This is a genomic window from Gemmobacter caeni (assembly GCF_003054195.1).
GTDB classification, from domain to species: domain Bacteria; phylum Pseudomonadota; class Alphaproteobacteria; order Rhodobacterales; family Rhodobacteraceae; genus Gemmobacter; species Gemmobacter caeni.
Window position 1 is genome coordinate 1 of the sequence record NZ_QBKP01000008.1, and the last position, 55,124, is coordinate 55,124.

Consider the following 55,124-nt stretch of genomic DNA (forward strand, 5'->3'; position numbering starts at 1 on the left):
ACCGCGATGTGATCCGGCCGTGGATCCAGCTCGAGTTCGGGCCGCAGAAGCGCTATCCGCGCATCCGGATCGGCCGCCCGAAGACCGAGGATCTGTGCGCGCTGGCCACGGCCGTCGACAAGATGGTCCGTCTGGGGATGGAGATCGAGGAGGGCGAGATCCGCGCCCGCTTCGGCTTCTCCGAACCCAAGCCCGGCGCCCGGCTTCTGACGGTGGCAGCGCCCGTTTCCACCGCTGATCTGGCCGGATCGGCACCCTTGAACGCTTCCAGGCCACCGGATTGTCCAATGCCCTACATCGGTTCGTCGACGGCTTCGATATCGAGAATGCCGAAGGTCAGCGAGGGCTTGCGAGACTGATCAAAGGTCTGGATTGCATTCTGGGTCGCGCGCCTAACCTCGAAGGCGGCCATGAACGGATATCCCGGAACCAGAGCTGGCTTCTCAGCACCGCAGCACACGCTGTCGAGCGGCTCGTAGGCGTGCGGTCAATGCATGCTCTCGAGGACGATTCTGTCGCCATCCTGCACAAGGTCTCCGCTGTTCGCTTTTGGCACGATGTCGATCTCAGCAAGCACGCGAAGATGCTTGAGACGGCGGTGCCAGATTGGCCTGAATTGAACGATTCTATCTTCTGGTCAGCGATCGCTGCAGAGCGCGCGCTCCGGGAAGCGACCGGAGGCGGTCGTGTCACTGATCCGTTCAGCGCACTCTTTGGTAGTTGCTGCCGCTACGAAGGCGGTGATTTCGAAAGCGTATTTTCGTCCAGGTGCTGGAGGGCGTAGAGGGACAGGCCGATAGTGTTGGCAGTTTCAAACAGGTTCGCCGGGCCGCCACAGGTGGTGAAGGTGTCCAGCGCGCCCAAAGGGAAGGCGATGCCCTCGTTCGCCGGGACCATCCAGGACCTCCTCCCACGGCCCGGCGAGCGTCCAGCGCCGCAACGGCCGGCAGACAGATGACCACTTGCCAAACTCCTCTGGCAGGTCCCGACACGGCGCACTGGTCCGCGCGTTCCAGAAAATGCCATCCAGAACAAGCCGATGGCCCGCAGGCTTGCGCCCGTTCGGATGCCGGACTGCCCGGATGACGCCCTCAAAGAATGCCCATTCGTCGACAGACATCAGGTTGCGTGCCATGGTCACCCTCACGCAGAGATGATCTTGAAGCACAGACGACCGCGAAGGGGAATCCGTTTTGGCAACGGGCCTTAGCGCCGCCGCTGCCCGTTTGCCTCCAGCAGATCAATCTGGATCTTCTGCAATTCAGCCAGCTTTTCCCATTGGCGGGAAAGCTGGTGGTCGATCTTTTCGTGCAACTGCCGGATTTCGAGTTCTGCCTTGAGATTGACGCGATAGTCATTCTCGGCGCGCAGGCGGTCCTTTTCCTCCTGGCGGCGCTGGCTCATCATGATGATCGGGGCCTGAAAGGCCGCCAGCGTCGACAAAACGAGGTTCAGGAGGATGAAGGGGTAGGGATCAAAGGGCTGCCGGAACAGATGCACCACGTTCACCGTCATCCAGAGAACCAGCACCAGCAGGAAGCCAAGGATAAAGGTCCAGCTTCCGCCGAAGGAAGCGACCCTGTCCGCCACCCGGTCCCCGAACCCCAGATTTTCCCGGTATGCCTGTGACACCGGCTGGGAAATGGTTTCATGGCTTGCCATGGCGTCGATGACCTGCCGCTCGATGGCGCCAAGCTCGCCACGTTCCTCTTCAAGTAATGCCTCGACATAAGCGCGGCGTGCATGCGCCAGATCAGGCTCGCAGATGAATTTGCCATCCTGCCAGCCGGGGTGGCCCGCCTCGATGATCTTGCCCACCCCCGGGCGCACCGCAACCCATGGCCGAAGCGCGTGGACCGGAAAGGGCTTGCCGCACACATGGCACAGTTCAGTATGTTGTTTCGACCCGCTCATTCGCACATCTTCCAGGGATGACGCCGGGCAAGCAAGCTGTTTGATATCAGCCTTTTGCCGACGCGGTGCCTGATGGTCTCCGGCGTCGCCCGCCGGATCAGGACAGACTGCTGCTGACGATATGCCCGTCCCGCAGCGCCAGAGCGCTGGCTTCTGGCAGTGGTTTCCAGCCATGAAGACTGAGCGGAACACTCGCCAGAAGGACAATGCGCGCAGGCAGATCGTCGATGCGTAACCCATGGCCACGCCATGGTCCTTCTTCGCTGCCTTGTGCGAAATCGCGGATGCAAAGCCCCGGCGGCATCGGATGGGAAACGCCGGTTTCTGTTTCAAAGATACGCTTGTGCGCATGGGCGAACAGGGTTTCGCCATCAAAGAACAGGAAGTTCGCATCGCCGAGTACGGCCATCTGCGCGGCGAAACGGCGAAAGATATCAAACCGCAGGGTTGTCTCCTCTGCCCCATGCGGCACATCCTGCAAGGCGCGCAGCAACAGCAGGAAGGCCAGTTCGGAATCGGTGTCCCCCACACACTCAGCGCGCAATCCGGGCGCCAGATCATCTATGCCATGCAGCGTGCCGTTATGGGCGAAATGATGCATCCGCCCGGCATGGACCCGCGTGAACGGGTGGGTGTTCGCCAGATGCGGCTCACCTTTCGAGGCACGCCGGACATGCGCGATCAGATGACGGCAGGGGATCTCGCGTTCAACAACCATCCGGGCAAGTGCGCTGTCGGCAGCTGGTGTAGCCTCGCGGAAGATGTGGGCATCGCGATCCTCGGCGAAAACGATGCCCCAGCCATCGCGGTTGCGGTGCCGCTCTCCGCCCTCACGGGCAAAGCGGTCCAGCGTGTATTCCACGATGGTTGGGCGCGACGCGCTCATGGCGAACAACTCGCACATCACATCATCCTTTGCGACAGGTTGGCGAGAACCCGGATCGGGCCAGCGGCCATGATGCCAGCCCCCCGGAAACATGACAGAGAAAATGCCGCTGAATTGCAGAACTCAGCCGCCACGTCTTGATCGTGTCCATCACCCCCCGGCGCCAGATCCGTGCCAGCATAGCCCCGCAATCCAGATCAGCCCCACCGGCACGCAGTTCAGCAAACGAACCAGAAGAGGTGCGGTCTGCATACCGATGCCGGTGAGGTTGAAACAGCCCGCGCATCATGCCGGTGGACATATGCCACTGGCCGCAGAGATCGAAAAAAGGCGGTCAGGGATGATCAGGTCCACGCGTCTCACCGCAGGAAATTGTCACGCAACAGCGCGACAACTTCCTTCGTCCGGCCATCAAGCATCGCCCGGATGCCAAACATGGCCGTCGATGCAACCTGCGAAGGTTTCACATGCGGCGGCATGACCAGCTCCATGCGGTTGACCTTTACATCCAGCAGCGCGGGGCCTTCAGCGGCCAGCCAGGCAGTCATCGCGCTTTCCAGATCATCCGCATTCTCTGCCCGCCATCCGCTGAGGCCACAGGTGCGGGCCAGCGCAGCGAAATCAGGGTTCTGCAATTCGGTATAACTGTCCAGAAGCCCCTCGACCCGTTGTTCCATCTCGACGAAGCCAAGACTGCCGTTGTTGAAGATCAGAAGCTTCACTGGCAGCTTTTCCTGCACCAGCGTCAGCAGATCGCCCATCAGCATGCTCATTCCGCCATCGCCGCACATGGCGATGACCTGCCGGCCCGGATAGGCCGCCGCCGCCCCCATGGCCTGCGGATAGGCATTGGCCATGGTGCCGTGCAGAAGACTGATCAGGAACCTGCGCTGGCCGCGTGCCGCGACATGACGCAGCAGCCAGACCTGCGGAGAGCCGCCATCCGCTGTCAGAATCGCGTCTTCCGCTGCCAGACTGTCGAGCATCCGGGCAACGGCCTGCGGATGGATCAACGCCGGGTCGGGCTCATTCGCTTCCCGCTCATACCCCTCCCGATCCTCCTCCCATTGCTTCAGCGCCTGTTGCAGATGGGTCGGGTCGCGATCCCCGGACAGGCTGGGCAGAAGCGCCTCAAGGGTTGGGCCGATATCGCCAACCAGCCCCAGACGGATCGGCGCGCGGCGGCCCAGATGGGTGGCCTCGCGGTCGATCTGGATGACGTGCTTTCCATCGGGGTAGAACTGCGTCCAGGCGAAATCGGTGCCGAGGCACAGCATGATGTCGGCGCGGTCGATGGCATCTACCCCTGCCTTGTTCCCCAGAATGCCGGTCATGCCGACATTGAACGGGTTGTCCGGTTCGATGAACTCCTTGGCCCGGCTGGTATGGACGACCGGCGCGGCCAGCACCTTCGCCAGCGCGATCACCGGATCATGCGCCTCCCTTGCGCCGATCCCGGCGTAGATCGTGACCTTGTCGGCTTCGTTGAGCGCGCTTGCCAGCACCTCCAGCTCGCGATCCGAAGGGCGCAGCACCGGCGCCGGGCGATGCACCGCCCAATCCAGCGCGTCCTCCGTCCTTTCGGTGAACATGTCGCCATTGACGATCACGACTGCCACGCCGCCCTTGTTCAGTGCCGCCTGCGCGGCCAGTGCAACGATGCGCCGGGCCTGATCGGGGTGGCTGACATATTCGCAAAAGACGCTGCATTGTTCGTAGATCTTGCGCTGGTCGACGGCCTGGGGAAAGCTCAGCCCAGCCTCTGTCCGCGCCACGTCAGAGGCGATCAGCACCACCGGCGCGCCGTTGCGGTGGGATTCGAAAATACCGTTGACGAAATGCAGGCTGCCCGGTCCGCAGGTTCCGGCGCAGACCGCCAGTTCGCCGGTCATATAGGCCTCGGCCCCTGCCGCCAGACCACCCGCCTCTTCGTGCCGTACATGGACCCACCGCATTTCAGAGCGCCGGATCGCATCGGTGAAATGGTTGATCGTGTCGCCGACGATGCCCCAGCATCGCTTCGCCCCGGCGGTGATCAGGGTCTCCACCATGACTTCGGCAACGGAGCGGGACATGGTTCACCTCACATTTCGGCAGGGATATTCTTGGCAGCGGCCCGCGCAGGAACCAGATCGATGCCGGGGCGGAAACTGTCGGCCCGGGCGGCCGCCCACCAGTCGGCGTAGATTGTATCGTCGGGCGCATCGCGCAGGATGCCTTCGGGCAGGAAGGTGTGTATGCGATCCATCGGCATGGCCTTTTCCGGGCCGGTGCGGTGCATCAGATGATGGGGTTGCAGATCCTGCGGGTGCCTGAAGCCCGCCGCTGCGACGATGTCAGCCATCGCTTCCAGCGTCTTGGCATGGAACCGTGCGGCGCGTTCACCCTGCACTTCGGGGATGAGGCCGCGCTGACGGCCCGGGTCCTGGCTGGTCACGCCTGTCGGGCAGGTGCCGAGATGGCAGCGCTGCGCCTGGATACAACCAACCGACAGCATGAAGGCCCGTGCGGCATTGCACCAGTCCGCGCCCAGCGCGATGTTTTCCGCCAGCCCCATGCCGGAATAGACCTTGCCGCTCGCCGCCAGCCGAACCTTGTCCTTGATGCCCGCCCCGACCAGCGCGTTGCGCATCAGGACCAGCCCCTCTGTCAGCGGCATACCGACCCAGTCGGACAGTTCCAGCGGCGCGGCGCCGGTGCCACCCTCTCCACCGTCGACAACGATGAAATCGGGATAGATGCCGGTCTCCAGCATGGCCTTGATCATGGCGAAAGGCTCGTGCGGCTGACCAATGCACAGTTTCAGCCCCACCGGCTTGCCGTCAGACAGATCACGCATCCGGGCCGCGAATTCCATCATCTGTATCGGAGTCGAAAAGGCCGAATGGCCGCGCGGCGACAGGCAATCCTGATGCGCGGGCACCTGCCGGATGCGGGCGATCTCCTCTGTGACCTTGGCGGCGGGCAACAGCCCGCCATGGCCGGGCTTGGCCCCCTGCGACAGCTTGATCTCGGTCATCCGCACGGCGTCATGGGCCGCGTTGTCACGGAATTTCCCGGCGTCGAAACGCCCGTCCTTATCCCGCGCCCCGAAATAGCCTGACCCCAGTTCCCAGACCAGATCGCCGCCATGTTCCAGATGATAGGGAGAAAGGCCACCCTCGCCCGTGTCGTGATAGAAGTTGCCCTTCTTCGCTCCCAGATTCAGCGCCCGCACCGCATTGGCCGAAAGCGCCCCGAAACTCATTGCGCTGATATTCAGCACCGAGGCCGAATAGGGCCGCGCGCACTGATCATTGCCGACAATGACACGCGGGCTGATATCGGGGTCAGGCTCTGGCGCGATAGAATGGCCGATCCAGTGATACTCTTCGGCATCGACATCGCGTTCGGTGCCGAAAGGATGGGTGTCCGTCTCGCCCCGTGCACGGGCATGGACCAGATTGCGTGCCTCGAAGGAATAAGGCGTGCCATGCAGATCGTCCTCGACGATATAGGCGCGCAGATAAGGGCGCAGGCGGTAGAACAGCCAGCGAATGCGCCCCGCAACCGGAAAGTTTCGGGTAATCGTCCAGTCACGCTGGAGGAAATCGTAGATGCCAAGCGCAACGACCGCCAGAAGCAGCAAAGCCACCCAGACCCATCCGGCCAGAAGGGCGGCAAGTGCAAGAACCGCCGCAACTATCGGAATTATGGCCCGCTGGATCAGATCGAACATGGCAGCTCCCCGATGCCTGCATCATGGCCTCTCGCGCCTGACAGATACGCGGCCCGGCGATGCAGATGGTGGAGTGCCACCTTCCTCAGGAATGAAGACAGGGTCAAGCAGTGCAGCCCCGTGCGAACGTCATCCTCCCCGTAATTTGACCCCAATCACAGATGACCCCTTGAATGCGACCGTCCCCTGCCTCCTGCGCTGGCGTCGGGGCGCGCAAAGCAGCGTGGCAGATCACGAATCTGCGCCGCCCTTTCCTGTCTTGGTCACACGGCTTGACGTCGGATTCAGTGCCCTATGACCAGAACGGTGATATCAGCAGCCATCGACGCCGGGCCGGAACTGCCTTCGAGCGGTAAGGAAATCCTGCCCCGCGCGGTCGCGCCTTGCCCGATCAAAGCCTGTACGAGGCTGTCATTCAAACCCTGATCGGCGGAAATTTCCTGGTCCGGCGCGCGGTCTGCATCGTCATCAAGCCCCACTGCGCCGACCCAGGCGCGGAACCCGTCAGGGGTTACATATTCGGTGCGCCAGAAGCGGGCATGAGGGTGGCGCACCGACAGTGTCGCTGTGCCGCCCGAAGGGGCCGAAAATGTCAGATCGCCCGGCATCCCACGCCAGAAATGCGTCACCATCTGAACAGTCGGGTCTTCATTCCCGATGATCGCGGCCGAAATCGCATCAAGGATGCGTCCCGGCGAGGGCGGCGGCGCCGGGGTCCAGCCGGAGGCCTCCATGTCGTTCGACAGGGTCCGCTCATCCCGCGTAAACACAACCAGAGAGATTGCATCGACCGGCGTGCCGATCAGCGACTCGGTCATCACGGGCAGATCCGGGCCGGAAAGGGCCAGCGGGCCGGAAACCGTCACATCCGCGATGTGTGCAGGTGCATTGCGGGCGGGCTCGTGACGCCAGAGTCCAACCGTCGCAAACCCGGCAATGGCAATCATCGCCATCTGGCCCGCAATCCTTGTCCTGCCCCGAACCGGGCGGTACGCAAAGCTGCGCGATGAAAGCCATTCGGCCACCGCAATTCCGATTGTCAGCCACAGCGCCCCCACGAGCCAGCCGTTCAGCACATCGCTGAGGTAATGCTCGATCAGGTAGATCCGGCTGACGCCAATGGCGAAGGCGACAAGACCCGCCAGCAGCAGCGCCGACTCTGCCCGCAAGACCCTTGTCCGCCACAGTACATAGGTCAGCATCCCATAGGCCGCGACCGAAACTGCGGCATGGCCGGAGGGAAAGCTGCCAGAGGTTTCCACAAAATACCCCAGCGGTGAACGTGACCTGCCGAAAGCGTGCTTGAGCAATGAGACCGTCAGCGTATTGCCCATAACCGATACAGTCAGGCCTGTGGCCAGCGGCCTCTGCCCCGCCAGCACAAGCCAGATCAAGGTTGCGGCGACCAGCGGCGCCACCACCCGCACGCCCCCCGGTATGGTGATCCACGAGGCGATGCGGATGGGCGCAGGCGACCAGAATTGATGGATCAGTTCGGCAAGCCGCATGTCCAGCGCAGCCATCGACGCATCCAGAGCGAAATCCATGGCCGTGTCGATCCAGACCACGCCGATATAGATGATCAGAAGCGACAGAAATGTCAGCGGCAGCCCGGTGAAGGTGCTGCGGTCAAACCGTGCCACGACCCGGTGAACCGTTTCTGGATGGCGCTTCAGTGCCTTCGCCATCAGGGGAATTTCGGCAATCCCGCGCAGCGCCGCCGCCAGGACCATGCCCGCAAGCGGCAGAAGCCGCAGCAGACTGTAGAGCAGCCCCCAAAGCACGGCCAGCAGCAGAAGGATCGCCCCGATCAGAACCGCCACACGGGTCACCGACCCGCCGATCTGCCCAAGCGCACCGCCAAGCGCATAACCGATTGCGACATGCACAAATGCGTAGGGCACGCTGCCGATGATGTTCCAGATCAGAAACCGCCGACGCTCCATACCAGCCAGCGCCGCGGCAAGCGGCACCAGGCCTGCAACCGGCCCCAGAAAGCGCCCGATCACCAACGCCACTCCTCCGTGTCTGGCAAAAAGCCGGGTCGCCCGCGCGAAGGCGGCAGAGTTCTCGATGCGCCTGCGGCCGGGCAGACGATCTTTCGCCAGACGGCCGGTCCAGTAACTCATCTCCGAGCCGAGGATGGACCCGACAGCCACGAACCAGACCAGATCGAGGAAATCCAGAAGGCCACGCTGTACAAGAATGCCGCCTGCATCGACAATCAATGTGCCCGGAATGACGATGCCGGTAAGAAAGTAGGCCTCCAGCATCGAGGCTCCGCCGACCAGCCAGTACCCGAGGATACCGAGTGACTGGAGCGAGGGGAGAATCTGGTCAAGTGTCGGGAACATCAGGCTGCTTCATGATAGGGCCGTGCGGAGCCAACCCGACAGGGCCGTGCCGCGCATCGCCCCCATGGACAGGACATCGGGCGGTGCAGTCAAGTCACGCAGCCGCCCCACCGGCCGGAACTTCTGCGTGAGGCTGCACTCTGGACCTGCACCGGTTCCGTTCCGGTCTTCCGAGAGCGATGCCCTCACCAAAGGAGACAGGATATGGCGAGGACACACAGCGACGATTTCAAACAGGATGCCGGGATGCGGTTCGCATCGCGCTCACCAGCGGTCTGACACGGCGGCAGGTTGCGTCTGATCTTGGGATTGGGCTTTCCACGCTCGGCAAATGGATAGGGTCGATTTCCGATGCGGCGAAGGCACCGGAACATGGTGCTGATCTTCTTCGCGAGAATGAGCGCTTGCGCAAAGAGAACCGCATTCTCAGGGAGGAGAGGGCGGTGCTAAAAACGGCTCAGTTCTTTGTGGCTCAAAAGCCGTGAAGTTTCAGTTCATTGCCAGCTATCGGGGCAGCCTTTCGCGCAGCGAGCCCCGCGTGGTTCAAGCCATCCAGAAGGTCCTCCCACAGCCCGGCGAGCGTCCAGCGCCGCAACTGCCGGCAGACAGATGACCACTTGCCAAACTCCTCTGGCACGTCCCGCCACGGCGCACTGGTCCGCGCGATCCAGAAAATGCCATCCAGAACAAGCCGATGGCCGCCGGCTTGCGCCCGTTCGGATGCCGGACTGCCCGGATGAAGCCCTCGAAGAATGCCCATTCGTCGACGGACATCAGGTTGCGTGCCAAGCTCACCTCCCACGCAGAGATGATCTTGAAGCACAGACGACCGCGGAGGGGAATCCGTTTTGGCAACACGACCCAGGGCCTGTTGCCAAGGCCGTTCTGGCTGCGCGGTCATTGGCCGGAAAGGGCTGCCCGCGCTCACGCTCTGCCGTTCAGGCCTTGAAACCGGAGGCCGCACAGCCGCATCATTCCGCCAGGCAGACCCGCCCCGCAAGCCTGAGGGCGCGGCAGGTCGTCAGCCGTTTCGTCCGATTGCAGCGGAGGCAGCACTCTGTTCTATCTCGTTCTGCATGTTATGGTTGTCGGGGTTTGCGCGGTGCACATTCTGCTGCGCCGCCATCGGCAGCCGGAATCCCGTATGGCATGGCTGCTTGTCGTAATGGTCCTGCCATATCTGGGGGCCCTGGCCTATCTGCTGCTGGGCCAGACCAGCGTCGGGCGCAAGCGTGTTGCAAGGCTGAAGTCCGAGTTCAGCGGCCTGCCGCGTCCCGAAGATGCCGATGGCTGGGCTGCGCCTGAAAACGCCCCGGATCTGCATCCGGAATTTGCACCGCTGTTTCGTGTCGGGCAATCCATTTCTGGCTACCCGGCGGTGGGCGGCAACACCGCACGGTTGATGGAAAACTCTGATGCTGCCATTGACGAGATGGTGGCGGCCATCGACGGGGCGCGCGATCATGTCCATCTGCTGTTCTATATCTGGCTCGATGATCACAACGGGCAGAAGGTTGCCGAGGCCCTGATGCGCGCGTCAGGCCGGGGCGTGGCTTGCCGTGCGATGGTCGACGACCTCGGGTCGCGCGCGCTGCTGAAATCCGGGCTTTGGCGGCGGATGGGGGCCGCCGGGGTTCGCACCCGCTCGGCCCTGCGCGTTGGCAATCCGCTGTTGCGCATCTTCAATGGCCGGATCGACCTTCGCAATCACCGAAAGATCGTTGTGATCGACAATGCCGTAACCTTCTGCGGCAGCCAGAATTGTGCGGACCCCGCTTTCCTTCCAAAGGCCCGGTATGGGCCATGGGTGGATGCGGTGATGCGGTTCACCGGGCCGGTCGTGCGCGAGAACCAGCACCTTTTCGCAAGCGACTGGATGAGCAATGGTGGCGACGACATCTCTGTCCTGCTGACCGCGCCGCTGCCGCCTGCACAGGCGGGATTTGCTGCGCAGGTGGTCGGAACCGGCCCGACATTCCGGACGCTGGCGATGCCCGAAATGTTCACTTCGCTGATCTTCGCCGCGCGCCGGTCCGTGTTTATCACGACGCCCTACTATGTGCCGACACCCGCGCTCCAGCAGGCGCTTTGCGCCTGTCCCGCGCGCGGCGTCGATACGAGGATCATCCTCCCGGCCCGCAATGACGATTTTGCTGTCGGCGCCACCAGCCGAAGCTACTACGAAAGCCTTCTGGAAGCAGGCGTGAAGATCTATGAGTTCCAGCATGGGCTTCTCCATACCAAGTCCCTGACCATGGATGGCCAGATCACGCTGATCGGCTCCGCCAACATGGATCGCCGCAGTTTCGATCTGAATTATGAAAACAACATCCTGCTTCAGGACGCAGACACCACCACCGCGATGCGGGCGCGGCAGGAAGAGTATCTTGCGCAAAGCAGACTTGTCCCGTTCGAAGAGGTTCAGGCCTGGGGACCGGGACGCAGGCTGTGGAACAACGCCCTGGCAATCGTTGGACCGATCCTTTGACCTTGCGCGAGCTGAATGCGGGACGGGCAGAACAGGGAATGCGCCGGTTGCGGTAGGGGAGAGGCTGCGGATTCGCCCGGCCACCCTGCATCTCGTGGTGACAGGTTTTCCGGCATATCCGCCAACGCACCTGACGATCCGCCATATTCCTGATGGTTCACGAACGTCTCTGTCTTCTGGCCAACCGGCGGCAGCGGAGAAGGCAGAGAACCGAGGCCGGTAAATTCGGCCGATGGCGCATCACCGCGGTCCGGTGATCCCATCTTTTCAAAGACCTACCCGGATGATCCGGTTTCGGGTGTCAGCCCTGATTTGCTGTGTTTGGGGGAGGGCTGCCGTGGCAAATCACCGTGAGTGCTGCCCGACAGTCTCTTGTTGTCCGGCCGCCGCCCGGCCTTGGGCGGCCTTATTAATGCAGCCTCAGGGCCATGTTGTCGCCACAATGGGCGGGCACAACAATCGTATGCAGCAGGTGCGTGCCCCGTCGTGCAGGAACAGAAGCAGCGCAGCCGGGGGAATCGTGGGGACGAAAGCGATGTCAGATCCCAGAATCGTACACGTCGATGATTGCCCGGATATCAGGGTCCTGGTCCAGATTGCGCTGGAGATGGTCGCCGGGCTGCCGCTGGTGCAGTTCGAAAGCGGCGATCAGGTGGTGCGTCTTGCTGATACCATCGAGGCGGATCTGTTTTTGCTGGATGTCATGATGCCGGGCCTGTCGGGGCCGCAGGCATTCCGGCTGCTGCGCGCCATGCCGAAATTCGCATCGACTCCCGCCATCTTCCTGACGGCGAAAGCGACGGAGCGCGAGCTGAAAGACCTGAACGGTCCCGGCGTGTTGGGCACGATCACCAAGCCCTTCGACGCGCTGCAACTGGGGCAGCAGGTGCGCAAACTCTGGGAAGCCAGCCTGCTCGGGCGGGTGGCGTGAATGGGGGACCGCGCCGGTTTTCACGGTCACGCCCGTTCTGCCTGCGGTCTGGTGCTGCCGTCAGTTCACGAATTCGATCACCGGGAACAGCGCGGCACAGACCTTGTCGCCATCAATAACCAGCGGCGCCCCCACGGGCGAGGCGGACATGCCGATACGGGCCATCCATCGCCGGAACACGGCGGGAACAATCCCGATGACATGGGTTGCGCCAGCCTCGCGCGCGACCTTCGCCATCTCGGTCATCAGCTGCACCTGAACCTGCGCCCGCAGCTTCGCGGGCACGTCAGGCTTGATGAACAATCGCGTCGCCTCCCAGATCAGCGGCGAAACGGGTGCCTCGAAAAAGAGGATGTCCCGCGGCAGACTGTCCAGCAATCCAAGCTGGGCATCGCGCAGCATATAACTGTGCAGGCCAACCTTGGAGGTGGTTGGCAACAGCCGGATGCCGGCAAGAACCTCGCCGTAACTGTGAATCGCGATCATGCGGGCCTGGGCCGTATCGTATTGATCGAACTCGATTCCGTCAGTTTCCGGTAGATCCCATCCCTTGCCTTCGATAAACACCTTATGCCGCATGCGCATGAAGTCGACGAAGAGGTCGCCGTGCTTGTGGATGTTTGTAAAGGTCAGGGTTGTCGCTTTGAGCGCACCGCCCAAAAGCGGGTCGGTCCTGCTGTCCTGTGGTTGTTCTGCGGCCTCCTTCAGGAGGATGCGTTCACGGGTGGTTGCCTCGGGAAGTACTTGCGGACTGATTACTGGAAAGAACAACCGAGCTGAACGCACCCTAGCCGGTTTCATGCCTTCCATGCCTACCTCAACGTTTCGTGTCCTTCTCTCTGGTATGCACGCTTGTGGCGAAAATGGCCACAGTTTTTCCTCTTTTTAGCGACAATGATTCACCATCTGTTAAAATGTATCTTCTTGGAGTGGTGTCTTGAGCGAAGTGTCGGCCTACAGATCCAACGGTATCCGCGCCGAAAGCCGCGTGTCGGGCCAGCTTGGGACGCTCTGGACACGCCTGCGGGCCGGACAGACCGATGAGGATCGCCTGAAACGGCAGCTTCTGGACTATGCAGAGGTCGGTCAAAGGCTTTTCTGGCAACGTCAGATGATCTTCGGCGTGGCGCTTCTGCTGGCGGGCTTCTTCTACAGCCTGCCGCTGGCCGTGCTGAACCTCGTCATGGTCGCCATCTGCGAAACCTATGACTACCGCGTGTTCATCAGCATCGCGCGGGCCAGGGCGCGCGGCCAGCAACCGGGGCGCCGTCATTACTGGAGTATCGTGCTCGGCACGATCATGAGTTCGGGCGCCATCAGCTTCTTTGCGGTCTGGATCTCGATCCTGCAAGGACAGGGCTCGCATTTCATGCCGATGTTCTTCCTCTTCGCGGCAGGGGTCTTTGCCGCGATGAACAATCATCACCTGCTGTCGATCCTTGCCCTGCGGCTCGGGATCTACGGCGTGACCTTCTTCGCGATTCCGATTCGCGATATCGTGCTGGCCGTGGGCGGAATTGGTTCTGACCTGTGGGTGCAGTTCCTCTCCAGCCTGTTCGTGGCCTATTTCATCATCGACTGTTCGCGCATCTTTCTGGCGATGTATCGCACCAATATGGAGCGTCTGATCGAGCTTGAGGTGCAGAATCGCAAGATCGAGGCGGCGCTGGCGGCCAAATCGGCCTTCCTGTCGACGATGAGTCATGAACTCAGAACGCCGCTGACCTCGATCAGCGCCTCGCTGGACCTTGCTTTGTCAGGCAACCTCGGGGCGGTCGATCCCGCACCGCGCAAGGTGCTCGAAATCGCGCAACGCAACTCCAAGACGCTGAAATCGCTGATCGACGAGGTGCTTGATCTTCAGAAGGCCAGTGCCGGCAAGCTGACGCTGGAACTTCATCAGACGGATCTTGTGGCGCTGGTGCAGGAATCGGTCGATGTGAACCAGCCCTATGCTGGCCGGCTGGGCTGCGTGATCGAGTTCGTCCGGCCGGAGGAGACCCTGACGGCCACGGTCGATTCTCAAAGGATCAAGCAGGCGCTCAGCAATATCCTGTCCAATGCCGCGAAATTCTCGCCGCCGGACAGCAATATCGAGGTCAGCATCGGCGTTCACGATGGCGCTGCCCTGATCGAGGTGCGCGACCAGGGCGAGGGGCTGGACGAGGCCCGAAAGGACGAGGTGTTCGAGCCCTTCACCCAGCTCGATTCGGGGGATGGGCGGAAGGCCGGGGGAACGGGGCTTGGCCTCAGCATCACCAAGCAGATCGTCGAGGCGCATGGCGGCCACATCGACTATCGCCGGAGCCCTGTGCGTGGAACCATCTTTTCCGTCACACTGCCGCTGAAAACCGAAGCGGGCGGCGTCTGATCTGCCTGTGCCGCGCCGCTCCATGGCTGCGGGCAGGGCAGCTTCAGCCTGCGTCGCACAGGGTCAGCGTTTACGGTCGTCCAACTCGGCGTTGAACAGCCGCAGACGGTGGGTCAGGTTCTCGTTGTCGATCACGCTGGTCCAGTTCTCAAACAGGAAAGACAGCGCCTCTCCCTCGTCCAACCCGGCCTCCTGCGCGAATTTGCGCAGGCGGCGATAGCCGTCCTCGGTCATGGCAACGGGAAAGCGGCGGGTCAGGCGAAAGCGGCGGGGCATGGGCGTCTCCGGTCGGGCTGGGGCAAAATCCTTTCTGCAAGGATTTTGCCCGATGTCGCCCGCAGCTTAGAACGCCTCTGCCGCCAGCGCCATAACCGGATCGGCGCCGCTTTCGATGCGTGCCAGATGCGTGGCACAGGCAGGAAGCTGTCGCGCCATGTAATAGCGGCCGGTCGTGATCTTGGTCTCGTAGAAGGTCGTATCCGCGGCGCCTGCATCCAGCGCCGCATAGGCAGCCTTCGCCATGCGGGTCCACATCAGGCCAAGACAGACATGCCCCATCAGATGCATGAAGTCGTAAGATCCGGCCAGCGCGGCATTGGGGTTCTTCATTCCGTTCTGCATGAAGAACATGCCAGCCGCCTGCATTTGCTTTGACGCAGCTTTCAGCGCCTCGGTAAAGGGGACCATGCGGGCATCGCCATCATGCGCTTTGCATTCGGCCTTCACCATGTCGAAGAAGGCCATGACATGCTTGCCGCCATCCGCCGCCAGCTTGCGCCCCACGAGGTCCAGCGCCTGCACCCCGTTCGCGCCTTCATAGATCATGGCGATCCGGGCGTCGCGCACGAACTGCGACATGCCCTGTTCCTCGATATAGCCATGCCCACCGTAAACCTGCTGGGCCTGCACCGCCATCTCGAAGCCCTTGTCGGTCTGGAAGCCCTTGATGACGGGGGTCAGCAGACCCACAAGCCCGTCGGCCGCCGCGTCGTTCTGGCGGTGGTGACGGTCGATGAGCGAGGCGCCCCAAAAGGTCAGCGCGCGGGCGCCTTCCACGAAGGATTTCTGGTCCATCAGGCTGCGGCGGATGTCGGGATGCACGATCAGCGGATCGGCAGCCCCGGCGGGATTCTTGGCACCGGTCACATCGCGGCCTTGCAGGCGGTCCTTCGCATAGGCGACGGCGTTCTGATAGGCGGCTTCCGCCACCGCATAGCCTTGCAGGCCCACACCCAGACGTGCCTCGTTCATCATGGTGAACATGGCACGCATGCCCTTGTGCAACTCGCCCAGCAGGAAGCCGGTCGCGCCGTCGTAGTTCAGGACGCAGGTGGCATTGCCGTGAATGCCCATCTTCTCTTCGATCTTGCCGACGGAAACCGCATTGCGGTCGCCCAGGCTGCCATCCTCCTTGACCATGAACTTCGGCACGATGAACAGCGAAATGCCCTTGGTGCCCTCGCCACCGCCCGGTGCCTTGGCCAGCACCAGATGGATGATGTTTTCGGCCATGTCATGCTCCCCAGCCGAAATGAAGATTTTCTGCCCGGTGATTTTGTAGCTGCCATCCGCCTGCGGTTCGGCTTTGGTGCGCAGCATCCCCAGATCGGTGCCGCAGTGCGGCTCGGTCAGGTTCATCGTGCCGGTCCAGTCGCAGGACACCATCTTTGGCAGATACGTCGCCCTCTGTTCGTCGGTGCCATGCGCGTGGATCGCCGAATAGGCGCCATGGGTCAGGCCCTGATACATGTTGAAGGCCATATTGGCGGAAACGAAGATCTCGCCCACGGCGGTGCCCATCAGATAGGGTAGGCCCTGACCGCCATATTCCGGGTCGCAGTCCAGCGCGGTCCAGCCACCTTCCTTCATGGCCTCGAACGCGGCCTTGAAGCCTTCGGGCGTCCGCACCACGCCATTTTCCAGAACACAGCCCTGCGCATCGCCCACCGCATTCAGCGGCGCCAGCACTTCGGAGGCAACCTTGCCCGCCTCTTCCAGCACGGCCGAGGTGAAGCTCGCGTCCAGATCCTCATATCCGGGCACGCCGGTTTCGGTGACGCGCAGCACATCTTGCAGCAGGAACTGCATGTCTTTCAAGGGGGCGGTATAGGTGGGCATGTCTCTCTCCCTTCGGGTCTTGCTCTGGGCGGGTGCCGGTCAGGCGCCGCCGCGGTTTCTGAGGCTCGCCATCATCTCTTCGCCCCAGGCCATCTGGGTCTTGAGCTCGGCGATTGCCTCGTTCAGTTCGTCGCGCTGCGCCTCCATTGCGTGCAGCCGCTCTTGCGCCAGCTCATAGGTGCGCTTCAGCTGCGCCTCCTGCTGGCTGGGATCGTGGTCGTACATGTCCAGAAGCTGCCGGATATCCTCGAGCGAAAATCCGAAGCGCTTGCCGCGCAGGATCAGCTTCAGCCGCGCGCGGTCGCGGCGGGTGAACAGGCGGCGCGTACCCTGACGGATCGGGAACAGCAGTTCCTTCTGCTCATAGAAGCGCAGCGTGCGCGGCGTCACCTCGAAGGCGTCGCACATTTCGCGGATCGACAGGGTGTCCGACAGGTCGGTTTGCGTCAAACGGGTCATACGGGGTCTCGTGCAGAGTTACTCTGCGTCAGAGATGCGGGGTCTGACCTTTTGATACCAGAGGGATCGAAGTTGACGTAAACATAACGTCACGTCAGTTTTTCGGTGACGTAATGTCCTGAAATCTGACGCAGGGTCAGGGTAATTTTCTGACCCTGCGGCAAGCGCAGGTCAGCTTTCGCCCAGCTCTTTCACAGCCGTTTCGCGCAGGGCCTGCAAATCCGCGATGGTCACATCCAGCTCGTCCCGCTGGCGGGCCAGTTCGGCCAGCTGCCGGTCGGCGAGGCCGATCCAGGCCTCAAGCTGCGGCCGCGTGCCCTGCTGCTGATAGATCAGCAGCCACTGGCGCAACTCCTCCAGCGAGAAACCAAAGCGGCGACCGCGCAGGATGAGCGTCATCCGCGCAATCTCGCGCGGGCCATAGAACCGTGCGCGGCCCTCGCGTTCGGGGGCCAGAAGCTCGATATATTCGTAATAGCGCAGGGTCCGGGGCGTGACGTCGAACCGGGCGCACATTTCCTTGAATGTCAGGCGGGTATCGGTCATCCACGGTCCTCCTTGCCTGCCCAACCTAAGGGCAAATCGCCTCCGGTTGCAATCGGGCTTGGTGCGAAGGCCGCGGCGGGGGTTGCGGCGGAGGCGCGCAAGATGTCACATGGCGCGGCAGGTTCCGGCACAAGAGGCAGGCCATGAGCAACGACAGGCGCGACATCGCTCGCAAGTTCATCGAGGCGCTGCCCCACGCGCGGGCGCTGGGCATGCGGCTGGAGGAATTTGGCGATGCCCGTGCGGTGATCGCCATGGCCTATGATCCGCGGTTCATCGGTGATCCGGCGACGGGGGTGATCCATGGTGGCGCGGTTTCGGCGCTGATGGATACGGCCAGCGGCGCGGCAGTGATGGCGCATGGCCTTGCCCCGGCGGGCACCGCCACCATCGACCTGCGCATTGATTACATGCGCGCGGCGACGCCCGGCCAGACGATCCGCGCCCGTGCCGAATGCTATCACGTTACCCGCAGCGTGGCCTTCGTGCGGGCGACTGCGCTGGACGATGACGAAAGCCGCCCCGTCGCCTCGGCCACCGGCGCCTTCACCATGGAACCCGGTCCCGGCACCCCGGCGGAGGGCGGCAAATGAGCCCGCGTCAGAAGCCCGAGCCGGTCCAAGTGCTCAAACAGCGTCGTGACGGCGCGCTGCGCCGTCTGGTCGAGGGGGTGCCCTATATCAGCTTCCTCGGGATCCAGTTTGACCGGCGTGGCGACGAGTTGACCGCAATCCTGCCCTTCAAGGACGAGTTGATTGGCAACCCCCTGCTGCCCGCCCTGCACGGCGGCGCCACGGCGGCGTTTCTGGAGGTGACGGCGATCATCGAACTGAGCTGGTCGATGCTGTGGGAGGAGATGGAGAAGGGCAGTCTCGATCCCGCCACCATCGACGCGACCCATCTGCCGCGCCTGCCCAAGACGATTGATTTCACCGTGGACTATCTGCGTTCGGGCCTGCCGCGCGATGCATATGCGCGGGCGCGGGTCAACCGTTCGGGCCGCCGCTATGCCAGTGTGCATGTCGAGGCGTGGCAGGACAACCGTTCGCGGCTGTTCGCACAGGCGACCGGGCATTTCCTGATGCCGGACCGTGAGGACTGAGCCCGTGACCCCGGTGACGCATCGCCGCGTCCTGCATATCGCGGCGCCCATCGTGTTGTCGAATGCCACGGTGCCTCTGCTGGGGGCGGTGGATACCGGGGTGGTCGGGCAGATGGGGGCGGCGGCACCCATCGGGGCGGTGGGCATCGGCGCCATTGTGCTGGCGACCTTCTACTGGATCTTCGGCTTCCTGCGGATGGGCACCAGCGGCCTTGCGGCACAGGCGCATGGCGCGGGTGATGCGCCGGAACGCACGGCGGTGCTGATGCGGGCGCTGATGATCGGTTTCGCGGCCGGTGCCACCCTGGTCCTCGCGCAAGGCGCGCTGTTCTGGGCGGCGTTTCGCGTGGCGCCCGCCTCCCCCGAGGTCGAGGCGCTGGCGCGGCAATACCTGTCCCTGCGCATCTGGGGCGCCCCGGCAACCATCGCGCTTTACGCCGTCACCGGCTGGCTGATCGCGCTGGAGCGCACGCGTGGCGTGCTGGTGTTGCAGCTTTGGATGAACGGTCTGAACATCCTGCTTGATCTTTGGTTCGTGCTGGGGCTCGGCTGGGGTGTGCGGGGGGTGGCCGGGGCGACGCTGATCGCCGAATGGTCGGGGCTGGCGCTGGGTCTCTGGCTCTGCCGCGATGCATTTGGCCCTGCGCTGGCCGCTGCGCGCGCACGCCTGTTCGACAGCACCGCCCTGCGCCGCATGGCCTCGGTCAACGGGGACATCATGGTGCGGTCCGTCCTGCTGCAAGGCGCCTTCACGACCTTCCTGTTCCTTGGGGCAGGGCAGGGCGATGTGACGCTGGCCGCCAATCAGGTGCTGTTGCAGTTTCTGGAAATCACCGCCTATGCGCTGGACGGTTTCGCCTTTGCGGCCGAAACGCTGGTGGGGCAGGCCGTGGGCGCGCGCTCGCGCAGCGTGCTGCGGCAATCCGTGCGGCTGCCATTCCTCTGGGGGCTGGCCGGGGCCGCGCTGATGGCGGCGGGCTTCGCGCTGGCGGGCGGGGCCATCATCGACCTGATGACCACCTCGCCCGAGGTGCGGGCCGAGGCACGCGCCTTCCTGCCCTGGATGATCGCCGCGCCGCTGATCGGCACCGCAAGCTGGATGTATGACGGCATCTACATCGGCGCCACAGCGACCCGCGAAATGCGCAACGCCATGATCCTGTGTGTCGCAATCTACGCCGCTGTCCTGGCTGTGCTGTTGCCGCTTTGGGGCAATCACGGGCTCTGGGCTTCGCTCATGGTCCTGAATGCGGTGCGCGGCCTGACACTTGGCTGGCGCTGGCCCAGGCTGGAAGCGCGACTGGCGGTCGTCTGACCAGCCTGCGCCGGATCATCAGGGCCGGAACCGGGCGAACAGGGCCGAGGCAGCCCAGCCCGCAAGTGCGGCGATCAGCAGCGAGGCCAGACCATAAAGCAGGGGCCAGTCATGGGCGCTTTGATACATGAAGCGTTCCAGCCCGGCCTTGCGCACCCAGATCCGCCGCTTGATCGTGTCGATCACCCGGCCCTCGCGGGTCAGGAAGATGCGGACCGTGTAATCCCCCTCGACCAGCGCGGCGGGCAGGCCGACATCGGTGCGGAACAGGGTCTGTTCGGTCAGTTGCACGCCGCCTTCACGCAGCGAATACTTGCCCTCTTCGGTGCGGATACGTTGCAGCGCATTGACGAAAGCGGGGGATTCATCGGCATCCGAGGCAATCCCGACCGACCGGATGGCACGGGGGATGGTGATGCGATGACGCAGATCGTCGGTTTCCGACAGGACACGCGACAGCGGGCCGGAGGTGACGACGGCATAGAAGCTGGGCGCACGGTCGATCTCCACCGCTGCATTGTTCTGCCAGATACCCCAGATCCGGTCCTTGCGCCGCACGGAAACCGGGCCTTCCGGTCCCTCGACCGTCACGATCACCTGTACGGTGCCCCCTTTCGGTGGCGGGGCTTCGCGCTTGACCGCGCCATAGATCAGGATTTCTGCCCCGGCATAATCGGCGGTGATCGACACGGATGACTGGCTCAGCCCCGCGACGATCTCTTCGCCGGGATCATTGGCAAGGGCAGGGGAGGCCGCCAGCAGGAGGGCGAGGATCAGCCGCTTCATGGCAGCCGCCCCGGTGTGATGGAATAGAACTCTTCCGGCGTCAGCAGCAGGTCCAGCCCGACGCGGAAGCAGACGGCCAGCACCAGAAGCGCCAGCAGAATGCGCATCTGATCGGCTCGCAGCTTCACCCCCACCCGCGCACCGATCTGCGCGCCGATCACGCCGCCGCCGATCAGCGTCAGTGCCAGAAGGATATCGACGGTCTGACTCGACACCGCATGCATGACGGTGGTGAAAGCCGTGACGAAGATGATCTGAAACAGCGACGTTCCGATCACCACCTTGGTGGGCATCCCCAGCAGGTAGATCATGGCGGGCACCATGATGAAGCCGCCGCCCACGCCCATCACCGCTGACAGGAAGCCCACAATGGCGCCCACACCCAGCGGGGGCAGCACGCTGATGTAAAGCCCCGAGGCGCGGAACTTCATCTTCAGCGGCAGCCGGTGCACCCAGGTATGGACATGCGCCCGGCGCACCTCGACCTTGCCGGCCTTCCGAGCGCGCAGGATGGCGCGCAGGCTTTCCTGAAACATCATCAGCCCGACGAGGCCCAGAAACAGCACATAGGACAGCTGCACGAACAGATCGACCTGCCCGGCGGCGCTGAGCAGCGAGAAGACCCAGATGCCCAGGGCCGAGCCGATGAAACCGCCAACCAGCAGCACTGTGCCCATGCGGAAATCCACCGCCTTGCGCTTCAATTGTGCAAGAACGCCGGAGATCGACGAGGCCACCACCTGATTGGCGCCGGTGGCCACAGCCACGGCGGGCGGAATGCCGATGAAGAACAGAAGCGGAGTGATCAGGAAGCCGCCGCCGACCCCGAACAACCCTGACAGAAAGCCGACGATCGCACCGATCCCGATCAGCGCGAAAGCGTTGACAGAGACCTCGGCGATAGGGAGGAACAGCGTCATGGGCGGGTCCACACAGCGGGGGGTCTTGAGGACACGGGCAGGCCCGTCCCCAAGACTTGCGTTCTTCCGCCTGCGTTGTCAAACGCTTGTCCGGCGCAATGGTTGCACCGGACCGTCGCACGTTGCATCCCTGCCGCGCTGCGGCGCGATCAGCGCTCTTTTACATAGGGCTCGCCGCCCGCGCGGGGCGGAACAGCCTTGCCGATGAAGCCCGCCAGAATGACGACGGTCAGGATGTAAGGCAGCGCCTGAGTGAACTGCACCGGGATCATCACGAAGCCGAGGTCGATGCTCTGATAACGGATCGACACCGCCTCCAGCAGACCGAACAGCATACAGGCCGCCAGCGCATACCACGGTCGCCATTTCGCGAAGATCAGCGCGGCCAGGGCGATGAACCCCTTGCCCGCCGTCATCTCGCGTCCGAAGCCTGCGGCCAGCGCGGTGGACAGATAGGCGCCTGCCAGACCGCAAAGAATGCCGGTGATCGCCACCGCTGCATAACGGATGCCGGTGACCGACACGCCCGCCGTATCAACCGCCGCCGGGTTTTCGCCGACCGCACGCAGCCGCAGCCCAAAGCGGGTGCGATAGAGCAGCCAGGCCGAGGCCGGAACCAGCGCGATGGCGACATAGACGAGGATTGAATGGCCCGAGATCAGCTCGGAATAGATCGGTCCCAGAACTGGCACGGGGGCGATGCTGCCCGCAAAGGGCAGGGTGATCGGCTCGAACCGCGCCGCACCTTCCAGCGAGGGTGTACGCCCGCCCAGCCCGAACCACTTCTGCCCCAGCAGCACAGTCAGGCCAGAGGCAAGGAAGTTGATCGCCACGCCGGAAATCAACTGGTTGCCCCGGAAGGTGATCGAGGCCAGACCATGAAGCCCCGCCAGCATCAGCGAGGCAAAGATACCCGCCAGCAGCCCCAGCCAGACCGAGCCCGTTGCGGCAGCCGCTGCCGCCGAGGCGAAGGCCGCAATCAGCATCTTGCCTTCCAGCCCGATGTCGAACACGCCCGAGCGTTCGGAATAAAGCCCCGCCAAACAGGCCAGAAGCAAGGGCGTGGCCAGCCGGACGGTGGAATCGAGGATCTGGATGATTGTTGCGAAATCCATCATTGTCCCCCACGGCCCGAGGCGAGGAACAGCCGCTTCAACGGCACCCGCACCATATCGTCCAACGCGCCGGTGAACAGGATGACCAGCGCCTGAATGACGGTAATCAGCTCGCGCGGGATCTTGGTCCACAGCGCCAGTTCAGCGCCGCCCTGATAGAGAAAGCCGAACAACAGGGCTGCGAAGAACACACCGACAGGATGGCTGCGCCCCATCAGCGCCACGGCGATGCCGATGAAGCCCGCGCCCTCGACGCTGTTCAGCAGCAGCCGGTTCGCCTCGCCCTGCACGGTGTTCACCGCCATCAGACCAGACAGTGCGCCGGAAATGAGCATGGCATACATGGTGATACGCACGGGCGAGATGCCGGCATAGATCGCGGCCTTTTCCGATTTGCCGAAAGACCGGATTTCATAGCCCAGCCGCGTGCGCCAGATGATTGCCCAGACCGCCACGCAGGCGATCAGCGCGACGAACAGGCTCACATTGGCGGGGGTGCCCTTGGCGAAGGGAATGCCAAACCAGCCCAGCATCTGATGCAGATCCGGCAGATTGGTTTCTGCCGGAAAACGGGCCGATGCCGGGTCCATCTGGCCGCGCGGCCGCATGACATTGACCAGCAGATAGTTCAGCAGCGCCGCCGCGATGAAGTTGAACATGATCGTGGTGATCACGATATGGCTGCCGCGTTTCGCCTGCAGCCAGGCGGGCGCCGCCGCCCAGGCCGCGCCAAAGGCCGCCGACAGCACGACCGAGGCCAGGAGCGCAAGGCTCCAGTGTGGCCAGGGCAGCATCAGACAGGCGACGGCCACGCCAAGACCGCCCAGCGTCGCCTGTCCTTCGCCTCCGATGTTGAACAATCCGGCATGGAAGGCGATGGCCACTGCCAGCCCGGTGAAGATGAAGTTGGTGGCGTAATAAAGCGTATAGCCCCAGCCATAGGTCGACCCCAGCGCCCCGGTGACCATGATCTTCAGCGCCTCGACCGGATCCTCGCCGATGGCAAGGATCACGAGACCCGAAATCACGAAGGCAATGATCAGGCTTAACAGCGGCACCAGCACCGCGTCGGCCCATTTCGGCATCCGGCCCATGTTACGCGGCCTCCCCGCTGACACCGGCCATCAACAGGCCCAGTTCCCGTTCGTTCGTCTGGTCAGGCAGGCGCTCGCCCATGATCCGGCCATCGAACATCACTGCGATCCGGTCGGCGAGCGACATGATCTCGTCCAGCTCGACCGAGACCAGCAGCACCGCCTTGCCCGCATCTCGCAGGGCGACGATCTGCTTGTGAATGAACTCGATCGCGCCGATGTCCACGCCACGCGTCGGCTGACCCACCAGCAGCAGGTCGGGGTTGCGCTCGATCTCGCGCGCGACGACGATCTTCTGCTGGTTGCCGCCCGAGAAATTCTTGGCGGCCAGCGTCGGGATCGGCGGGCGCACGTCGAAGGTCGCCATCTTTTTCTCGCAATCGGCGCGGATGGCATCATTGTCCATCAACAGTGCCGATTTCTGATATTCCGGCGCATGGTGATAGCCGAAGGCCACATTCTCCCATGCGGTGAAATCCATGATCAGGCCCAGAACCTGCCGGTCCTCGGGCACATGGGCGATGCCATCGGCGCGGCGGCTTTGCCCATCGGAATGGCGGCCGGTCAGATCCAGTTCGCGTCCGTTCAGCCGGATGGTGCCGATGCCGCGCGCGATGCCGCCCAGCACCTCCAGCAGTTCCGACTGACCGTTGCCGGCGACGCCCGCGATGCCCAGAATCTCGCCCGCGCGGATGGTCAGGTTTATGCCTTTCAGCCGTTCGACCCCCTGCGTATCGCGCACGCGCAGGTTTTCGACCTCCAGCACCGTCTTGCCGGGGGTGGCGGGGGCCTTTTCCACCTGCAACAGCACCTTGCGGCCCACCATCAGTTCGGCCAGTTCCTCGGGGCTGGTCTCGGCCGTGCGCACGGTGGCCACCATGGTGCCGCGCCGCATGACGCTGACGGTATCGGTGGTTTCCATGATCTCGCGCAGCTTGTGGGTGATCAGGATGATGGTCTTGCCCTGATCGCGCAGGCCCTTGAGGATGCGGAACAGGTGATCCGCTTCGGCGGGTGTCAGCACCCCGGTCGGTTCATCCAGAATGAGGATGTCGGCCTGCCGATACAAGGCCTTGAGGATTTCGACGCGCTGCTGGTGGCCCACGCTCAGATCCTCGATCAGCGCGTCGGGGTCCACGTCCAGCTCGTATTCGCGGGCCAGATCAGCCAGCACCTTGCGGGCCCTGGCCAGCGATCTGGCAAGAATCCCACCCTCTTCGGCGCCGAGGATCACATTCTCCAGAACCGTGAAATTCTGCACCAGCTTGAAATGCTGGAACACCATCCCGATCCCGGCGCGGATGGCGCTCTGGCTGTCTGGGATGGGGGTGACCTTGCCGTCAATGACGATCTCGCCTGCATCAGCCTTGTAGAAACCGTACAGGATCGACATCAGCGTCGATTTCCCGGCGCCGTTCTCGCCGATGATGCCGTGGATCGAGCCCTTGGCGACCTGGATTGAAATATCCTTGTTGGCCTGAACCGGCCCGAACGCTTTCGAGATGCCCCGCAGCTCGATTGCGAAGGGGGCGGCAGATGACTGCCGCCCCGAAATGTCTGCGCCGCCCATGCGGATCAGAAATTGGCCGCCGGACAGGTGTCGTCCGACATGTAGTCATGCACGACCAGTTCGCCCGATTTGATCTTCTCGGCAGCGGCATCCACAGCGGCTTTCATCTCGTCGGTGACGAGGGGCGCGTTGTTTTCATCCAGCGCATAGCCCACGCCGTCTTCCTTCAGGCCCAGCACGTTGATGCCCGGCTTGAGGTCGGTGCCTTCCTTGAACGCCTCGTAGACCGCGACATCGACGCGCTTCAGCATCGAGGTCAGCACCTTGCCCGGATGCAGATGGTTCTGATTGCTGTCGACGCCGATGGACAGGATGCCTTCATCAGCCGCAGCCTGAAGCACGCCGATGCCGGTACCGCCAGCCGCCGCATAGATCACGTCGGCCCCCTGCGATTTCTGCGCCTTGGCAAGCTCCGCGCCCTTCACCGGGTCGTTCCACGCAGCGGGGGTGGTGCCGGTCATGTTGAGGATGACGGTCGCATTCGGGTTCGCCGCCTTGGCGCCCTGCGCGTAGCCACAGCCGAATTTGCGGATCAGCGGGATATCCATGCCGCCGATGAAGCCGACGGTGCCGGTTTTCGAGGCCAGTGCGGCCATCATGCCAACCAGATACGACCCCTCATGTTCCGAGAAGACCACCGATTTCACGTTCGGCTGTTCGACCACCATGTCGATGATGGCAAATTTGGTGTCGGGGAAATCCGGGGCGACGGTGTTCAGCACATCGCCGAAGGCGAAGCCGGTCATCACCACCGGGTTGGCGCCGGATTCGGCAAGGCGACGCAGTGCCTGTTCACGCTGGGCTTCCGACTGCATTTCAAGTTCCTTGTAGGAACCGCCGGTTTCCTTGGCCCATTTCTCGGCCCCGTTGAACGCGGCCTCGTTGAAGGATTTGTCGAATTTGCCGCCCAGATCGAAGATGATCGCCGGATCGGCTGCCGCCACTGCCGATGACAGCGCCAGCGTTGCCGCCGCGCCCAGCAGGGTTTTCATCAGGGTCATGGAATACTCCCGGTTGTCGTTACACTGACTTGCCCCCTGCACCCGGTCGCCGGGCAGATCGGGGATCTGTGGCGAGCATTGTAGGGCGGCTATGCCGGGATCGGTCAAGATGGAATCGCGGGAAGCGGCTGCCGGATTTGATCCTCCGGTCAAAATGCCTTCATTTGCTGCTTTCCGCGGCGGGCGACAGCGGGTGTGACAACACCAGCGCGTCGATGCGCTGGCCGTCTGACGTTGCGTAATATCCGCGCCGAAGACCGGCCTGCGCGAATCCATGCCGGAGATAAAGCGCCAGAGCCGCAGCATTTTTGGCCGAAACTTCCAGAAAGGCCGTTTCCGCGCTGCGCGCGCGCGCTTCGTCCAGAAAGGCACGAACCAGATGCGAGGCGATGCCCTGTCGACGCGCTTCCGGCGCCACGGCAAGGGTCAGCAGTTCTGCCTCACCGGCCACCGCACGGCCCAGCAGAAAACCCTGCTCGGTCGTCAGAACGAAACACAGCGGGTCTTCTGTCAGCGCAGCCATATCCCGCGCCGACCAGGGCGCGGGTGTGGTGAAACACCGCGCGTGCAGATCGGCCATGGCCTCGGGGGTCATGGCAGGATGACCGGGGCTGGGTCAGAGGGCGGGGCAGCATCGGCGCCACGCAGATAGAAAGGGGCAGGGCGCGCGCCAGGGCTGCGACTGGCGGCGATGCGCGCAATCGCCTCGGCCAGCGGAAGCGCCGGGGGCAGCGCATCGGGCAGGGCGCTTCCGGTGACATGCGGGGCGTCAGGCAGCGCGCTGGCAGACATCAGCCGTGCAGTCTCCAGCCCCGGCAGGCCGAAACCCTGCACATAGGCCTCGCCTCGCCGGGCGTCCTCGGCCACCAGCAGCGGACGGGGCAGGCCATGGGCCAGCGCCTCAAGCCGGGTGACGCCGATAGCCGGAATCCCCAAGCCCAGCGCCAACCCGCGCGCCGCCGCCACGCTGATCCGCACGCCGGTGAAATTGCCGGGGCCGGTGCCCACGCCCAGCCGCGTCAGATCGCCCCAGCCGATACCCCCCTCTGCCAGCAACTCTTCCAGCAGCGGCATCAGATGCTCCGCCTGGCCCTTTTCCATCGGTTCCAGCCGGTTCAGCACGCGACCATCTGGCAAAAGCAAAGCGGCCGCGGAATGCGCGGCCGATGTGTCGAAGGCCAGAACCGTTTCAGGCGGCAACGGGGCGCACCTCGGTGACCTCGGGGATGTAGTGGCGCAGCAGGTTCTCGATGCCCATTTTCAGCGTCAGGGTCGAGGACGGGCAGCCCGCGCAGGCGCCCTGCATGTGCAGATACACCACGCCGCGATCAAAGCCATGGAAGGTGATATCGCCGCCATCCTGTGCCACCGCCGGACGCACGCGGGTATCCAGCAGTTCCTTGATCTGGCGCACGATGTCATCGTCTTCCGCCGCATGATTGCTGGCATGGCCACCACTTGTGGCCTCGCCCTGCATCACCGGCGCGCCGGATTGGTAATGCTCCATGATCGCGCCCAGGATCGCGGGCTTGATATGATCCCACAGGCTCGTTTCGGCCTTGGTGACAGTGACGAAATCCGATCCGAAGAACACCCCCGTCACGCCCGGAACCGTGAAGATCCGGCTGGCCAGCGGGCTTTTCGAGGCGGCCTCGGCGCTGGGAAAATCGGCGGTGCCGACATCGAGCACGGCGCGGCCGGGCAGGAATTTCAGCGTCGCGGGGTTCGGGGTCGATTCGGTCTGGATGAACATGGGATATCTCCGACGGTATTCATCGGATATGCGCCCGGGGCGGCTTCAAGTCAAGTTTGGAACGGTTCTAAATTTTGGCAGAGGCTCATTCGTCGGTGTAATAAGCGTACATCTGCTCCAGCGCGGTCATCGGTCGCAACGGGCGCGTATCGGCCTGATGCGAGAAATAGACCAGCGCGTCTTCGGGGTGATCGGTGGCAGGCTGCGGCGCGGGATTGACCGCGACAGCGGGCGATTTGCGGAGGCGCATGAACATGGCGGAACCTTATCCTTAGTGTCCGTCCTCCCTGATCCCAATATATGCTGCATTGCGGCAAAATGCGAGTCTTGATGCTGCAATTGCGAAGTTCCGTCACGGCAGGACGTCAGGTCAGGCTGCGGCGGAGCCGGTTGAGCATGAGCCGGACAATCAGCCTGTGCGCCGGGCCGACGGGCAGCATGTAGGCCCGGCCGAACAGATTATGCGTCACGACAGAGGCGGTGACCGTGACTTGCGGACCGTTGCAATCGGTGGAGATCATCACATCCAGATGGCGGTCGCGGGCGGTCAGCACAAGCTGGTCTGGGCTGATGGCCTCGACGGTGAAGAAATCCAGCCGGTCGCCGGGCCGGGGCTGGCCCGCAGGGCGCCCGCTGAACCCGCCGATCCGTTCTACCCCGAAGCGGGCGGAAATCGCGTCGCGGATGCGGAAGGCCAGCGCCATGCCCGGCAGCGGCGCGGCCATCATGCGGTTCCAGACCTCAAGCGGACCAATCGTGCGGGGCAGGGTGACGCTTTGGCTGGCGAAATAGGCCAGTTGATCGCGCGCCGCGACGAGGGCAGGAACAACCGGGGCAGGAACAGCCGGGGTCACAGCGCGGCCTCCACTGCGGCGGCACAGTGAATTGCCACTGTGTCGAACACCGGCAAGGGGCTGTTGGACCCGGACAGCAGCATCCCGACCTCGGTACAGCCAAGGATCAGGCTGTCCGCGCCATCAGCCTTCAGCCGGGCGGCTATTGCCTCGAAAATGCGGCGCGAAGCGTCCGTTACCCGGTCCTGACACAACTCTTCATAGATAATCCGATGGAGGGTGGCGCGGTCCCCGGCCCCGGGGATCAGCGGATCCAGCCCGGCAGCGCGCAGGCGGCTGGTGTAGAACTCCTGTTCCATCGTGAAGGCCGTTGCCATCAGGCCGGGCCGCATCAGCCCTGCGGACCGAAGCGCCTGTGCCGTGGCATCGGCGATATGCAGAAGCGGAATGCCGACGCCCCGCATCATCTCGTCCGCCAGTTTGTGCATCGTATTGGTGGCCAGCAGCAGGATCTGCGCCCCGCCTGCCTCCAATGCCCGCGCTTCGGTGTTCAGCAACCGGCCCAGGGTGGCCCAGTCGCCCGCCGCCTGCGCATCCGCAACGGACGCGAAATCCAGACTGCGGATCAGAAGCTGAGGGGAATGAAGCCCGCCCAGCCGCGCGCGGGTCAGGTCGCAAAGCTGGCGGTAATAGGTCTGGGTCGATGCGGCGGACATGCCCCCCAGAATGCCAATGGTTTTCATGTCTGCCTCCGGTTGCAGGGCAAACCTGCCGCAGGGCAGGGCGATGCACAAGGTGGCGCGACGATTTGCCTTTTGCCGCACGCCGTCCCAGATTGCCCGCATGATGCGCCGCCAGCCCCGTTCTGTCACGCCGATCCGCCGTCTGATGCGACTGGCGCTAGCAGTGCTGTTGATCGCGTCGGTGGCGGGCAGCTTCCTCAGCCTGCGTGCGCTGGCGCGTGACCCTGCACTGCATCTGCTGGCTGAACGTGGCGCCGCCGAATATCGCGCCGCGGTTGATGCGGCTTTGGCCCTGCGGGCGACGGAGGGGCGGGTGGCGGGCCTGTTGTCGGGCTATCTGGCCGCCAGCCCGCGTGACTGGGTGGCGCTGCGCGCGGTCGAACGGGTGGCGGCCGAACGTGGCCTGCCGTTGCATCCCACCTTGGTGGCCCGGATCGAAGAGGCCTGGGCCGAGGATACCGCGCCGCTGCGACTGGCGGCCGATTGTGCCGCCTGTGCCTGGGACATGGGAAACTGTTCGCTGTCGCAGGGGCTGATCTGTAACGCGCCGGTCACGCTTTCGCCCGTGGGGGACATGTTGGGCCTTGCCCGGCAATCCGGCAACTGGTGGGCAGGGGCCGAGGTGGACCGGCTGGATCTGACGCTTTCAGCGGTGGGGCTGGGGGCAACGGCCATCACCATCGCCTCGGTCGGCACCTCCTCCGGGGCAAGCGTTCCGATAAAGGCGGGCGCCTCGGGACTAAGGCTGGCCAGGGGGATGCGGCTGCTGAACCCGCGTCTCACCGCGCGGCTTGTCCGCATCGCCGACGAGGCGGTGAACCCTGCCGCCCTGCGTGCCGCGCGCAGCCTTGATGACCTGGGTGCCGCGATCCGCCCGGCCGCGCGGGCCGAGATCACCGGCCTCGCGACGGGCATGGTGCGGATGCAGGGGGCCACCGATACCACCACGGCCCTGCGTCTTATGCCGCATGTCGACACGGCCGCCGATGCGGCGCGGCTGGCTCGCGGTGCCGAGGCGCTGGGTCCGCGCACGCTTGGCGCGGTGGAGGTGCTGGGCAAGACCCGGTTCCTGCGGCTGGGGCTGCGGATCAGCAAGACCGGGCTTCTGCTGGGGGCAAGCCTCGCGGGCCTGACTGCCGCGTTGGCGGGTCTTGCCGGGCATCTGGGCCAGAGCCTCGCGCTGCGCATCCTGCGCCGGGCAGCGCGCTAGGCGCTTTGCGTTGCGATGGCATCGTATCGGTGCAGGCACAGTTCTGCACAGACCCTGTGCCCGTCTGCGCCTTATCGCAGGGACCGTCCGGCCTTACCTTGGGGCAAAGCACAGGAGTTTCCGATGACCACCCCGCATATCGCACCGCCCGACACCCGCATCGGCCATGTTCACCTGAAGGTATCCGACCTCGACCGGGCGCTGGCCTTCTATTCCGACATCCTCGGCTTCCCGCTGACCCAACGCTATGGCCGCGATGCGGCCTTTCTGGGGGCGGGCGGCTATCACCACCATATCGGCCTGAATACCTGGGAATCGAAAGGCGGGCAGCCGCCCGCGCCGGGCACGACCGGGCTTTACCATACGGCCTTCCTCTACCCCGACCGCAAGGCGCTGGCCAATGTGCTCAAGCGCTTGGTCGAGGCCGGTATCCAGCTGGATGGCGCTGCCGATCACGGGGTCAGCGAGGCGATTTATCTGCGCGATCCCGATGGCAACGGGGTAGAGTTGTACCGCGACCGGGATCAGGCCGACTGGCCGCGCGATGCTTCGGGCAATCTGGCCATGTCCAACGCGCGTCTGGACCTGCGCAAGCTGCTGTCCGAGGCGGATTGAGCCTCAGGCAGGTTGCGCGCTGGCGCGGCGGGCGGGAGCGAACATCACCGCATTCCCCGCCAGCGTCAGCGCCAGCCCCGCCACGGCCAGCGGTGTCCAGACAAAGCCTTCCCACACCGCCGAGGCCATCAGCGCGATCACCGGGAACAGCACGGTCGCATAGGCCGCGCGCCCGGTGCCGATACGCGCCACCAGCATCAGGTAGGTGGTGAAGCCGACGATGGAGCCGATGATGGACAGATAGGCCAGCGCCGCCAGATAGCGCGGCTCGTGCGGCACCACCATCGGTGTCCCGCTGAAGGCCATCGCCGCCAGCAGCATCAGCGCACCATAGCCCATGCCCCAGGCATTTGCGGTCAGAGGCGGGATGCCCGCCGCCGAATTCCGGCGCGATACCATGTTGCCCAGCGAAAAGCTCAGCGTGCCGCCCGCCGCCAGAGCCAGCCCCTTCAGCGTATCCACATCGACGGCATGACCCCAGAGATCGGGCGCGAACAGCAGCGCCAGCCCCGCCGCCCCCAGCGCCGTCGCCAGCAGGGCGCGCGGGCGGATACGGTCGCCAAAGATCAGCCGCGCATTCACTGCATTGAAGATCGTCGCCAGCGAGAAGACAACGGATACAAGGCCCGAGGGGATGAACCGGGTCGCATTGTAGAAGCACAGGAAGTTGACCGAGAACAAAAACACCCCTTGCAGCAGGATGAAGCGATGCGCACGCAGGGGCACCGGCGTCAGCCGCCGGAACAGCGCCAGCACGGGCAGCATCAGCAGGGCTGCCAGCGCGAAGCGGTAAAAGACCGAGGTCAGCACCGGGACGGGGCCGATCTGGAAGGCAATGGCGATCCAGGTGGTTCCCCAGATCAGGACGGTGGCGGCGAAGAGGGCGATGTTTGTCATGCCGCCTTCCTGCCACGGCGCGGCTGGTCACGCTTGCACGATCTTGCTGTTTTCACGGCAGTGCCTGTTCCGGCCATCGGGCCGGGCTGCTAGTCTGGCAGCATGACAACGCTCGCCGCCTCTGTGTTCCAACGTCTCAGCCGCTCCAACGCGCGGCTGCTGGCTGCGCGCGATCTTGGTGCGGGCTTCGGGCTGGCGGCATGGGAAAATGCGCAGGATCGGGTACGCTATGAAGAAACACGCCATCACGTCCTGAGCCTTTATACCGAGGATGGCACCAAAAGCCGCCGGGTGGACCGGCAGGCTGCCGCCGGGCACCCCGGCGCGCTGTCGCTGATGCCGCAGGGCGCAAGCTCGGAATGGCAGATCGACGGACACTTTCGCTTCGTGCATCTTTATATCCCTGATGCGGAGCTGCGCGCCTTCGCGGCCGAAACGCTGGACCGCCCACCCGCCGCCGTGGCGCTGCCCGAGGTGACTTTTGCGGATGACCCGGTTCTGGCGGGGCTGCTGGGGCAACTGGCGCGGGCCGAAGGCGTGCTGGCCAGCCGGGGGATACAGGTCGAGCTTCTGCACCACCTGCTGACAGCGCCGGGCTGGGGGCAGGCGGCGTCCGCCCCCCGGCGCGGCGGGCTGGCCGCGGCGACGCTGCGGCGTCTGCGCGCCCGGATCGAGGAGGAACTGGACCAGCCCCTGCGTCTTGCTGATCTGGCCGCCACCGCCGGATTGTCGGAGTTCCACTTCCAGCGCGCCTTCCGCGCCAGCACCGGCCTCAGCCCGCGCGCCTGGGTCGAACGTCGCCGCATGGTGCGGGCCGAGGCGCTGATCGCGGAAGGGCAGCCACTGGCCGAAGTGGCCGCCGCCTGCGGCTTTGCCCATCATGCCCATCTGACCCGCGCCTTCCGCAAGGCGCATGGTGTGGCGCCCTCGGTCTGGCGTGCGGGATTGTAACCGCACATCCTCAAGCTGGACCTTGCCCGGCCCCGGTGCTTTAGTGCCGGGGAAAGGAGTCCTCCCATGGCATTCGGCAAGAACATCCGCACTTTTTTCGAAGGCAAATGGCATGACGGCGACGTTTCCGTGATGCGCGCTGCCGATCATGGCATCTGGCAAGGCTCATCCGTCTTTGATGGCGCGCGCTGGTTCGATGGCATCGCGCCCGACCTTGACCGCCATCTGGCGCGGGTGAACCGTTCGGCCGAGGCGCTGATGATCACGCCGACGATGGCGGTGGAGGACATGCTGGAAATCGCGCGCGAGGGCCTGCGCGCCTATGGCCCCGATCATGCGGTCTATATCCGCCCGATGTACTGGGCCATCGACGGCTCGGACCTGGGTGTTGCCCCGGCGGAAAACTCGACCGGCTTCGCGCTGTGTCTTGAGGAAGTGCCGATGCCGCCCGCCACCGGGCAAACCACGCTGACCCGCACGCGCTTCCGCCGCCCGGTGCTGGAAGATGCGGTCTGCAATGCCAAGGCGGGCTGCCTTTACCCCAACAATGCCCGGATGCTGGTCGAGGCCAAGCAGAAGGGCTTCGGCAATGCGCTGGTCGCGGATGCCATGGGCAATGTGGCCGAAACCGCCACGGCCAATGTGTTCATGGTGAAAGATGGCGCGGTCTTCACCCCCATCGCCAATGGCACCTTCCTGTCGGGTATCACCCGCGCGCGCCATATCGCCAATATGCGGGCCGAGGGGATCGAGGTGCAGGAAACCGTGCTGACCTTCGCCGATTTCGAGGCGGCGGACGAGGTGTTCCTGTCGGGCAACTTCGCCAAGGTCACCTCGGTTGCCCGCTTCGACGACACCGAATACCGCAGCCGCACCATGACCGACCGCATCCGCGGCCTTTACATGGACTGGGCGCACAGCGCCCCGGCCCGCGCGGCCTGACGGCACGATCTTGGAGCAGACGGTCTTCAGCTTCCGTGGCCTGTTCGGCGTGCCGGTCGAGGTGCGCCAGTCGGTCGCCATTCTGGCGCTGATGATGGCAGGGTTTTCGCTGATGCGGGGCGGCAGCCTTGTCATCACTGCGATTTTCCTGTGCATCCTCATCGCTTCGGTCTATCTGCACGAGTTGGGCCACGCCTGGGGCGCGCGCGTGCAGGGTCTGACGGTCAACCGGATCGTGCTGCACGGGGGCGGCGGCTTCTGCGAGCACCGCCGCAGCAGCTTTAAGCAGGACGAGCTGATCGTGGCCATGGGGCCGCTGGTCAATCTCGCGCTCTGGGCCGTGCTGGGGCTGGCGCAGGACGCGGTGTATCAGCTTGCCATTTCCGATCCGGCATGGGTGCGGTTCGGTATTGCCATCGTGCCCTGGCTGGGCCTTGCTGCCACGATGAACCTGTTCCTGTTCTTCTACAACATGGTGCCTGTGCTGCCGCTGGACGGCGGGCGGCTGTTGCAGATCGGTCTGCGGCGGTTCTGGCCGCCGGCGCAGGCCATCCGCATCGCAGGCGCTATCGGGGTGGTGTTCTGCATCCTGTGGTTCCCCATGCTGATCTGGGTGTTCCTCAGCACCGGCTGGCTTCTGTTCTTCATCCCGTCGCTGGCGCTGCATCTGGCCATGGCGCGGGGCGAGGCGCATTACTGACCCCGGTGCGGGCTGCGCTTGCCAAGGCCGCCCCGCGCCGCCACTATGCCCGCACCGGGATACCGCCGGGCAGGAGAGAACGATGCGCAAGTTTCTGGTCGTGCTGGACGACAGCCGCGAATGCCTCAACGCCATGCGCTATGCCGCGCTGCGGGCAGCGCACACCGGGGCAGGGGTGCAAATCCTGTCGATCATCCCGCCGGAAGAGTTTCAGCACTGGATGGGCGTGGCCGACCTGATGCGCGCCGAGGCGCGCGAGCGGATCGAGGCGCATTTCGAGGTCTTCGCCAAATGGATGCGCGACAAGCAGGGGGTGAACCCGGAACTGGTGATCCGCGAGGGTGACCCCGCGACCGAGATCCTGGCGCAGGTGCGGGAGGACGCGCAGATCGGCGTCCTGGTGCTTGGCGCCGGCACCGAGAAAAGCGGCCCCGGTCCGCTGGTCACCACGCTCAGCCGAAGCTCGGGTACTCTGCCGATCCCGGTCACCATCGTGCCGGGGGATATGTCGAAGGAACGGCTGGAGGCCATTACCTGACGGCCAGAGCGGCGCAGGGTGCGGAGGGGGCTCTGCCCCCGCGCCTGCGGCGCCCCCCCGGGATATTTAAGGACAGAAAATGCAGATGTGGTGCGCCCGGAGGCCGGACGCACCAAGAGGGGTCAGACTTCGCGCGAGCGGATCATCCCCACGATGTCATAGACCTCGTTGAGGATCGGGCGGGCGATGGCTTCGGCCTGTTTGGCGCCGCGGCCGAGGATGCGGTCAATTTCGGCCGGGTCCTGCATCAGGCGATTCATCTCGGTCGTGATTGGCGAGAGTTTCGCCACGGCAAGCTCCGCCAGCTTCGGTTTGAAGCTGCCGAATTGCCCGCCCGCATATTCTGCCACTACATCCGCGGCGCTCATCCCCGCGAGGGCGGCGTAGATGTTCACCAGATTGCGCGCCTCAGGCCGGTCCTTCAGCCCGTCGAGCGTGTCGGGCAGCGGCTCGGGGTCGGTCTTGGCCTTGCGGATCTTGGCAGCGATGGAATCGGCGTCATCGGTCAGGTTGATGCGGCTTTGATCCGAGGGATCGGATTTCGACATCTTCTTTGATCCGTCGCGCAGCGACATGACGCGGGTGGCCGCGCCCTCGATCACCGGCTCGGTCATCGGGAAGAAGGTCACGCCATAATCGTTGTTGAACTTGGCGGCGATGTCACGGGTCAGTTCCAGATGCTGTTTCTGGTCCTCGCCCACCGGAACATGCGTGGCCTTGTAAGCGAGAATGTCGGCCGCCATCAACGCCGGATAGGCGAACAGCCCCAGCGAGGCGTTCTCGCTGTTCTTGCCGGCCTTGTCTTTCCACTGGGTCATGCGGCCCATCCAGCCCATCCGCGCGACGCAGTTGAAGATCCAGGCCAGTTCGACATGCGCCGTCACCTGGCTTTGATTGAACAGGATCGAGCGCGCCGGGTCGATGCCCGCCGCGATGAAACCCGCTGCCATCTCGCGCGTCTGGTGGCGCAGTTTAGCCGGGTCTTGCCAGACGGTGATCGCATGCATGTCGACAAGGCAATAGATCGTCTCGCCGCCCTCGTCCTGCTTTTCGACAAAGCGCTTCAGCGCGCCGAGATAATTGCCGAGGGTCAGGCCGCCCGAAGGCTGGATGCCCGAAAACACGCGGGGGGTGAAAGTCTGAGGCGTTTGGACCGGCTCGGACATGATGTTCTCCGTCTGGAAATGGCTGGTGCTTCGGCTTACCTTTGGTGGCAAGGGGCGTCAATGAAGGCCCTGCAACATGAGGCGAAGATGCAGCATCAGGACGATTTGACCGAACCGCCGTTGAACCCCTTGCCCTGGGTCGTCTGGGCGCTGGTTCTGCCCATCGTGGCGATGGAGGTGGTGGTGAGCCTTGGTCAGCGCGGGCTGATCGGTGGCGCACATGCCGTTGGCTGGCGGCTGGACGCGATGGAACGCTTTGCCTTTTCACCCGATCTTCTGCGCTGGATGGCGGAAAATCATGTTTGGCCGCTGGACGGGCTGATCCGGCTGGTCAGCTATCCTTTCGTGCACACGAGCTTTACCCATGCGGTGTTTGTCGTGGTGATGCTGCTGGCGCTTGGCAAGATGGTGGGCGAGATCTTTCGCTGGTGGGCGGTGCTGGTGGTGTTCTTCGGCGCAGCCATGGTCGCGGCGGGGGTCTATACCGCTGTGCCGGGGCTGGTGCAGCCGCTGGTCGGCGGGTATCCGGCGATCTACGGGCTGATCGGGGCCTTCACCTTCCTGTTGTGGGTGCGGCTGGCCGGGGAGGGGGCGAACCAGTACCGCGCCTTCACGCTGATCGGCTTCCTGCTGTTTGCGCAACTGCTGTTCGGTGTGTTCTTTGGCGGCGGCACCGAATGGGTGGCCGACATCGCGGGCTTCGCCACCGGCTTTGTGCTGAGCTTCGTGGTCAGCCCCGGTGGTTTTGCCCGCGTGCGGGCGCGGTTGCGGGAACGCTAGGCGCGTTTCCGGCGCAGCGCTGATTTGAATTCGGTCAGACGGAAGGCGCCGATCAGCGTGCCGAACCCGAAGTAGCTGATGATGCCGCTGGCGACCAGCGCTCCCAGTGCCAGCCAGCGCCAGCGCGCGGCATCCAGCGCGGGCCCAAGCAGCAGCGCAGCCGCCCAAAGCACGAAGCCCATCACCAGCGCGGCGGCGACGATGCGCCAGATCCGGGCGCGGAAACGGGCGTCGAAATGCGCCTCCGGTCCCATGGTGCGCGAACCGCGCCAGAGCTGCCAGACCATGACCCAGCCGGAAACGGTTGTGGCGAGCGCTGCCGCCATGAATCCGATCACCGGCATCATGCCCACGGCAAAGGCGAGGTTCACCACCATCGACCACAGCGCATAGCGGAACGGGCTGCGGGTGTCTTCGCGCGCATAATAGAGCGGCTGGAACACCTTGTGCAGCACGAAGGCGGGCAGGCCAAGGCCATAGGCTGCCAGCGCCAGCGCGGTATTGGCAGCATCGTCCGATCCGAAGGCGCCGCGCTGGAACAGCACCTGCACCAGCGGAAGGGCGATCACGACCAGCGCCACGGCGGCGGGAATGGTCAGCGCCAGCGCGAATTCGGCGCCGCGGTTGAGGCTCGCGCGTCCGCCTTCTGCATCGCCCGCGCGCAGGCGGCGGCTCAGGTCAGGCAGCAGCGCCGTGCCGATGGCAATGCCCACCACGCCCAGAGGCAATTGGTAAAGCCGGTCGGCAAAGGACAGCCATGTCACCGCGCCTTCGGTATGCGAGGCGACCTGACGGCCGACCAGAAGGTTGATCTGCACCACCCCGCCCGCAAGGATTGCGGGGCCTGCGATGATCGCCAGCCGCTTCAGATCCGCGCTCCAGCGCGGCCAGCCGAGGGTGAAGGTATGTCCGGCGGCGCGGGCCGAAAACCAGACGAAGCTGAATTGCATGACCCCTGTCAGCGGCAGCGTCCAGGCCAGCGTCATCCCCATGTTCCAGCTCTGCCAGTCGGCCAGCCACATGGCAGCGATGAAGGCGAGGTTCATCAGAACAGGCACAAAGCCCGCTTCGGTGAACCGGCCCTTGGTGACCAGCACGCCGGAGACCAGCGCGACGAGGCTGATGAACAGGATGTAGGAGAACCCGATCCGGCCATAGATCACCGCAAGGTCGAAGCGTTCGTCGCCTGCAAAGCCCGAAGCCATGGCCCAGACCAGCGCGGGCATCGCAACCGTTCCGAGGATGGTGAACACCACCAGCAGCCAGGCCATGCCGTTGAACGCTTCTTGCGCAAAGCCCTGCGCATCCTCACCCGCCTCGACCTTCTTGGCGAACATCGGCACGAACGCCTGATTGAAGGCGCCTTCGGCAAAGAAACGGCGGAACATGTTGGGCAGCGACTGCGCCACGAAGAAGGCGTCGGACACCGCGCCGGCGCCAAGATAGTTCGCCATCAGGATGTCGCGGGCAAACCCCGCACCACGCGACAGAAGCGTCCACCCGCCGAGGGTGACCACATTGCGGATCAGGCTTTTCGTCATGTGCTACCCTTGGGCCTGCGCCCGTTTGGCCCCCTCGGCAATGGCCTGGCGCAGCTTCTTGTCCAGCGCCTCCTGCCGGTGTTTCTGATGCAGTTTCAGGCCGAACATGTCTTTCACATAGAAGCTGTCCACCACCTGCGCGCCGAAAGTGGCTATCACGGCGGAGGCGATGTAGACGTTGTTCGCCGCCAGAGTGCGGGTCAGGTCATAAAGCAGCCCCGGCCGGTCGCGGGTATCGACCTCGATGATCGTGTAGATTTCGGACCCTTCGTTGTCGAAGGTGATATGGGTCGGAAAGCGGAACTCGCGCTCGCGCTTCTTTACCTTGTCGCGGTCGGCCAGTGCCTCGCGCGGGACGACCTCGCCGCGCAGGGTCTTTTCGATCATCTGACGCAGGCGGGGCAGGCGGCTGACTTCGTAGGGATGGCCGTCGGTATCCTGTATCCAGAACACCGCGGTGGCATAGCCGTCCTTTGACGTATAGGTCCGCGCATCCACAACATTCGCGCCCACCAGTGCCAGCGCCCCGGCGAGCCGCGAGAAGATGCCAGGATGATCGGCCAGCGCGAAGCAGGCCCGCGTCGCGTCGCGCGCCGGATCTGGGTGCAGGTCGATGCGGATCTCGGTATCGTCCAGATCACGCAGCAGGCGGGCGAAGACCGCCTGTGTTTCCGTCAGCAGCCCCTGCCAGTAGGGGGCGTAATGCCGCGCGAGTTCGGCCCGCAGATCCTTGGCATCCCAGTCGGCCAGAACCTCGCGCAACTGGCGTTTCGCCTCGTTCTCGCGCCGCTCGCGGTTGACGTTTTCCAGCCCGTTTTCCAGCGCCTCGGCGGTTTCGCTGTGAAGGCGACGCAGCAACATGGCCTTCCAGTTGTTCCAGGTGCCGGGGCCGACGCCGCGAATGTCACAGACCGTCAGCACGGTCAGCAGATCCAGCCGCTTGCGGGTTTTCACTGCCTTGGCGAAATCGCGCACCGTGCGCGGATCGCCGATGTCGCGTTTCTGCGCCATGTCGGACATCAGCAGGTGATAGCGCACCAGCCATTCGACAGTTTCGCATTCCTCGTCATTCAGCCCCAGGCGCGGCGCCACGCGGCGGGCGATCTGGGCGCCAAGGATCGAATGATCCTCGGGGCGGCCCTTGCCGATGTCGTGCAGCAGCAGGGCAACATAAAGCACCCGTCGGCTGACGCCTTTTTCAAGGATGTCGGACGACAGCGGCAGCTCCTCGACCAGCTCGCCGCGTTCGATCTGCGCAAGGGTAGAGATACATTGGATGATGTGTTCATCCACCGTGTAATGGTGGTAGACGTTGAACTGCATCATCGCGACGATCGGCTCGAACTCGGGGATGAAGGCGCCCAGCACGCCCAGTTCATTCATCCGCCTCAGGGATCGCTCCGGGTTGCCATGTTTCAGCAGCAGGTCGAGAAAGATGCGCTGGGCTTCCGGGTCTTCGCGCATCTCGTCGTCGATCAGCCGCAGGTTCGCCGCGATCAGCCGCATGATGTTGGGATGCAGAAGATAGCCGGTGCGCAAGCCTTCTTCGAAAACCCGCAGCAGGTTCAGCTTGTCGGCCAGAAAGCTGCGCGGGTCGGCGGCGTCGATGCGGCCCTGCACCAGACGAAAGCCCGCGCGTACCGATTTGCGGCGGCGGAACAGGCCCATGATACCGGCCTCGGGCTTGGCGTGGCGGGCTTCAAGCTGGGTCAGGAACACGCGGGTCAGTTCGCCCACCCGCGTCGCATGGCGGAAGTAATCCTGCATGAACACCTCGACCGCGCGGCGCCCGCCGCTGTCGTGATAACCCATGCGCGCCGCCACCTCGACCTGCATGTCGAAGGTCAGCTGGTCCATGGCGCGCTTGCAGATGTAGTGCAGGTGGCAGCGCACAGCCCAGAGAAAGTTCTCGGCGCGGTTGAAGGTCTCGTATTCGTCCTGCGTCAGAAGACCCGCCTGCACCAGCCCCGCCGCATCCGGCACACGGTTGAGGTATTTCCCGATCCAGTAAAGCGTTTGCAGGTCGCGTAACCCGCCCTTGCCCTCTTTCACATTGGGTTCCAGCACATAGCGCTGGCCACCCTGCCGCTTGTGCCGTTCGGCGCGTTCTGCAAGCTTTGCTTCGATGAATTCGGGGCCGGAGTTGCGGAAAAGCTCGGCCCAGAGGGCATTATCCAGTTCCTGCGCCAGCGCGGTGTCGCCGGTGATCTGGCGATGTTCCAGCAGGGCGGTGCGAATGGTGATGTCCTCGCGCCCCAGACGGATGCAATCCTTCACCGTGCGCGAAGAATGACCGACCTTCAGCTTCAGATCCCAGAGGATGTAAAGCATGGTCTCGATCACGCTTTCCGCCCAGGGGGTCATCTTCCAGGGGGTCAGGAACAGCAGGTCGACATCGGAAAACGGCGCCATTTCGGCACGGCCATAGCCCCCTACCGCCAGCACCGACAGCCGCTCTGCCTCGGTCGGTGTCGGCAGTGGATGAAAATGGTGGCAGGCGAGGTCGAACGCCGTGCTGACCAGCCCGTCGGTCAGATGGCTTTGCGCCCGCGTCAGGGCGCGGGCTTCCAGAGGGCGTTCCGCGAAGGCGGTGGCAAGGGCCGCGTTGGCGGCGGCCTTGGCTTCGGTCAGATGGCGCACCGCGACGGCGCGGGCCTCACGCGGATCAGTCTCGCCCGCGATGGCGCTGGAAATGGTTGCGGAAAGCGCGCGGGGGTCGATGATCTCGACCCCCGGCAGCAGCATGTCCTGCATCGTCAGGGCGGCGCGGTGCAAGCTTGTCCCCGGTCTCAGAACCCGGCACCGGCAAAGCTGCGCGGCGCGGGATCAAGGACGGAGATCTGGCCGTTCTGGATGGTGGCCACGGCCAGACCGCGTTCATTGGTGCCGTCACTCCGCAGGCGGAAGATCCCGTTCACGCCCACGAACCCGGACCCCTGGGTCAGGCCCGAACTGGTCAGCGCATTGCGGTTCCCCTGTTTCACCAGCGCCCCGATGGCGGCAACGCCGTCATAGGCCAGCCCCGAGATCGGCAGCGGCGGCTCGCCATAGGCCGCCTGATAGCGGTTCTGGAACTGGTTGTAGAGCGTGGGATCGGGGAGCGCGAACCAGCCTCCCTGAATGCCCGGCAGGTTCAGGGTCGCGGCCGGAATGTCCCAGCGCGTCAGGCCGATCAGTGCGGTTGCGGGCGGGCTGACGCCATTGTCACGCAGGGTCTGGCTGATCAGCGGCAGCGCGCCGGCGGTGTCGGCGGTCAGAAAGACAGCCTGCGCCCCGGTGTTGCGGGTGGCCGCCGCAATTGCCGGGGCGGCGGACAGGATGCCGTTCTGCGAGAATTCATAGGACTGGACACCGACCACCGAACCACCCGCTGCGGTGACGCCGCGCTGGATCGCCGTGCGGCCGACCTCGCCCTGGATGTTGCGGTCATGCACCACCATCACGCGGCTCTTGCCGGAGCGGACGGCGAACCGGCCCAGGCGGTCGGCCGTGTTCTGGAAGGTCGGGCCGAGGACAAAGACATTGCCCCCCGCGATATCGGTGTTGTTGGAGAAGGACAGGACATTGACGCCCCGGCCTGCCACGGCAACCCCGGCGGCATTGGCTTCCTGCGCATAGACCGGGCCGAGGATGATCTTCGCACCTTCGTCGACGGCCTTGATGGCCTGCGCCTGCGCCCGGCCCGGCTGGCCGGCGGTCGGATAGACCCGGAGGTCGATCTTCACGCCCCCCAGATCGGAGATTGCCAGCCGCGCCGCATTCTGAAGGCTGCGGGCCAGCAACTCGTCACTCGCCTGCCCGGAGCCCGAGGGAATCAGCAGCGCCACGGGCACCGGCGCGCCGGGGTCGATCTGCTGGCCGCTGCCCCCGCCCGGCCCGCCGACGGGCACGCAGGCGGCAAGAACGGCCGCACCTGCAACGGCGGTCGCACGGGCGGCGGCGGCGCGCAGGGGCACCATTCGGGCCAGCGACTTGCGGGCCAGACGGAAAACGGGGAACATGCGGACTTCCTCACTGTCAGGGCGTAGCGGTCGCCGGCGAGAATACGCGCCACCGTCGCCGAAGTAAACTTGGAGGCCGCAGCCCATGACCGATCCGCGCCCAGCCACCGGCAGACCGCCGCCGAAACCCGCGCCGGGCCTGTATTTCGTGGCAACCCCCATAGGCGCGGCCCGCGACATCACGCTGCGTGCGCTGGATCTTCTGGCGACCGCAGATGTTCTGGCGGCCGAGGATACCCGTACGCTGCGGCATCTGATGGAAATTCATGGCGTCCCGCTGGGCGACCGGCCACTGGTCGCTTACCATGATCATAACGGCGAACAGGCGAGGCCCCGGCTGCTGGCGGCGCTGGCGGCAGGACGCAGCGTGGCCTATACATCCGAGGCCGGGACCCCGCTGGTGGCCGATCCGGGCTATCAGCTTGGCCGCGCCGCCATCGCCGCCGGATATGCGGTGCATACCGCCCCCGGCCCCTCGGCCGCCATTGCGGCGCTGACCGTGTCAGGCCTGCCGTCGGACAGGTTCCTTTTCGCCGGGTTCCCGCCTCAGTCCGGCGAGGCGCGCCGCAAGTTCCTGGCTGGCATCGCCCGCAGCGATGCGACGGCGATCCTTTATGAAAGCCCGAAACGCGTTAGGAAATTGTTAGATGAATTGCCGGAACATACAGGAGGCGAAAGACAGATCGTTATCTGCCGGGAATTGACCAAGCGATTCGAGGAGGTGCTGCGCGGGACCGCGCAGGAACTGCGCGACCGGATCGGCGATCAGGATCCGAAGGGGGAAATCGTTGTGCTGATTGACCGTGCCCCGGCAGAAACGGCCCGTGCGGAAGATCTTGAAACCGCGTTGCGCCAGGCGTTGCGCGATCACCGTGTGAAGGAAGCCGCAGCGATTGTGGCGGAGGCGTTGGGGCTGCCCCGGCGAGAGGTTTACCAGCGGGCATTGCAATTGATCGGAGAGTGAGGATGCAAAAACAGCGCGCGGATCGCGGGGCAAGGGCCTGGCAGGCCGGTGCGGCGGCAGAAGGTTCGGTCGAGCGTCTGTATGAACGCGGTGGCCGTCAGATCGTTGCACGGCGCTGGCGCGGGCAGGGGGGTGAGATTGATCTGGTGGCGCGTGATGGCGCTGAAATCATCTTCATCGAGGTGAAGCAAAGCGCTACCCATGCACAGGCCGCCGAACATCTCGGGCCCCGTCAGATGGCACGCATCTGTACCGCCGCTTCTGAATATCTGGCGCAGGAACCGCTGGGGCAGTTGACGCCGGTGCGCTTCGATGTCGCGCTGGTCGACGGGGCGGGGCGTATCGAGATTCTGGAAAACGCTTTCGCGGCCTGATTGCATCGGCCTGCACCTTGCGGCAGGAAGGGGCGTCAGCAGGAGGATTGCCCATGCGTCTCAAGGTCGCGTTTCAGATGGACCCCATCGGGTCGGTGAACATCGACGCGGACAGTTCGTTCCGTATTGCGCTGGAAGCGCAGGCTCGCGGACACGAGCTGTTTTTCTACACGCCCGACAATCTCGCCTTCGTCGAGGGGCGGGTGATGGCGCGCGGCTTCCCCATCGAATTGCGGCGTGAACTCGGCAATCACGTCAGCTACGGCGCGGAAACCGAGGTTGATCTTGCTGATTTCGATGTGGTCTGGTTACGGCAAGATCCGCCGTTCGACATGGGCTATATCACCACCACGCATCTGCTGGAGATGATCCATCCGAAAACTCTGGTGGTGAATGATCCGTTCTGGGTGCGCAACAGCCCCGATAAGCTTTTGGTTTTGCGTTTCCCGGAATTGACGCCGCCGACCGCCATTGCGCGCGATCTGCGGACGATCCGCGCCTTCAAGGAAAAGCATGGCGACATCATCCTGAAGCCACTTTACGGCAACGGAGGGGCGGGCGTGTTCCGGCTTGACCCGAATGACCGCAATCTTGCTTCGCTGCACGAGCTGTTCACTTCGATGAGCCGCGAGCCGATGATCGTGCAGAAATTCCTGCCTGCCGTCTCCCGGGGCGACAAGCGGGTGATTCTGGTCGATGGCGAGCCGGTGGGCGCGATCAACCGGGTGCCGCAGGCCGGGGAGACGCGGTCCAACATGCATGTCGGCGGTCGCCCCGAGAAGGTGGGCCTGACAGAGCGCGATCTGGAGATCTGTCGCACCATCGGCCCGGTCCTGAAGGAAAAGGGGCAGGTTTTCGTGGGCATTGATGTGATCGGCGACTGGCTGACAGAGATCAACGTGACCTCGCCCACCGGCATTCAGGAACTGGAGCGGTTTGACGGCACCAATACCGCTGCCCGCATCTGGGAAGTGATCGAAGCGAAACGCGGGGCGTAATCGCAGGTGCGTCAGGCGGATGTGCGGTTGGCCAATGAGAGTCGGAAGCTGACCGCCTCTGCCACATGGGGGCTGCGGACTTGCGGCTCTTCCGCCAGATCGGCAATGGTGCGCGCCACTCGCAGAATGCGGTGATAGGCGCGCGCTGACAGGCCGAAACGCTCGGCGACGCGGTTCAGCAGCGCGCGACCCTCGGCATCGGGCGTGGCGATTTCCTCCAGCAGGCGGCCCTCTGCATCGGCATTCACCCGCAGGCCCGGATGGCCGGCAAAGCGGCGCGTCTGTAGGGCGCGGGCCGCGGCCACCCGCGCGGCTACCGTCGCCGAATCATCCCCCGAGGCCGGCAGGTCGAGGTCTGTGAAAGCCACAGGGGGCACGTCGACCCGCAGGTCGAACCTGTCCATCAACGGGCCGGATATGCGGCCAAGATAATCCTCGCCGCAACCGGGAACACGGGCACAGGCGCGCGCCGGGTCGCTGAGATAGCCGCATTTGCAGGGGTTGGCGGCCGCGACCAGCAGGAAACGGCTGGGGTAACGGATATGCGCATTGGCGCGAGCCACAACCACATCGCCGGTTTCGATGGGCTGGCGCAGGGTTTCCAGCACGGCGCGGGGAAATTCGGGCAACTCGTCCAGAAACAGCACCCCGTTATGCGCAAGGCTGATCTCTCCCGGTTTCGCGCCGCGTCCGCCACCGACGATGGCGGCCATCGAAGCGGTGTGATGTGGTTCGCGGAAGGGGCGTTCACGCGAGATGCCACCATCGCCCAGAAGTCCCGCAAGCGAGTGGATCATCGAGGTTTCCAGCGCCTCGGCGGCGGAAAGCGGCGGCAGGATGCCGGGCATCCGGGCCGCCAGCATGGATTTTCCCGAACCCGGTGTGCCGACCATCATCATGTGATGTCGCCCGGCAGCGGCGATTTCCAGCGCGCGTTTCGCCCGTTGCTGCCCCTTCACATCGCGCAGGTCACGGGTCTGGGGCGGGCGGGCGATCTCGCCTGCCTCGGCCGGGGTGATCGCGCTTTGTCCGGTGAAATGCCGCACCACCTGATCCAGTGCTCCGGCGCCCAGAACCTGCGTGGCACCCACCCATGCGGCTTCGGCGCCGCAGGCCCGCGGGCAGACCAGCTTTCGGTCGGCTTCGGCTGCGGCCATCGCGGCGGGCAGGGCGCCAACCACAGGCACCAGCCGCCCGTCGAGCGACAGTTCTCCCAGCGAGACCACCTGTTCAACCTCATCGCGTGGCAGGATTTCCAGCGCAGCCAGAAGCGCCACCGCGATGGGCAGATCGAAATGCGAGCCTTCCTTGGGCAGATCGGCGGGCGAAAGGTTCACCGTGATCCGCTTTGACGGCAGGGCAATCGACATGGTCGCCAGCGCGGCCCGCACCCGTTCCTTGGCTTCGGACACCGCCTTGTCGGGCAGGCCCACGACCGAGAAGGAGGGCAGGCCCGCCGCCACGGCGCATTGCACCTCGACCATGCGGGCCTCGACCCCTTCGAAGGCGACGGTAAAGGTGCGCGCGACCATGCTCTGCCCCGTTCAGCTTCGTTAACGGGTAGAGGCGAATGGTTTACGAACGGTAAATGGCCATGAAGGCGGGCCAGGCCTCCGGGTCTGCTGCGGTCTTGTCGCGGCAGAAGACATTGCAGAAGCCAAAACGCCGTCCCTCCAGTTCAAGCGCATGGGTCACCGGCTTGCCGGAATAGGGGCAGGTGGTGTTTTCGGCGGTGGCTCCCTCGACCGCGCGGGCAGGCAACACAGCCGGGCCGGGCCAGGCGCGTTGTGGCCAGTCGCGGCGGTAGAAGGGCTGATCGGCTCCGTCCACCATACCCATTGCGCGCCAGCGGCGGAAGGCGGGGTGGGCCAGATGCGCGGCGACATAGGCAGACGCCTGTGCGCCGACCGGCAGGTTATAGGTGGCAATGCGGGTGGCGACAGGTGCAAAGAAGACGTCCGCCGCCGAATAATTGCCGCAAAGCCAGTCGCCTGTTGCGCCGGTTTCCCGCCGCGCCCAGGCCCAGATCTGTTGCAGCCGCTCCAGATCGGCCAGAACCTCGGGCAGTGGTTCGCAGGTCTCGTAGGAGATGCGCAAGTTCATCGGACAATGGCCGCGCAGGGCGGTGAAACCTGCGTGCATCTCGGCTGCAAGCGCGCGTGCCACGGCGCGGGCGCGAGGGTCCGCAGGCCAGTGCCCGGCTTCGGGATGCCGGCTGGCGAGTTCTTCGGCGATGGCAAGGCTTTCGGCCACGACCACCCCCTCGGGCATGCGCACGGCGGGCACGGTGCGGGCAGGGGCGAATTGCGCCAGAAGCGCCGGAAATTCATCGGTATAAAGCCGGGCGCGGTGCAGGTTGCAGGGCAGGCCGAACGCCTCGAACAACAGCCAGCCGCGGAGCGACCAACTGGAATAGGCGCGGTCGCCAATGGCAAGATCATAGGGGGCGGTCATGAAATGCTCCGTGTTTTCCAGAGCCTAGCGCGCGAAGGTCAGGCGGGGAAACGAAACTCTGTCGGGAGATACATCACGGAATGTGATTGATCGTCTCGGCCCGCCAGCGCCGGTTGTCGAAGCTGAGGCAGGTCACAGATAAAGGGTCAATCCGGTGTCCCAATGCTTCGGAAGGCGCCTCGTCCAGCGCCAGTGCCAGCCGGGTCAGGATGACCCCCATATGCGCCACGATGACAAGATCGGGCATGGCCGCCGACATCAGGGCCTGCACCGCGCCGTCAATTCGCTGCGCGGCGGCGTTCCAGCTTTCACCGCCTGGGGGCGCGATATCGCCGGGATCCTCCCAATAGGCGCGGGACAGGTCCGGGTCGCGGGCCGAAACCTCATCAAACCGCAAGCCCTCCCATTCGCCGAAATGCAGCTCGCGCAGGTCGTCGCGGGCAGGCAGGCGGGGGCGGGACCCCGCCAGCGCATCTGCCGTGGCGCGGGCGCGCAGCAGGGTTGACGACACGACCGGCGCCGCCGCTGGCAGATAGGCGTCCAGCCGGGCAATGGCTGCGATATCCGACAGATCGGCGGGCACATCCCGCCAGCCGCAGAAGGCGCGCTCATGCGTCGGTCCGTGCCGGACCCACCAAAGCCGCTTCATGGCAGTTGTCCCTTCAGCACCACCGGCAGCCCGGCGATGACGGCAACGGCCAGACCGGCCGCCTCGGCGAGCCGCTGGTTCAGGCGCCCCTGTTCATCGCGAAAGCGCCGCGCCAGCGCGTTTTCCGGCACGATCGACCAGCCGACCTCGTTGCTGACAACGACGACCGGCGCCGCGCAGGCGGTCAGTGCGGCCAGCAACCGTGCGGCCTCTGCCGCCAGATCAGCCTCCGCCAGCATGCGGTTGCTCAGCCAGAGGGTCGCGCAATCGACGAGCACGACCGATCCTGCCGCCACCGCCGCCACCGCCTCGGGCAGATCATGCGGCGCCTCGACGGTGTGCCAGTCCGCGCCGCGGTCAAGGCGGTGCGTGGCGATGCGGTCGCGCATCTCGTCATCCCAGGCCTGCGCCGTGGCGATATAGGTGCGGGGAAGGCCGGTCTGCCGGACCAGCCGCTCCGCAAATCGTGACTTGCCGGAACGGGAACCGCCCAGCACGATCGAAAGTTGTGGCAGGGATAGTTGTTTTGTTTGTGATCCGATCACCGGCTTGCCTCGTATCCCTGGTATCCGGCGACACAGATCACACCGGGCACCGACGGGGGAATGTCATGGCGCTTGACGGATATACACATCAACGCTTGTCCCGCCAAGCGATGCGGGCAGAGCTGTTGGACGCAGAGACGGAATCGCAGCTGGCACGGGCCTGGCGCGATGAGCGCGATCAGGCCGCGCTGAACCGGCTGATCCACGCTTACATGAGGCTTGCGATTTCCATGGCGGCAAAGTTCCGTCGGTATGGTACGCCGATGAACGATCTGATCCAGACGGCATCGCTGGGCCTGATGAAGGCGGCCGACAAATTCGACCCGGATCGCGGCGTGCGCTTTTCAACCTATGCCGTGTGGTGGGTCAAAGCGGAATTGCAGGAGCATGTGATGCGCGACTGGTCGCTGGTGCGCACCGGCTCCACCTCGGGGCAGAAGACGCTGTTCTTCAATCTTGCGCGCGTGCGGTCGCGGCTGGACCGCGAACTGGGGCAGCCCGGCCCCGTCGCGCTGCGTGCGGCGGTGGCGGCAGAACTTGGCGTCTCGCTCGGCGATGTGGAGATGATGGAGGCCCGCCTGTCGGGGGGCGATTTCTCGTTGAATGCCGTGCAGGCGGGCGAAGGCGAGGGCCGCGAATGGGTGGACCTGCTGGAAGACGATGCGCCCCGTCCTGCTGAAACCGTTGAAGCGGCCCATGATCTTGAAATCCTGCGCGGCTGGCTGTCGGATGCGCTGAATGGCCTTTCCCCGCGCGAGCGGCTGATCGTGACCGAGCGCCAACTGCGCGCACCGGGGCGCACGCTGGAAAGCCTGGGGCAGGAACTTGGCCTGTCGAAAGAACGTGTGCGCCAGATCGAGGCAGCGGCCCATGGCAAGCTGCGGGTCGCGCTGGAAACCGGGGCGCCAGGGATTGCTGATCTGCTTTAGGGTTTGGCGCGGGCAATCAGGGCCAGAACCTCTGGCCCCAGCGTCGCAACGATCTTGTCCACTCCTTCGGCATTAGGGTGAATCCCGTCCCCCTGCATCAGCCCGCGCAGTGCCGCCGGATCATGGCTGCCCAGCCCGGCCATGAAATCCGGCACCAGAAGCGTGTCGTATTTCGCCGCCAGATCAGGATAGATCGCATCGAATTCGGCCTTCCATTCGGGGCCGAAATTCGCAGGGCCCGGCAGGCCGATCAGAAGGACGGGCAGATTGCGTGCCTGCGCTTTGGCAAGAATCGCGTCCAGATTCGCCCGTGTCGTCGCCGGGTCCAGACCGCGCAGCAGATCATTTCCCCCCAGCGTCACGATCAGCGCATCAGTTTCCGGCGTCAGCGACCAGTCGAGCCGCGCCAGCCCGCCCGCCGTCGTATCGCCCGACACGCCCGCGTTCACCACCACCGCGTCGCTGCCCTGTGCCCTGAGCCAGCCCTGCAATTGCGGCACCAGCCCCTCGCCCTCCGGCAGGCCATAGCCTGCGGTCAGGCTGTCCCCCAGCGCAACCACGGTCACAGGTTCGGCACCTGCGGGCAGAACCGTCATCGCAACTATCGGCAAGGCTTTGCAAAATCGCACCACCGTCCCATATCCAACCGAGGCAGACAGGCAAGAGGCGAAGCGGATGACGGTCAGCGGCATGGGCGATCCCATTCTGGTGTTGCAAGGGGCGGGTCTTACCCTGAACGGAAATGCGGGCGCGGTCGAGATTCTCAAGGGCATCTCACTGACGGTTGATCGGGGTGAGACGCTGGGTCTGATCGGCCCCTCCGGCTCGGGAAAATCCTCGCTTCTGATGCTGATGGGGGGGCTGGAGCGCGCGACGCAAGGGCAGGTCAGCGCGCTGGGGCAGGATCTGGGCGCGATGGACGAAGACGCGCTGGCGCGCTTTCGCCGGGGTAACATGGGCGTGGTGTTCCAGAGCTTTCACCTGATCCCGACCATGACCGCGCTGGAAAACGTGGCCGTGCCGCTGGAGCTTGCCGGCGCCCGTGACGCTTTTGACCGGGCTGAGGCCGAGTTGCGCGCCGTGGGCCTTGGCCACCGGCTTGATCACTACCCGGCCCAGATGTCGGGGGGCGAGCAGCAGCGCGTGGCGCTGGCGCGCGCTGCTGCACCCCGTCCGGCGATCCTGCTGGCAGATGAGCCGACCGGCAATCTGGACGGGGTGAATGGCGCCGCCATCATGGACATGCTGTTCGGCCTGCGCGATCGCCATGGCGCTACGCTGGTTCTGGTGACCCATGCGCCGGAGCTGGCCGCGCGCTGTGACCGGGTGGTGCGGCTGGTGGATGGTAAAGTCGCGGATGGGCAGGTGGCGGCATGAGCTGGCCTCTGGCGATCCGGCTGGCGCGGCGTGAGTTGCGCGGCGGCATCCGGGGCTTCCGCATCTTCCTCGCCTGTATCGCGCTGGGTGTCGCCGCCATCGCGGCAGTGGGCGAGTTGCGCGGCGCCATCCATGCCGGACTGGACGCGCAGGGCGCGGTTCTGCTGGGCGGCGATGCGCATATGGAATTTACCTATCGCTACGCTGATGAAGACGAACGCGCCTTCATGGCCGGGGCGGCCGACCGGGTGTCCGAGGTGGTGGATTTCCGTTCCATGCTGGTCGCGGGCGAGGAGCGCGGGCTGACGCAGATCACGGCAGTGGACGATCTTTACCCGCTGAAAGGTGAGGTTCTGCTGGACCCGCCGATGCCGCTGGCAGAGGCGCTGACCCCGCGTGATGGTTTGCCCGGCGCGGTGATCGACCCGGTTCTGATGGACCGGCTGGGCCTTGCACCCGGCGCCACCGTCAAACTGGGTACACAGGCCTTTCGCGTTGCGGCGGCCCTGATCCGCCAGCCCGACAGCGCAACGGGAGGCTTTGGTCTTGGCCCGCCAACGCTGGTGCGCAGCGCCGATCTTGCGAATTCGGGCCTGCTGGTGCCCGGTGCGCTGTTCGAAACGAAATACCGGCTGGACCTGCCGCCGGGCACCGATCTGGATGCTGTGCAGGCGGCGGCCGAGTCGCGGTTCACCGACAAGGGCTTGCGCTGGCGGGACAGTCGGCGCGCCGCGCCGGGGGTGGAGCGTTTCGTGGATCGCATCGGCGCCTTTCTCGTGCTGGTGGGGCTGGCCGGGCTGGCCGTAGGCGGCGTTGGTGTTTCCGCTGCTGTGCGAGCCTGGGCCGAGGAAAAGGTGCCGGTCATCGCCACGCTGAAGACGCTGGGCGCTGAAAGCGGGCTGATCTTCCGGCTGTTTCTGGTGCAGGCAGGCGTATTGGCGGCGGTGGGGGTGGTCATCGGGCTGGCGCTGGGTGCGCTGGTGCCGGTGCTGGCCGGGCCGCTGATCGCAGGTGCTCTGCCGTTTCCGGTGGAATTTGCCGTCTATCCCGGCCCCTTGGTCGAGGCGGCCTTCTATGGCCTGATCACCGCGCTTCTGTTCACGCTCTGGCCACTGGCGCAGGTGGAACATGTGCGCGCAGCGGCGCTGTATCGCGGGGCCGGCCGGGGGGGCTGGCCTGCACCGGGCCGCATTCTGACCATTGTGGCGCTGGCGGCCGTGCTGATCGGAGCGGCGGTCTGGTTGTCCGGCATGTGGGGCCTCGCGCTGGGCACGGCGGGCGGCGTGGCGATGGCGCTGGGCGTGCTGGCGCTGGCGGGGCTGGCGCTGCGGCGCCTTGCGCGTGGGCTTGCGCGACGGATGCGGGGCCGCGTGGCCCTGCGCGCGGCGCTGGGCGCCATCGCCGCCCCGCGCGGCGAGGCGCTGCCGGTGGTGTTGTCGCTGGGCCTTGGCCTTTCGGTGCTGGCCGCCGTAGGGCAGATCGACGCAAATCTGCGCGCCGCCATTGACCGCGATCTGCCGACCCGCGCGCCAGCCTATTTCTTCGTGGACATCCAGCCCGACCAGATCGGCCCGTTTCTTGATCGTGTGAACAGCGATCCGGCCATCAGCCGCGTTGAAAGCGCGCCGATGCTGCGGGGCGTGATCACACAGATCAACGGCCGCCCGGCGAAAGAAGTTGCGGGTGATCACTGGGTGGTGCGCGGCGACCGTGGGCTGACCTATGCCGAAACCCCACCCGAGGGTACCAAGGTCGTTGCGGGTGAGTGGTGGCCCAAGGGCTATGACGGGCCGCCGCAGATCAGCTTTTCGGCTGAGGAGGCCGCCGAGATCGGACTGAAACTGGGCGACAGCATCACCGTCAACGTGCTGGGCCGCGACATCACTGCCACCGTCACCAGCCTGCGCGCGGTGGATTTCGCCACCGGAGGCATGGGGTTCGTGATGACGATGAACCCCGGCGCGCTGGCGGGGGCGCCGCATACCCATATTGCCACGATCTACACCCCGCCGCAGGACGAGGCGCGCATCCTGCGCGATCTGGCGGGCACATGGCCGAATATCACCGCGATCCGGGTGCGGGATGCCATCGCCCGTGTCACCGAGGCGCTGGATGCCATCGCCACTGCCACTGCATGGGCGGCGGCGGCGGTGCTGGCCACCGGCTTCGTCGTGCTGATCGGTGCGGCGGCGGCAGGCGAACGCGCGCGGGTTTACGAGGCGGCGGTGCTCAAGGTGCTGGGCGCTACGCGCGGGCGCATCCTTCTCAGCTTTGCTTTGCGCGCCGGGCTGACCGGGGCGGCGGCGGGTCTGGTCGCCATCTTCGCGGGCGGCGTCGCGGGCTGGGCGGTGATGCGTTTTGTGATGGATGCGCCCTTCACCTTCGAGCCGTGGTCGGCGCTGGCCATCGTGGCCGGGGGCGTGGGCCTGACGTTGCTCGCGGGGCTTGCCTTTGCGCTGCGGCCCCTGAGCGTGCGACCCGCACGGGTGCTGAGGACCGGAGACTGAGCCGCGCGAGGCTGATATAAATCGAACACAGGCGGCAGGTCATGGCCTTCCGTCAGCCAGTATGAGGACCAGATGACTGTCAGATTCGGACTTTTGGGCGCAGGTCGCATCGGCAAGGTCCATGCGAAGGCCGTGACCGGCGATCCGCAGGCGCGGCTTGTTGCCGTGGCTGATGCGATGCCCGGGGCGGCGCAGGCCATTGCGGATCAATACGGCTGTGAGGTGCGCAGCATCGACGCCATTGAACAGGCCGGGGATATCGACGCGGTGGTGATCTGCACCCCCACCGACACCCATGCCGATCTGATCGAGCGCTTTGTGAAAGCCGGGAAGGCAGTGTTCTGCGAGAAACCCGTCGATCTGAGCCTCGGGCGCGTGAAACAATGCCTTGAGGTGGTGCGTCAGCACGACGGCCGACTGATGGTTGGCTTCAACCGTCGTTTCGATCCCCATTTCCGCGCCGTCCGGGCGCAGATCGACGCGGGCGCGATTGGCGCGGTTGAAATGGTGGTGATCACCAGCCGCGACCCCGGCGCTCCGCCTGTCGATTATATCAAACGCTCGGGCGGCATCTTCCGTGACATGACAATCCATGATTTCGACATGGCGCGTTTCCTTCTGGGAGAGGAGGTGACCGAGGTCGCGGCCACCGCCGCCGTGCTGGTCGATCCGGCGATTGGCGCGGCAGGGGATTATGATTCGGTGCAGGTGCTGCTGAAAACCGCAAGCGGCAGGCAGGCGATGATCTCCAACTCGCGCCGTGCGACCTATGGCTATGACCAACGGATCGAGGTGCATGGCTCGGACGGCATGGTTTCAGCCGAAAACCAGCGGCCGGTTTCCATCGAACTGGCGAATGGCCGGGGTTATATCCGCCCGCCGCTGCATGATTTCTTCATGACCCGCTATACCGAGGCCTATGCAGCGGAAATTGCGGCCTTCATCCAGGCTCTGGCCAGCGGCACGGCAGCGGTGCCCACCGGCGAGGATGGGTTGATCGCGCTGGCG

Annotated in this window: 53 protein-coding genes and 4 pseudogenes (1 of these 57 running past the window's edge); 22 read left to right on the forward strand and 35 right to left on the reverse strand. The window is 64.8% G+C overall.

Annotated elements, in window-relative coordinates:
* Positions 1-359, forward strand: a 359-nt coding sequence (locus C8N34_RS13120; protein ID WP_146177480.1) for a phage portal protein family protein, incomplete at its 5' end; no start/stop codon positions are given.
* A gap of 403 nt (positions 360-762) precedes the next feature.
* Here C8N34_RS13120 and C8N34_RS13130 read toward each other — a convergent pair.
* The 7 genes and pseudogenes from C8N34_RS13130 to C8N34_RS13160 form a co-directional block, all read right to left on the reverse strand.
* Positions 763-897, reverse strand: a pseudogene (locus C8N34_RS13130) (major capsid protein); the annotation flags it as partial.
* A pseudogene (locus tag C8N34_RS13135) lies at positions 896-1,141 on the reverse strand (transposase); the annotation flags it as partial. The pseudogenes C8N34_RS13135 and C8N34_RS13130, both read right to left, overlap by 2 nt.
* 65 nt (positions 1,142-1,206) lie before the next feature.
* Positions 1,207-1,914, reverse strand: coding sequence for a DUF1003 domain-containing protein (locus C8N34_RS13140; RefSeq protein WP_054301483.1), 708 nt, complete (start codon positions 1,912-1,914; stop codon positions 1,207-1,209).
* A 97-nt stretch (positions 1,915-2,011) separates the two neighbouring features.
* Positions 2,012-2,818: a class II glutamine amidotransferase gene (locus tag C8N34_RS13145; protein ID WP_108129226.1), complete on the reverse strand. Its 807-nt coding sequence runs from the start codon at positions 2,816-2,818 to the stop codon at positions 2,012-2,014.
* A gap of 341 nt (positions 2,819-3,159) precedes the next feature.
* Positions 3,160-4,875: a thiamine pyrophosphate-dependent enzyme gene (locus C8N34_RS13150; RefSeq protein ID WP_108129227.1), complete on the reverse strand. Its 1,716-nt coding sequence runs from the start codon at positions 4,873-4,875 to the stop codon at positions 3,160-3,162.
* A gap of 8 nt (positions 4,876-4,883) precedes the next feature.
* A complete protein-coding gene (locus C8N34_RS13155) occupies positions 4,884-6,518 on the reverse strand; it encodes an FMN-binding glutamate synthase family protein (RefSeq protein WP_108129228.1) in 1,635 nt (544 codons plus the stop codon).
* A 284-nt stretch (positions 6,519-6,802) separates the two neighbouring features.
* On the reverse strand, positions 6,803-8,872 hold the full coding sequence (locus C8N34_RS13160) for a bifunctional DedA family/phosphatase PAP2 family protein (RefSeq protein ID WP_108129229.1): 2,070 nt from the start codon (positions 8,870-8,872) through the stop codon (positions 6,803-6,805).
* Positions 8,873-9,076: 204 nt separating this feature from the next.
* On the opposite strand from C8N34_RS13160, the pseudogene C8N34_RS26875 reads away from it, so the two are divergent.
* Positions 9,077-9,401: pseudogene (locus tag C8N34_RS26875) on the forward strand (transposase); the annotation flags it as partial.
* On the opposite strand, the pseudogene C8N34_RS13170 reads toward C8N34_RS26875, so the two are convergent.
* Positions 9,354-9,667: pseudogene (locus C8N34_RS13170) on the reverse strand (transposase); the annotation flags it as partial. The pseudogenes C8N34_RS26875 and C8N34_RS13170 overlap by 48 nt on opposite strands.
* Before the next feature lie 277 nt (positions 9,668-9,944).
* On the opposite strand from C8N34_RS13170, the gene cls reads away from it, so the two are divergent.
* Positions 9,945-11,360 carry a cardiolipin synthase gene (gene cls, locus C8N34_RS13175; protein WP_268245825.1) on the forward strand — a complete coding sequence of 472 codons (1,416 nt, stop codon included), beginning with the start codon at positions 9,945-9,947 and terminating at the stop codon, positions 11,358-11,360.
* A 535-nt stretch (positions 11,361-11,895) separates the two neighbouring features.
* Complete coding sequence (locus tag C8N34_RS26370) at positions 11,896-12,291, forward strand: response regulator (protein WP_158640708.1); 396 nt, start codon at positions 11,896-11,898, stop codon at positions 12,289-12,291.
* A 60-nt stretch (positions 12,292-12,351) separates the two neighbouring features.
* On the opposite strand, the gene C8N34_RS13185 is transcribed toward C8N34_RS26370, so the two are convergent.
* On the reverse strand, positions 12,352-13,101 hold the full coding sequence (locus tag C8N34_RS13185) for an acyl-homoserine-lactone synthase (RefSeq protein ID WP_108129232.1): 750 nt from the start codon (positions 13,099-13,101) through the stop codon (positions 12,352-12,354).
* A 136-nt stretch (positions 13,102-13,237) separates the two neighbouring features.
* Here C8N34_RS13185 and C8N34_RS13190 point away from each other — a divergent pair, with 136 nt between their 5' ends.
* Positions 13,238-14,662 carry a sensor histidine kinase gene (locus C8N34_RS13190; protein WP_108129233.1) on the forward strand — a complete coding sequence of 475 codons (1,425 nt, stop codon included), beginning with the start codon at positions 13,238-13,240 and terminating at the stop codon, positions 14,660-14,662.
* A gap of 63 nt (positions 14,663-14,725) precedes the next feature.
* Here the strand turns inward: C8N34_RS13190 and C8N34_RS13195 are convergent, their stop codons facing one another.
* The 4 genes from C8N34_RS13195 to C8N34_RS13210 form a co-directional block, all read right to left on the reverse strand.
* Positions 14,726-14,938, reverse strand: coding sequence for a hypothetical protein (locus C8N34_RS13195; RefSeq protein ID WP_054301475.1), 213 nt, complete (start codon positions 14,936-14,938; stop codon positions 14,726-14,728).
* Positions 14,939-15,004: 66 nt separating this feature from the next.
* On the reverse strand, positions 15,005-16,780 hold the full coding sequence (locus C8N34_RS13200) for an acyl-CoA dehydrogenase C-terminal domain-containing protein (RefSeq protein ID WP_108129234.1): 1,776 nt from the start codon (positions 16,778-16,780) through the stop codon (positions 15,005-15,007).
* Positions 16,781-16,819: 39 nt separating this feature from the next.
* On the reverse strand, positions 16,820-17,239 hold the full coding sequence (locus C8N34_RS13205; RefSeq protein ID WP_054301473.1) for a MerR family transcriptional regulator: 420 nt from the start codon (positions 17,237-17,239) through the stop codon (positions 16,820-16,822).
* A gap of 171 nt (positions 17,240-17,410) precedes the next feature.
* Positions 17,411-17,785, reverse strand: a complete 375-nt coding sequence (locus tag C8N34_RS13210; protein ID WP_108129235.1) for a MerR family transcriptional regulator — start codon at positions 17,783-17,785, stop codon at positions 17,411-17,413.
* 143 nt (positions 17,786-17,928) lie between these two features.
* Here C8N34_RS13210 and C8N34_RS13215 point away from each other — a divergent pair, with 143 nt between their 5' ends.
* From C8N34_RS13215 to C8N34_RS13225, 3 genes are read left to right on the forward strand one after another with little or no spacing between them, the layout of a single operon-like run.
* Positions 17,929-18,378 carry a PaaI family thioesterase gene (locus tag C8N34_RS13215; RefSeq protein ID WP_054301471.1) on the forward strand — a complete coding sequence of 150 codons (450 nt, stop codon included), beginning with the start codon at positions 17,929-17,931 and terminating at the stop codon, positions 18,376-18,378.
* Positions 18,375-18,887: a PaaI family thioesterase gene (locus C8N34_RS13220; RefSeq protein ID WP_054301470.1), complete on the forward strand. Its 513-nt coding sequence runs from the start codon at positions 18,375-18,377 to the stop codon at positions 18,885-18,887. Before C8N34_RS13215 ends, C8N34_RS13220 begins: the two co-directional genes overlap by 4 nt.
* Before the next feature lie 4 nt (positions 18,888-18,891).
* Positions 18,892-20,202 carry an MATE family efflux transporter gene (locus tag C8N34_RS13225; RefSeq protein WP_242013811.1) on the forward strand — a complete coding sequence of 437 codons (1,311 nt, stop codon included), beginning with the start codon at positions 18,892-18,894 and terminating at the stop codon, positions 20,200-20,202.
* 18 nt (positions 20,203-20,220) lie between these two features.
* Here the strand turns inward: C8N34_RS13225 and C8N34_RS13230 are convergent, their stop codons facing one another.
* From C8N34_RS13230 to C8N34_RS13280, 12 genes are all read right to left on the reverse strand, one after another.
* Positions 20,221-20,988 (reverse strand): TIGR02186 family protein, encoded by a 768-nt coding sequence (locus C8N34_RS13230; RefSeq protein ID WP_054301468.1) that lies wholly within the window; start codon positions 20,986-20,988, stop codon positions 20,221-20,223.
* Entirely contained in the window at positions 20,985-21,908 is a 924-nt protein-coding gene (locus C8N34_RS13235) for a sulfite exporter TauE/SafE family protein (RefSeq protein ID WP_054301467.1), read from the reverse strand. The genes C8N34_RS13230 and C8N34_RS13235 overlap by 4 nt, the downstream gene beginning before the upstream one ends.
* Before the next feature lie 149 nt (positions 21,909-22,057).
* Positions 22,058-23,026 (reverse strand): ABC transporter permease, encoded by a 969-nt coding sequence (locus C8N34_RS13240; RefSeq protein ID WP_108129237.1) that lies wholly within the window; start codon positions 23,024-23,026, stop codon positions 22,058-22,060.
* The gene (locus tag C8N34_RS13245; protein ID WP_108129238.1) at positions 23,023-24,117 is read right to left on the reverse strand and encodes an ABC transporter permease; all 1,095 of its coding nucleotides are present in this window, start codon (positions 24,115-24,117) and stop codon (positions 23,023-23,025) included. Before C8N34_RS13245 ends, C8N34_RS13240 begins: the two co-directional genes overlap by 4 nt.
* A 1-nt stretch (position 24,118) precedes the next feature.
* The gene (locus tag C8N34_RS13250) at positions 24,119-25,687 is read right to left on the reverse strand and encodes an ABC transporter ATP-binding protein (protein WP_108129239.1); all 1,569 of its coding nucleotides are present in this window, start codon (positions 25,685-25,687) and stop codon (positions 24,119-24,121) included.
* Between the two features lie 5 nt (positions 25,688-25,692).
* Positions 25,693-26,688 carry a BMP family lipoprotein gene (locus C8N34_RS13255; RefSeq protein ID WP_054301464.1) on the reverse strand — a complete coding sequence of 332 codons (996 nt, stop codon included), beginning with the start codon at positions 26,686-26,688 and terminating at the stop codon, positions 25,693-25,695.
* A gap of 160 nt (positions 26,689-26,848) precedes the next feature.
* Positions 26,849-27,283, reverse strand: coding sequence for a GNAT family N-acetyltransferase (locus C8N34_RS13260; RefSeq protein WP_108129240.1), 435 nt, complete (start codon positions 27,281-27,283; stop codon positions 26,849-26,851).
* On the reverse strand, positions 27,280-27,888 hold the full coding sequence (gene tsaB / locus C8N34_RS13265) for a tRNA (adenosine(37)-N6)-threonylcarbamoyltransferase complex dimerization subunit type 1 TsaB (RefSeq protein ID WP_108129241.1): 609 nt from the start codon (positions 27,886-27,888) through the stop codon (positions 27,280-27,282). Before tsaB ends, C8N34_RS13260 begins: the two co-directional genes overlap by 4 nt.
* Positions 27,878-28,441 carry a NifU family protein gene (locus C8N34_RS13270; RefSeq protein WP_054301461.1) on the reverse strand — a complete coding sequence of 188 codons (564 nt, stop codon included), beginning with the start codon at positions 28,439-28,441 and terminating at the stop codon, positions 27,878-27,880. Before C8N34_RS13270 ends, tsaB begins: the two co-directional genes overlap by 11 nt.
* Before the next feature lie 85 nt (positions 28,442-28,526).
* A complete protein-coding gene (locus tag C8N34_RS26375; RefSeq protein ID WP_158640707.1) occupies positions 28,527-28,697 on the reverse strand; it encodes a hypothetical protein in 171 nt (56 codons plus the stop codon).
* Positions 28,698-28,806: 109 nt separating this feature from the next.
* Positions 28,807-29,295, reverse strand: coding sequence for a DUF2867 domain-containing protein (locus C8N34_RS13275; protein WP_108129242.1), 489 nt, complete (start codon positions 29,293-29,295; stop codon positions 28,807-28,809).
* A complete protein-coding gene (locus C8N34_RS13280) occupies positions 29,292-29,978 on the reverse strand; it encodes an aspartate/glutamate racemase family protein (protein WP_108129399.1) in 687 nt (228 codons plus the stop codon). The genes C8N34_RS13275 and C8N34_RS13280 overlap by 4 nt, the downstream gene beginning before the upstream one ends.
* Before the next feature lie 100 nt (positions 29,979-30,078).
* Between C8N34_RS13280 and C8N34_RS13285 the strand changes: the two genes are divergently transcribed.
* Both C8N34_RS13285 and C8N34_RS13290 read left to right on the forward strand, forming a co-directional pair.
* Entirely contained in the window at positions 30,079-31,188 is a 1,110-nt protein-coding gene (locus tag C8N34_RS13285; protein ID WP_108129243.1) for a hypothetical protein, read from the forward strand.
* Between the two features lie 123 nt (positions 31,189-31,311).
* Positions 31,312-31,803, forward strand: coding sequence for a VOC family protein (locus C8N34_RS13290; protein ID WP_108129244.1), 492 nt, complete (start codon positions 31,312-31,314; stop codon positions 31,801-31,803).
* 3 nt (positions 31,804-31,806) lie between these two features.
* Here the strand turns inward: C8N34_RS13290 and C8N34_RS13295 are convergent, their stop codons facing one another.
* Complete coding sequence (locus C8N34_RS13295) at positions 31,807-32,700, reverse strand: DMT family transporter (RefSeq protein ID WP_108129245.1); 894 nt, start codon at positions 32,698-32,700, stop codon at positions 31,807-31,809.
* 102 nt (positions 32,701-32,802) lie between these two features.
* Here C8N34_RS13295 and C8N34_RS13300 point away from each other — a divergent pair, with 102 nt between their 5' ends.
* The 4 genes from C8N34_RS13300 to C8N34_RS13315 all read left to right on the forward strand — a co-directional run bounded on the left by C8N34_RS13300 (position 32,803) and on the right by C8N34_RS13315 (position 35,831).
* Positions 32,803-33,651 carry a helix-turn-helix transcriptional regulator gene (locus C8N34_RS13300; protein ID WP_108129246.1) on the forward strand — a complete coding sequence of 283 codons (849 nt, stop codon included), beginning with the start codon at positions 32,803-32,805 and terminating at the stop codon, positions 33,649-33,651.
* A 66-nt stretch (positions 33,652-33,717) separates the two neighbouring features.
* On the forward strand, positions 33,718-34,593 hold the full coding sequence (locus tag C8N34_RS13305) for a branched-chain amino acid aminotransferase (protein WP_108129247.1): 876 nt from the start codon (positions 33,718-33,720) through the stop codon (positions 34,591-34,593).
* 10 nt (positions 34,594-34,603) lie between these two features.
* The gene (locus C8N34_RS13310) at positions 34,604-35,293 is read left to right on the forward strand and encodes a site-2 protease family protein (RefSeq protein WP_108129248.1); all 690 of its coding nucleotides are present in this window, start codon (positions 34,604-34,606) and stop codon (positions 35,291-35,293) included.
* Positions 35,294-35,375: 82 nt separating this feature from the next.
* Positions 35,376-35,831, forward strand: coding sequence for a universal stress protein (locus C8N34_RS13315; RefSeq protein WP_054300702.1), 456 nt, complete (start codon positions 35,376-35,378; stop codon positions 35,829-35,831).
* Positions 35,832-35,953: 122 nt separating this feature from the next.
* Here the strand turns inward: C8N34_RS13315 and trpS are convergent, their stop codons facing one another.
* Positions 35,954-36,997 carry a tryptophan--tRNA ligase gene (gene trpS, locus C8N34_RS13320; RefSeq protein WP_108129249.1) on the reverse strand — a complete coding sequence of 348 codons (1,044 nt, stop codon included), beginning with the start codon at positions 36,995-36,997 and terminating at the stop codon, positions 35,954-35,956.
* 60 nt (positions 36,998-37,057) lie between these two features.
* Between trpS and C8N34_RS13325 the strand changes: the two genes are divergently transcribed.
* Positions 37,058-37,777: a rhomboid family intramembrane serine protease gene (locus tag C8N34_RS13325; protein ID WP_235451181.1), complete on the forward strand. Its 720-nt coding sequence runs from the start codon at positions 37,058-37,060 to the stop codon at positions 37,775-37,777.
* On the opposite strand, the gene murJ is transcribed toward C8N34_RS13325, so the two are convergent.
* From murJ to C8N34_RS13340, 3 genes are read right to left on the reverse strand one after another with little or no spacing between them, the layout of a single operon-like run.
* Complete coding sequence (gene murJ, locus C8N34_RS13330; protein WP_108129250.1) at positions 37,774-39,318, reverse strand: murein biosynthesis integral membrane protein MurJ; 1,545 nt, start codon at positions 39,316-39,318, stop codon at positions 37,774-37,776. The two genes, C8N34_RS13325 and murJ, sit on opposite strands and share 4 nt — an antisense overlap.
* 3 nt (positions 39,319-39,321) lie before the next feature.
* Positions 39,322-42,072, reverse strand: coding sequence for a [protein-PII] uridylyltransferase (locus C8N34_RS13335; protein ID WP_108129400.1), 2,751 nt, complete (start codon positions 42,070-42,072; stop codon positions 39,322-39,324).
* A gap of 35 nt (positions 42,073-42,107) precedes the next feature.
* On the reverse strand, positions 42,108-43,319 hold the full coding sequence (locus C8N34_RS13340; RefSeq protein ID WP_108129251.1) for a penicillin-binding protein activator: 1,212 nt from the start codon (positions 43,317-43,319) through the stop codon (positions 42,108-42,110).
* 85 nt (positions 43,320-43,404) lie between these two features.
* Here C8N34_RS13340 and rsmI point away from each other — a divergent pair, with 85 nt between their 5' ends.
* From rsmI to gshB, 3 genes are read left to right on the forward strand one after another with little or no spacing between them, the layout of a single operon-like run.
* The gene (gene rsmI, locus C8N34_RS13345) at positions 43,405-44,283 is read left to right on the forward strand and encodes a 16S rRNA (cytidine(1402)-2'-O)-methyltransferase (protein WP_108129252.1); all 879 of its coding nucleotides are present in this window, start codon (positions 43,405-43,407) and stop codon (positions 44,281-44,283) included.
* Positions 44,284-44,285: 2 nt separating this feature from the next.
* Entirely contained in the window at positions 44,286-44,657 is a 372-nt protein-coding gene (locus C8N34_RS13350; protein WP_054301230.1) for a YraN family protein, read from the forward strand.
* Positions 44,658-44,710: 53 nt separating this feature from the next.
* On the forward strand, positions 44,711-45,655 hold the full coding sequence (gene gshB, locus C8N34_RS13355) for a glutathione synthase (protein WP_108129253.1): 945 nt from the start codon (positions 44,711-44,713) through the stop codon (positions 45,653-45,655).
* 11 nt (positions 45,656-45,666) lie between these two features.
* On the opposite strand, the gene C8N34_RS13360 is transcribed toward gshB, so the two are convergent.
* The 4 genes from C8N34_RS13360 to cobU all read right to left on the reverse strand — a co-directional run bounded on the left by C8N34_RS13360 (position 45,667) and on the right by cobU (position 49,303).
* Entirely contained in the window at positions 45,667-47,187 is a 1,521-nt protein-coding gene (locus C8N34_RS13360; RefSeq protein ID WP_108129254.1) for a YifB family Mg chelatase-like AAA ATPase, read from the reverse strand.
* 43 nt (positions 47,188-47,230) lie between these two features.
* A complete protein-coding gene (locus C8N34_RS13365) occupies positions 47,231-48,109 on the reverse strand; it encodes a glutathione S-transferase (protein WP_108129255.1) in 879 nt (292 codons plus the stop codon).
* Between the two features lie 73 nt (positions 48,110-48,182).
* Positions 48,183-48,758 (reverse strand): histidine phosphatase family protein, encoded by a 576-nt coding sequence (locus C8N34_RS13370; RefSeq protein WP_108129256.1) that lies wholly within the window; start codon positions 48,756-48,758, stop codon positions 48,183-48,185.
* On the reverse strand, positions 48,755-49,303 hold the full coding sequence (gene cobU / locus C8N34_RS13375; protein WP_242013810.1) for a bifunctional adenosylcobinamide kinase/adenosylcobinamide-phosphate guanylyltransferase: 549 nt from the start codon (positions 49,301-49,303) through the stop codon (positions 48,755-48,757). The genes C8N34_RS13370 and cobU overlap by 4 nt, the downstream gene beginning before the upstream one ends.
* Positions 49,304-49,368: 65 nt before the next feature.
* Here cobU and C8N34_RS13380 point away from each other — a divergent pair, with 65 nt between their 5' ends.
* Positions 49,369-50,232, forward strand: coding sequence for an RNA polymerase factor sigma-32 (locus C8N34_RS13380; protein WP_082400682.1), 864 nt, complete (start codon positions 49,369-49,371; stop codon positions 50,230-50,232).
* On the opposite strand, the gene C8N34_RS13385 is transcribed toward C8N34_RS13380, so the two are convergent.
* A complete protein-coding gene (locus C8N34_RS13385) occupies positions 50,229-50,828 on the reverse strand; it encodes an arylesterase (protein ID WP_108129401.1) in 600 nt (199 codons plus the stop codon). The genes C8N34_RS13380 and C8N34_RS13385 overlap by 4 nt on opposite strands.
* Positions 50,829-50,922: 94 nt before the next feature.
* Between C8N34_RS13385 and C8N34_RS13390 the strand changes: the two genes are divergently transcribed.
* From C8N34_RS13390 to iolG, 3 genes are all read left to right on the forward strand, one after another.
* Entirely contained in the window at positions 50,923-51,609 is a 687-nt protein-coding gene (locus C8N34_RS13390; RefSeq protein ID WP_054301238.1) for an ABC transporter ATP-binding protein, read from the forward strand.
* Positions 51,606-54,116: an ABC transporter permease gene (locus tag C8N34_RS13395; protein WP_108129257.1), complete on the forward strand. Its 2,511-nt coding sequence runs from the start codon at positions 51,606-51,608 to the stop codon at positions 54,114-54,116. The genes C8N34_RS13390 and C8N34_RS13395 overlap by 4 nt, the downstream gene beginning before the upstream one ends.
* A 72-nt stretch (positions 54,117-54,188) precedes the next feature.
* On the forward strand, positions 54,189-55,124 hold the 5' portion of the coding sequence (gene iolG, locus C8N34_RS13400) for an inositol 2-dehydrogenase (RefSeq protein WP_108129258.1). The gene runs 66 nt beyond the window's last position; 936 of the gene's 1,002 nt are visible here — the first part of the coding sequence; it begins with the start codon at positions 54,189-54,191; its stop codon lies off the right edge, out of view.

What these genes read in the sequence shown, in the direction of transcription:
- C8N34_RS13200 (WP_108129234.1), bottom strand. Translation starts at nt 16,780, where the DNA reads ATGCCCACCTATACCGCCCCCTTGAAAGACATGCAGTTCCTGCTGCAA.
- C8N34_RS13250 (WP_108129239.1), bottom strand. Translation starts at nt 25,687, where the DNA reads ATGGGCGGCGCAGACATTTCGGGGCGGCAGTCATCTGCCGCCCCCTTC.
- gshB (WP_108129253.1), top strand. Translation starts at nt 44,711, where the DNA reads ATGCGTCTCAAGGTCGCGTTTCAGATGGACCCCATCGGGTCGGTGAAC.
- C8N34_RS13315 (WP_054300702.1), top strand. Translation starts at nt 35,376, where the DNA reads ATGCGCAAGTTTCTGGTCGTGCTGGACGACAGCCGCGAATGCCTCAAC.
- C8N34_RS13365 (WP_108129255.1), bottom strand. Translation starts at nt 48,109, where the DNA reads ATGACCGCCCCCTATGATCTTGCCATTGGCGACCGCGCCTATTCCAGT.
- C8N34_RS13210 (WP_108129235.1), bottom strand. Translation starts at nt 17,785, where the DNA reads ATGACCGATACCCGCCTGACATTCAAGGAAATGTGCGCCCGGTTCGAC.
- C8N34_RS13380 (WP_082400682.1), top strand. Translation starts at nt 49,369, where the DNA reads ATGGCGCTTGACGGATATACACATCAACGCTTGTCCCGCCAAGCGATG.
- C8N34_RS13370 (WP_108129256.1), bottom strand. Translation starts at nt 48,758, where the DNA reads ATGAAGCGGCTTTGGTGGGTCCGGCACGGACCGACGCATGAGCGCGCC.
- trpS (WP_108129249.1), bottom strand. Translation starts at nt 36,997, where the DNA reads ATGTCCGAGCCGGTCCAAACGCCTCAGACTTTCACCCCCCGCGTGTTT.
- C8N34_RS13350 (WP_054301230.1), top strand. Translation starts at nt 44,286, where the DNA reads ATGCAAAAACAGCGCGCGGATCGCGGGGCAAGGGCCTGGCAGGCCGGT.
- C8N34_RS13385 (WP_108129401.1), bottom strand. Translation starts at nt 50,828, where the DNA reads ATGACGGTTCTGCCCGCAGGTGCCGAACCTGTGACCGTGGTTGCGCTG.
- C8N34_RS13270 (WP_054301461.1), bottom strand. Translation starts at nt 28,441, where the DNA reads ATGTTCATCCAGACCGAATCGACCCCGAACCCCGCGACGCTGAAATTC.
- C8N34_RS13205 (WP_054301473.1), bottom strand. Translation starts at nt 17,239, where the DNA reads ATGACCCGTTTGACGCAAACCGACCTGTCGGACACCCTGTCGATCCGC.
- C8N34_RS13335 (WP_108129400.1), bottom strand. Translation starts at nt 42,072, where the DNA reads ATGCAGGACATGCTGCTGCCGGGGGTCGAGATCATCGACCCCCGCGCG.
- C8N34_RS13390 (WP_054301238.1), top strand. Translation starts at nt 50,923, where the DNA reads ATGGGCGATCCCATTCTGGTGTTGCAAGGGGCGGGTCTTACCCTGAAC.
- C8N34_RS13185 (WP_108129232.1), bottom strand. Translation starts at nt 13,101, where the DNA reads ATGGAAGGCATGAAACCGGCTAGGGTGCGTTCAGCTCGGTTGTTCTTT.
- C8N34_RS13305 (WP_108129247.1), top strand. Translation starts at nt 33,718, where the DNA reads ATGGCATTCGGCAAGAACATCCGCACTTTTTTCGAAGGCAAATGGCAT.
- C8N34_RS13155 (WP_108129228.1), bottom strand. Translation starts at nt 6,518, where the DNA reads ATGTTCGATCTGATCCAGCGGGCCATAATTCCGATAGTTGCGGCGGTT.
- C8N34_RS13280 (WP_108129399.1), bottom strand. Translation starts at nt 29,978, where the DNA reads ATGAAAACCATTGGCATTCTGGGGGGCATGTCCGCCGCATCGACCCAG.
- C8N34_RS13255 (WP_054301464.1), bottom strand. Translation starts at nt 26,688, where the DNA reads ATGACCCTGATGAAAACCCTGCTGGGCGCGGCGGCAACGCTGGCGCTG.
- rsmI (WP_108129252.1), top strand. Translation starts at nt 43,405, where the DNA reads ATGACCGATCCGCGCCCAGCCACCGGCAGACCGCCGCCGAAACCCGCG.
- C8N34_RS13215 (WP_054301471.1), top strand. Translation starts at nt 17,929, where the DNA reads ATGAGCAACGACAGGCGCGACATCGCTCGCAAGTTCATCGAGGCGCTG.
- C8N34_RS13230 (WP_054301468.1), bottom strand. Translation starts at nt 20,988, where the DNA reads ATGAAGCGGCTGATCCTCGCCCTCCTGCTGGCGGCCTCCCCTGCCCTT.
- C8N34_RS13140 (WP_054301483.1), bottom strand. Translation starts at nt 1,914, where the DNA reads ATGAGCGGGTCGAAACAACATACTGAACTGTGCCATGTGTGCGGCAAG.
- C8N34_RS13325 (WP_235451181.1), top strand. Translation starts at nt 37,058, where the DNA reads ATGAAGGCCCTGCAACATGAGGCGAAGATGCAGCATCAGGACGATTTG.
- C8N34_RS13260 (WP_108129240.1), bottom strand. Translation starts at nt 27,283, where the DNA reads ATGACCCCCGAGGCCATGGCCGATCTGCACGCGCGGTGTTTCACCACA.
- C8N34_RS26375 (WP_158640707.1), bottom strand. Translation starts at nt 28,697, where the DNA reads ATGTTCATGCGCCTCCGCAAATCGCCCGCTGTCGCGGTCAATCCCGCG.
- C8N34_RS13300 (WP_108129246.1), top strand. Translation starts at nt 32,803, where the DNA reads ATGACAACGCTCGCCGCCTCTGTGTTCCAACGTCTCAGCCGCTCCAAC.
- C8N34_RS13150 (WP_108129227.1), bottom strand. Translation starts at nt 4,875, where the DNA reads ATGTCCCGCTCCGTTGCCGAAGTCATGGTGGAGACCCTGATCACCGCC.
- C8N34_RS13240 (WP_108129237.1), bottom strand. Translation starts at nt 23,026, where the DNA reads ATGATGGATTTCGCAACAATCATCCAGATCCTCGATTCCACCGTCCGG.
- C8N34_RS26370 (WP_158640708.1), top strand. Translation starts at nt 11,896, where the DNA reads ATGTCAGATCCCAGAATCGTACACGTCGATGATTGCCCGGATATCAGG.
- C8N34_RS13340 (WP_108129251.1), bottom strand. Translation starts at nt 43,319, where the DNA reads ATGTTCCCCGTTTTCCGTCTGGCCCGCAAGTCGCTGGCCCGAATGGTG.
- C8N34_RS13145 (WP_108129226.1), bottom strand. Translation starts at nt 2,818, where the DNA reads ATGTGCGAGTTGTTCGCCATGAGCGCGTCGCGCCCAACCATCGTGGAA.
- murJ (WP_108129250.1), bottom strand. Translation starts at nt 39,318, where the DNA reads ATGACGAAAAGCCTGATCCGCAATGTGGTCACCCTCGGCGGGTGGACG.
- C8N34_RS13160 (WP_108129229.1), bottom strand. Translation starts at nt 8,872, where the DNA reads ATGTTCCCGACACTTGACCAGATTCTCCCCTCGCTCCAGTCACTCGGT.
- C8N34_RS13395 (WP_108129257.1), top strand. Translation starts at nt 51,606, where the DNA reads ATGAGCTGGCCTCTGGCGATCCGGCTGGCGCGGCGTGAGTTGCGCGGC.
- C8N34_RS13235 (WP_054301467.1), bottom strand. Translation starts at nt 21,908, where the DNA reads ATGACGCTGTTCCTCCCTATCGCCGAGGTCTCTGTCAACGCTTTCGCG.
- C8N34_RS13295 (WP_108129245.1), bottom strand. Translation starts at nt 32,700, where the DNA reads ATGACAAACATCGCCCTCTTCGCCGCCACCGTCCTGATCTGGGGAACC.
- C8N34_RS13360 (WP_108129254.1), bottom strand. Translation starts at nt 47,187, where the DNA reads ATGGTCGCGCGCACCTTTACCGTCGCCTTCGAAGGGGTCGAGGCCCGC.
- C8N34_RS13285 (WP_108129243.1), top strand. Translation starts at nt 30,079, where the DNA reads ATGATGCGCCGCCAGCCCCGTTCTGTCACGCCGATCCGCCGTCTGATG.
- C8N34_RS13245 (WP_108129238.1), bottom strand. Translation starts at nt 24,117, where the DNA reads ATGGGCCGGATGCCGAAATGGGCCGACGCGGTGCTGGTGCCGCTGTTA.
- C8N34_RS13290 (WP_108129244.1), top strand. Translation starts at nt 31,312, where the DNA reads ATGACCACCCCGCATATCGCACCGCCCGACACCCGCATCGGCCATGTT.
- C8N34_RS13195 (WP_054301475.1), bottom strand. Translation starts at nt 14,938, where the DNA reads ATGCCCCGCCGCTTTCGCCTGACCCGCCGCTTTCCCGTTGCCATGACC.
- C8N34_RS13220 (WP_054301470.1), top strand. Translation starts at nt 18,375, where the DNA reads ATGAGCCCGCGTCAGAAGCCCGAGCCGGTCCAAGTGCTCAAACAGCGT.